Below are 57,671 nucleotides of genomic sequence, written 5' to 3'. Positions count from 1 at the left end.
ATCTGCTGTTTTTTCAATAAATGCTTTTACTTTGTTCATAATATTTGTTTTTATTTTTTTATTCCAGCGGCTTTCAAAATACTACTAAGAGTTCCTGTAGCCACTTCTTTACTTTTATGATTACTTAATCTGAATTTTTTATTTGTAATAGGACTATACCATACAGGATGCCCATTAGCCTGTTTGTCTGTATCATAACAACCAGCTTCCCGTAGTATTTTTTCCAACTCTGAATACTTCATAAAATTCTCCTTTATGCCCACAAAGATAATGCTGTTATTTTAAATAGCAAAATATTTTTTTTTACCCCTTACAGATTTCCATTTCTTCTTCAAGCCACTGAGAGAAAGGCATAAGCTCTGTATCCTCTTCCCATTCCTCAGGAGGAACATCAGAATAAAAAATACCAAACTGATCTTCTTCGCCCAATACAAATCCTGCCTGATGACCTACATTGGGATAGCAGACTAAAAGGATATGAGGGAATAAATAGACACCTGTCCCCTCGAAGACCTCTTTAGCATAGCTCTCCCATTGATCAGGTGCATAGAACTGGTCGGAAAAACCTCTTTCGTCCTCAAAAAGAGTGCAAGCCCCCAAGGTAAGGAGGAAAGTTTTGAAGTCCTCAGGTAGGCGAACGTTATATTGTTGTTCAAAGAGCATAAGTTGTTCAGGAGTAACCTCACTTTGTCGAGAAAAACAATAGGTTTCATTGCCAAAATGAATGGGTTTGCCCCCACTTTGTTTTATAAGGTCTTGTAATAAGGAAAGAGTTTTATTAAAAGTACTCATAATCTTCTATTTTTTTGCAAAGATACTATTTTTTTTGAAATGAAGTATTTGGGTCAATGTTTTTGGGCATAAATTTTTTGAAAAACTTGGAGATAAAATCTAATAGGAACATTCTATTTCAAGTTACATCAAGAAAATAAACATCTGGTTGCACTCCTTTATTAAATTTTCTACACTTAAAAAAGGGAATAATCCAATGATTTATTGTATCTTTGCCCAAAGTTCCTGAATTTTGGTGTTCTTTTTTTCAAACACAAATTTACTAATTTTCGGGAACTTTTACTTTATTATAGGAAAAAGTTTAAACAGCTTCGCTATTAAAAATGATTGTATAGAACTTTTTAAAACAATATAGCTATGAGCAGACTAATATTTTGTGTTTTCTTACTTTGTTCCAAAATGCTATTCTCTCAAATAGAGACTAAAGAAGCATTTTTAAACCAAATTTATAAGGACTTTATTCCTGAAAATTATCAATTTTTTTATTTAGAAGAACCCTTTATACCTAAAACTCCATCTTCTGATTTTCTTCTTGGAGAACTCACCCTTTCTCAAATAGATGATTATAAAAAAATAATACATGCTATAGAAAAGAGAAAAAAAGATTCCATAATTCCTTCGTGGAATTTCCAAATGTTAGAAAAAAGAGCAAGAAAATGCTCTCAAGATAGTTTATTACCTTTTTCTTCTACTATTAATCATTTTATTCATACTAGAAAAAAAATGAGAGATGAGGAACGATTTAAATCTCCTGGCACCTATATTGTAACTGTAAAATGGTATTGGAGTAAAAAACGAAGAGATAGAGAAGAAGGTAGGGTTTATAATAAATGCTATGAGCTTTTTTATAAGCCAGAAAAACAAGAGTGCTATAGTTTTTCAGAACCTATTTTCTTTGAAGATAATAAAGTGTATTTAGTTTTTCATTCTTTCTTTTATAGTGTTGGGTATGTTTACATAAAAGAAAATAATATTTGGAGGAGAGGGTATGAAGTTTATAGAAAAATATCTTAATAATCTAATGGTATTGAGTCACTACACTTCGTCAAAGTTCCAAAACTTTGACAAAGTCTATAAACCTGATAATCAGTTTTTTATAAAGATAAGCAATCTATTAACAATATAGCTATGAGCAGACTAATATTTTGTGTTTTCTTACTTTGTTCCAAAATGCTATTCTCTCAAATAGAGACTAAAGAAACATTTTTAAACCAAGTATATAAAAACTTTATTCCTGAAGATTATCGATATTTTTATGTCGAAACTCCTTATATACCTGATTTTTTCGATAAACGTTTTTAACCATTTTTGAGGAATTTAGAGATAAACCCCTTATAGGAGCATTCCAATTTAAGTTACATCAAGAAAATAAACATCTGGTTACACTCCTTTATTAAATTTTCTACACTTAAAAAGGGAATAATCCAATGATTTATTGTATCTTTGCCCAAAGTTACTGAATTCTCACAAACACAAAATTACTAACTTTCGAAAAGTTTAAACAACCTCATAACGTCCTTTATAGAGTTCTTTGGCTATCTGTGTGTATTTTGTTATGAAATCAGTCTTATGAGCTGTATAAGCATCCCTATCATGTTCATAAGGTTTCCACAAGGAAATCTTAAGTGTCTCATATTGTCTTGCCACTAACAAATGCTCCTGCAAATAGTCCCGAAAATACAACTCATCATTATCTCCCCAATAGCGCAAATGTAGGTGAAATACCTTATCCGAAAACCCTTGCAAAGTATATCCTTTGTTAAAAGAGAGTCTTGTAGGAGACTCATTCATACAAAGATAACCTGCCTGAAGAAGTATCTCTTTTATCTGTAGAAGTGAAGCAGTGTGTTCCACTTCTACAAGTATATCTATAATTGGTTTTGCCCATATTTCACCAATGGCAGTGCTACCTATATGACTTATCCTAAACACTTTATCAGAAGGTAATCTTTGCAAAAGAAATGTTTTTTCTTCCTCAAACCATGCTTTCCAATGTGGGTTATAAGGTGAAAGAATGATGGGAAATAGTTGCCATAGTTCTGCAAGCGACATTCTTAACAACGGATTGGTCTGTTCATCATTAATCATTAGTCATTAGTCGTTAGTCATTAGTCGTTAGTCATTATTTAGTGTGCTTCTAACCAATTGTTTCCTGTTCCTATCTCCACGATAAGAGGAACGGAAAGCTTGTAAGCCTGCTGCATTTCCTCCCTGATAAGTGGGGTTACCACTTCTAATTCGGGTTTAGGTACATCAAAAAGCAATTCGTCATGTACTTGTAGGAGCATGCGGGTAGCCAATTTTTCCTTTTCAAGGCGCTGAGCTATACGCACCATGGCTATTTTGATAATATCGGCAGCACTTCCTTGTATAGGAGCATTTACCGCATTGCGTTCGGCAGCACCTCTGACTACCTGATTGCGCGAATACACATCGGGCAAGTAGCGACGACGCCCTAAGATGGTCTCTACATAACCATGCTCACGAGCAAAAGCTATCTGTTTTTCTATATATCCCTTGAGCTTGGGGTAGGTTTGGTAATAGGTATCAATAAGCTCCTTGCTTTGGCTACGAGTAAGAGAGGTTTGTTGGCTCAGTCCAATGGCCGATACCCCATAGATAATCCCAAAGTTGACCGTTTTGGCATGGCTACGCTGCTCCTTGGTGACCTCTTCTATGGGCACTGCGAAAACCTTCGCCGCCGTGGAGCGATGGATATCCTGTCCCTGAAGGAACGCCTCTATCATGTGGTCTTCCTCACTCAGGGCAGCGATGATACGCAATTCTATCTGAGAATAGTCGGCCGAGAGCAGGGTATAGTCCTCATTGCGAGGAACGAAAGCCTTGCGAATCTGGCTACCTCGCGGGGTACGAATAGGGATATTCTGCAAATTGGGTTGGTTACTGCTGAGCCTACCTGTGGCTGTTACCGCCTGCATAAAGGTCGTATGTACCCGCCCTGTACGCGGATTCACCTCACGAGGGAGGGCTTCTATATAAGTGCTTTGGAGCTTCTGCAAGGCTCTAAATTCCAATACATTGGCTACAATAGGGTGCTCAGAGGCCAACTGAGAGAGTACCTCCTCGGAGGTCGCATATTGTCCTGTCTTGGTCTTCTTAGGCTTGGAGAGCAATTTCAGTTTTTCAAAGAGTATATCCCCCAACTGTTTAGGTGAAGAGAGGTTAAAGGATTCCTCTGCTTGGTCAAAGATGGTTGTCTGTAGCGCTATCAGATCGGTATTGATTTCTTTGGAGAGTTCCCCTAAGAAATGGGTATCTAAGCGAATCCCCTCATACTCCATTTGTGCCAACACTTTCACCAAGGGTGCTTCTACCTCGGTAAAGAGCTTGACCATCTGGTCTTTTTCCAATAGTGGAAGGAAGGCATGCTTGAGCTGGAGGGTAACATCGGTATCCTCTACCGCGTACTCTTTTTGCAATTCAGCGGGTACGGCACGCATGGTCAGCTGTCCCTTCCCTTTTTTGCCAATGAGGGTATCTATGGCAATAGGGGTATATCCCAGATAAGCCTCCGAGAGCAAATCCATGTTATGACGCATATCTGGATTGAGCAGATAGTGGGCAATCATGGTATCAAAGAGCTGCCCACGAACTTCAATTCCGTAATTGGTCAATACTTTCAGGTCATACTTAAGGTTTTGACCTATCTTGAGAATCGTTGTGGATTCAAAAAAGGGTTTCAGCACCGAAAGCCATTGCCCTGCCAAGTCAAAATCTTCTGGAAAGAGGATATAATAGCCCTTATGCACCTCCCATGAAAGCGCTAAACCAACAATTTTCGCTTCCAACTCGTTTAAAGAGGTCGTTTCTGTATCAAAACATACCTCTTTTTGTACCAAAAGCTCAGGTAGCAAAGCTTCTACCTCCGCCTGAGTGGTGAGTAGTTGGTATTGGTGCGGTACTTCCTTAATCGTTTTGAGCTTTTGAGTGGGTACTGCCTCGGCAAACATGGGCTGGGTAACCACAGGCGAGGAAAGTCCCGCCAAAGAAAACAAATCAGGCTGGGCAGCAGGTGCCACTCCGAAAGCCTTTTGTAAGGTAGCGAGCATAGTACGGAACTCCAATTCTTCAAAGATAGGCTTGATCTTATCCATCTGAGGTGCAGAAAGTTCGAAATCCTTTTCGTCAAAGGTAACAGGCACATCCAAGAGAATACGTGCAAGGGTTTTAGAAAGCAACCCTTTTTCCTTATTCGCCTCTATATTCTCTCGGAGCTTACCCTTGAGCTTATCGGTATTGGCCAAGAGGTTTTCCAAAGAACCAAATTCCTTAAGGAGCTTTTGGGCTGTCTTCTCTCCTACCCCTGGTAGGCCAGGGATATTATCCACCGCATCACCCATCATCCCCAAGAGGTCTATCACCTGCTCAGGGTATTCTACTTGAAAATTCTCCTTGACTTCTTCTACCCCCCATATCTCTACCTCATTGCCTCCACGGGCAGGCTTATACATAAAAATATGAGGAGAGACCAGCTGGCTATAGTCCTTATCTGGAGTTACCATATACACGGTATAGCCCTGTTTTTCAGCCTGTTTGGAGAGTGTCCCTATAATATCATCCGCCTCATAACCTTCCTTTTCTATGATAGGAATCCGCATAGCTTCCAGAATCTGATGTATATAGGGAATGGCCAAGCGAATCGCCTCTGGCGTCTCTTCTCGGTTGGCCTTGTATTCGGGATAAATAGCTGTGCGCTGCTGACTCCCTCCCTTATCAAAGCATACCGCCAAGAGGTGAGGTTGCTCCTTGCGAATAACCTCCAATAGTGAGTTCATAAACCCCACTATGGCCGAGGTATTCATCCCCTTGGAGTTGATACGAGGGTTCTTGATAAAAGCATAATAGCCCCTGAATATCAAGGCATAAGCATCTAATAGAAATAATTTTTTCATCTCAGTATATTCTTTTTATAAAAAAACCTTTGGCAAAAAGGCTTCACCAAAGGTCTCTCTAACAAAAACACAAAATTCACAAACACAGATTAGAAGGAAGGCATCACAAAGGTATGAATCGTGAAATTGTCCTCAATGGCCTTATCTCCTAAGTTGGAGAAAAAGCTACCTGAACCATACTTGATGTCATACTGCGTACGGTTGATTACCACCGTGGAGGCAAAGCCCTCCGCAGCTGTCCTAAGTAGTTCCACGGTTACAGGATTGGTGATTCCCTTGATGGTAAGATCCCCTTCTGCCTTATAGCCTGCTTGGGTCTTGGTAACTGTCTTTAGCTTCAAGGTAGCAGTAGGAAATTTCTTAACCGCAAAAAAATCGTCGGACTTAAGGTGTTCTTCCAATTTTGCTTTTCCCTTAGCGTCCATATCCTCATCAGTAACAGTTAAGGTGTTCATATCCACCACAAAAGAGCCACCAACGAGTTCGTTGTTCTTATAGGTAAATTCCCCTGAACTAAAGGTAAGAGTACCCTTATGACCTGCTCCTACTACTTTTTTAGCCTCCCACTGGAGATTGCTAGCTTGCAGATGAAGCTTTTTGACTTGCCCCATAGCCACCGCAGCTACAAATAAGGCAATAATGCTTAGTATTTTCCTCATAAAAATTAGTATTTATCACTGGGCAAAGATAATAATAAAAATGGAATAAACAAGGTAAAAGTCAAAAAATTAATGTGCAGATGCCTACTCTTCAAACTCTACCTTAAAGTTCTCTGTTACATACTTTTGTATCTGTCCCTTATGCGCCTCATCGGAGTAGAGCAATACCGCCCTAAGTTCCTTATGAGCTTTAAGAAATGCCTTAGCTGGCTCAACCCCGCCCAAGGCCATAAGAGTGGTCGCATAGCCATCGGCCATCATAGCCGAAGGAGCTACAACTGTGGCACTCAATAGGTTACTAGGTTGTGGACGACCTGTCTTAGGATTGATAGTATGTACATATTTCTGCCCTGTCAGGGAATCCGTCCAGAGCTTGCGATAATTACCCGAAGTAGCCAACCCACAATCGGTCAGCTCCACCGTAGCGACGATCTCCCTATCTTCATCAGGCTTTTGCAAGGGATTGTCTATGCCTATCGTCCAAGACTTGCCCTTGAGGGTGTTTCGCCCATGAATAACTAGCTCGCCCCCTACCTCTACAATAAAGTTGGTGATCTGCTTGGAAAGGAAATAATCGGCAATCACATCGGAGGTATACCCCTGCGCTATCGCATTGAAGTTCAACTGTATATTAGGATTATCCTTTCTTATAAAAATACCTTTGGGGGTGTCATTGATATGTACCTTGTCCATACCCGTTAGGGCAAGCAAACTATCTATTTGCTTTTGGGTAGGAGGGGTATGGTTTTCCTTTTTGCCAAAGCCCCAAGCGTTGATCAGCTGTCCGATAGAGGGGTCAAAGGCTCCTTTACTCTGCCAATATATGTCAAAAGAAGCTGAAATAACTTTCTCAAAATGAGGATCTATAGGCAGGCGTTCGCCTTTGTTTATCTTACTAATCAAGGAGTTATCTATATAGGTAGACATGGATAGGTCTATCACCCGCAGTATAGAATCCACAGCCGTTTTCTCCACTGGTTGGTGAGCAATATAGGTAATCCCATAGGTAGTGCCTTGTGCCTCTCCCCTTATATAATAGACGTTTTCCTTGGATACTTGTTGACAAGCAACGGCGAGAACCGCTGCACATAAGATGTATAGGTATTTCATTTATTCAATCTTTAATAATCCTCTAAAATCAACTTGGTAGGACTTGCCCTGTTCCAATGGAGCCAAAGGGTTCTCTACATCATAGAGTCCTACCCCTGCCCAATAGGTGTCTGCCTTATGCTCCGCTGCCTTGCGGCGTACTTTTTCCATAAAGGCTGGGTCATACACATCGGGATCGTCCCCCTGCAAAATAGGGCGTACGATGATAAAACTCTTCTGTCCCTTGGGGTCTATACAGACAAATTGTGGGTTCTTCTTGCGATCACTATTGACCAACAGAAACTCCCAACCCAGCTCCTGCAAGGCCTCTCCTACGATATTCATCGCTAAATTATGTAATTCTTGTTCGGTTAGCGGCATTTCTTTATTGTTAATGGTTGTGGGCTGACTACTGACCTCTGACTACTGGCTACTGATCAAAGGGCAAATGTACGAAATTAATAGAGAATTACCACGAAAAACTGTTATTTTTTTGTACCTTTGTCTTCTCTAACAAACCGTCCTTTCATGCCACAAGACAGCTCCTTTACCTCCTTGCTATTTGCCTTGCAAGATGTCCCCTATGGTGATTTCACCCATAAGCTCATCCCTACCCTCTCCCGTGAGCGTATCATCGGGGTGCGCCTGCCTGCACTCCGCAAAGAGGCCAAGAACCTCGCTAAGCAACAGCCCGAAGCCGTCACGCTGTTTATCAACTCACTCCCCCACTACTACCATGAGGAAAACCTATTACATGGCTTTCTTATAGAACAAGTCAAAGCCTTTGACAAGGCCATCACCTATACCGAAGCCTTTCTACCCTATATAGACAATTGGGCGGTGTGTGATACCTTTTCCCCTAAGCTCTTCCAAAAGCATCCCAAAGAGACCTATACCCATATCCTCCAGTGGCTCAAAAGCCCACAGCCCTACACCATTCGCTATGGCATAGGGCTGCTGTTGTCCAATTATTTAGACGATTACTTTGAGAGCGAAATGCTCTCCCTTGTCGCCAATATCCAGTCGGACGAATATTATGTCAATATGATGATTGCTTGGTATTTGGCCACTGCCTTGGCCAAGCAGTACGAAGCGACCCTACCCCTTATCCAGAGCCAAACGCTCTCCCCCTTTGTACAAAACAAAACCATCCAAAAAGCCCGCGAAAGCAGGAGGATAAGTGAGGAGGTAAAGGAGATGTTGGTGAAGTGGAGGGTTTAGGGCGTATCCCTTAGCCCCATAAACACAATCTCTACACTTCCGTCTCTGAAGCAACTCCTTTTTTGTTTCCTAAAAATAAATTCTTAATAGAAATAAGGCATCTCTGTTTCTTGAATTTAAGCAACTATAAAAATAAGAACAAATTTATTGCTTATATTTATCTAAGAATACATGTGGAATAAAGTAAATATCCCCTTTAGATCTTGTGTAAGCAACGTAAAGTTTATTTCGGGTTGACGGATTTAATTGGTGCAATGTATTGTCATTGTATCCTTTCAAGGTAGTTTGGTTCAATACAATACAAACATCTTGGAACTTGTCAATACCTTTAGATTTTCCCCAATTCTCTGCATAGCACGAGTATTTATTAGCCTCTCTGTAAAACAATTTGATTTTTTCATTGTCGACAAACAAGGTATCTGCATCATCTTGATTATCTATTAAAATGATTTCTGTATTATCTTGCCGATGAGAAGAAATTTGGATGTGTAATTGTTGCGTGACAAGTTGACAGGTTGTAGGCGAACATCTATAACTGTTGGAAAGCGTAGTCTCGTCAATAGTAACTCCAATCGCAGACCATATTTTCTTGTATTTTTTGTAGTCATTATATAACCCTTTATTAACATTCCCATCGTTGCTGGTATCGAAAGTATGTTGGTAGAAATCTCCAACAAATAAACAATCAATAGTTGTAGGAGTAATGGCTTGTATCAAATTGAAATCATGCCCACCAAGGTCTTGAATTTCATCAACCATAAAGTAATCATAAAATTTCTCTATACGTTCTTTAATCAAATTCACACAACATTCCAAACACAACTTGGCAATCCTATTATGATATAAATACCACCCTTTGGTGAGGTAAAATAAAGGATTATTTCGCTTTATTTTTAATGTATTCTGGTTTGGCATATGCCACGTGATACCTTTTGCTCGAACTTTATCCTTGAGAAAAGGGCGATAACATACACGTATTAAGAATTGGAAATATGACATAAGTGTTATATTTTGAGGTACATAACCAAAAGTGTTGATTATACGTTGGCGGATATTTGCTAAATTATTATCCGTGTAGGTAACTATCAAGAAACGCCGTTCCAAGTTTAATTTATTTATTAAGTAAGTCGTTTTCCCAGATCCTGCGACTGCAAGTATTAAGCGTCTATCCATCTTATTGCATCTTGTATATATTGAGGAACAACAATTGTATCAGCTTTATTCTTCAGCAACAAATATGCTGCTTCTGCCTTATTCTTAAGCATATAATCCACGGTGGCTAATCTACGTCCAGGAGTTTGAAATTCGCTATCGCATATGGCTTGATTCTCTTGATAAATACACACTTCGAAAGTGTTCCTTGTGTTATCTGTATCTGAATAAATTTTAATATTTGGAAACTGATTTTGGGTGTAATCCGAGTAATTATTTGTTACATTAACAGCATAATCATGATCATTGTCGGTTATTACCGCTACTTTATTATTCAATAATTTTGCTACGTCCAAATATCTTTTGAAGCATTTCCCATCAACAGCAATAACTCCTATTCCACTTGAAGAAAGTTCTTTAGCAAGCGTTGTTTTATACAAAGCTTCCATTAAAATGAACTCCGCATCTCCTTCTACCAAGATAGATTTCGAAGATAAAACAAATTGTAGCATATTATTATCTGGAGCTTTTATGAAAAAATCAGCGGTATCATCAGGTAAAGCCCCCAAACTAACAACATTGGTAGATAAACTATTAAAAAGCAGACTTTTTTTCAGGTTTAATCTTGTAGCAATAAGGTCACAATGAGTAGATATAAAGAGTTGTCGATTTTGAGATCCTCTTATAAGTTCAATGAGTTGTAGCATCTTTGTATAGCTCAAATGATTTTCTGGTTCTTCAATCAATACTGCATCAATACTATTAACTGCCCTATTTATAGAAAGTTCTGTTTTTATAAAGCATTGAGTCCCAGTTCCCTTATTTTCTAATGGAATATCATTCTCTAAAAGTGTAATATCAGTTTCTATATTATCGTCAGCAGATTCCCTTATTGCAAAACTATAAGGTGGTATCAAAGCATTATATTGAGCCAATATTTGATTCTGAAATTGAACTTTATTATCCTTGTAAGCATATCTTGCATTTATACGTTGCTCATCAGTTAGCTGTGCATGATAAATATCATTCACATAGTCACGCATAGCACGAGGACTACCTATTGTAGAGTTGTCAACAAAAATACAACTTAGCTTCTTAGTATAAGCATTGAATGATTCACCAGCAAAAGTTTCAAATACAATTTTATAAAATTCCAAAGGAAAAGAAGCATTAGGGTTTTGTAGCAATTGTGCAATCTGCTCACTATATTCATCATTGGGAACACAAGACAATCTTATACCTGAACATAGGTTTCTTGCACTATTGTTCATCCCTTCTAATGAGGGATCTGGTTGATTAGGAAAGTACAGTTCCACATACATCTCTGGCATCTTGTTCAAATCTCGATCCCCGTTCATATATTCACGGATAGTCTCAATGTTGAAAAGTTTGTCGAGACCAATATTCTCAATACGTGTTCTACTTCCTCGAGCAACTATATCTATCGCTTGTAGAATTGTACTCTTTCCAGATTCATTATCACCAATAAAAATATTAATATCGGGATTAACATTAAAAACCAGATCTTTGAATCTCTTGAAATTGTGTAGCTTAATTTTCTCTATAGTAATCATTTCTTTATTGCTTAATAGGGTTTGGATTTACTGGGAAACTGTATCATACTATTTCATCAAATGTGTACTTATTAGTTACAGCCTCGATTTTTTTATGACTTTATCATATTCTTCTGATGAATGCATATTAAATGAAGGTGGATCAATTGGAAAATTTTTGATATTGTATGTCATCGTTGAAATGGTATGGTCATTGGGAACTGAACTTTCAAGAAGTCCATCTTTGTAGAAATGATGTCCAGCTCGAGGAAAAAGGTTTGGATTTAATGGTATCTCAGCAAATGGGTTATGAAATATCTGAATGCCATCTGCCCATGTCTCCCTGCACCCCTCATTCACTACCTTACCAATCACATTTGGTAAAATTGCATTTGGATTTGAATTATAGCAGATCTTTATTTGATATACCTTGTTGTTATTGTTCCCATAGCCGGCTTGTATTCCCATTCTGTTGAATTTTGGCAAAGTACCACAAGGAGAGAACAATATAGCACTCACATGTTTGAATTTGTTATCAAGAAAAAGTGGTTTTATGCTACTTTCCCTTTTCTGAAATGTGATACCAGATTCGTTTTCCAATGATATTGTACCGTCATGATGATGGATTGCTTTCTGTTCAATACCATATAAGATACTTACAATGCCTGGAAAAGACCAAGTCATAGACATATCTGCATGAAAATCGGCAATGGCATAGACCAATGGCTTGCCCTTTACATGTGGAAGCTCCCAATATGGTTGCTCTTTATATGTGTGGTTTAACTTTGAATATAGAGGAGAACCATACATTAATGGAATCTCATTCTCCATTTTCTTGAAAATTTCTTCAACTGTCGGAATATTTGCAGGTTCGTCTAATCCTTGTTTGCGATTGATATGAACTGCCTCTATTGCAATCTCATGCCCCATTTTCTCTATCAAAAAGTCTGGAGCTGTATAATCATAGTTGAAATAAAAGTTCTCTTCCCCAAAATAGCACCATAAATACAATTCCCAAATTCGTGCATCAAAACCATTTTTTGATTGGAATTGATCAACAAAATTACCATCTCTATCCTGATAATGAAAAGACAACTCTTCAATGACAGATTTAGCTGCAGTAAAGAATCCATCCTTATCCAATAGCATTGTAAAGTATGGATGTTGTTGTTCAGATTTTACGATTGGAGAGAAGAAGTCATTTGTCGGAAGCTCTTTCTTCAGAGCTTCATCATTCCGCACATATGTAATCATCATATCCTTTAGAGCATTTCTTGCATCCTCTATTGAATTAAGATCCAAATTCATAGAAACAAGACAATATTTGTTTCTTGAATCTCGGTCGAATAGCATAGCATGAAATGTTTGATCCTCTTTGTCTAAAGAAACAAAACCTATCAGAAAATCGTCTTCAGAAGAATAATATTCCAACTCCTTGTTTACAAGTTTAACAAATGGGTCTCTTGTAAAAAGGAGTAAAAGATTTGCTTTATTAGGATTTAATGGCTTCATATACTCTGTTGATACTTCAGTTCTACAAGCTTCATAAGAGCTTGATTAATAAAAACATAATTATTTACATTTGTGTCTCGTTAAATTTTGTAGTCTTTGTATAATCATTATTTATTTGACACAAACTTACAATTCATGCCTATCACAAGTAGAACTTGTAACTCTTTTATCAGAGAATAAAGTCTCTCAACAATAAAAAATAAATCTGTTATACAATCTTTCTAATCAATTTAAAATCAATTTCCTACAACATATTTTTATTCTTTTACATGATACACTAATTATTATTGAATAAAGAAACTATTTCGAGGTATAAAAACTTATATTAAACACATTATAGAAAAAGTGAAAAAATATTTTACAATTAAGCTCAAAGTTAAGAAATAAAGATAATTTTATTTTCAAAATTTATTCGTTTTTTTATAGAGAATCATTATGAAAAAATTATTTCCTATAAACAAATAAGGATATCTTTGTCACTAAGAGTTCCAAAAATATTAACAAACATCATTCTACTTCATTTCTTATTTCATCAATTCTAACTTTAGTAATCATATAAACTTAACATTATCCACCTGCAAAAATAACACTTTTTTTTGAACTTGCCAAATAAAAATATAGAAAAGTTAGAATTTTTTCTTACATTTGCCCAAAAACCACCTTATGAATCTCTGGCATATGCAACTACACCCCACTGGGGCTACTACTTGGACAGCCAAAGACACCCGCCATATCGTCGCCACAGGCTATATAGGTTGCTCTGGCAAGGTCATACAAACCTTTGGCAAACTCCTTGTAGGTGATTTGGTATTGGTACGCTATGGGGCGCAAGTAGTAGCCTTAGCAGCAGTGGAGGATACACCTCGCTTGTTGCGGGATTATGAAAAGCACCCCTTGCACTGGTTTACCCATGGCTGTCGGGTAAAGCCCCTTGCCAACTATGACAACCTAAAAATAGGCGGTCGTGGCTGGTACCTGCCCACTACACTCCAACAGATAAAACCTGAGAATGAAGTAGCTTATACCTTTGTAAAGGACTTATGGGAAAAGACAGACACTCGCCTGCTCTTTCCTGTAGATTTCAACGAACTAATGACGCATGATTTAGTATTGTTTTCTCAAAAAGATGAGCGAGAAAATGTATGCGGAGAGCCTATACCCTTATACGAAGGATTGAAAGTAGATATCTATACGGACGACGGAGACGACAAGGGTAACCGTGATGACCTCGTTGCCAGTGGCTATGTAACAGCAAACAAAACAGGACACTATCCCCATGTGAAATGGTGTTGCCGAATAGATGAAAAAGGCATTCGCAGTGAGTCTGAAGTGAAATAAGAATTATTTGCTATTATATCTCCTAAAAAAGTTGTATATTTGCCCCACAAATATTTACAGATATGCAGTATACTATTGACATAGATCCTATTATTTTCCAGAAAGCACAGCTCTATGCGCAGGAGAAAGGTATAGACTTCAACAAATACGTGGAAAAACAGCTTACCCCTTCTCGTGCTCAAGGTACGAAGAAAACCCTTGTAGCGCTCTTAGGGGTTATCGTAGGGATATTAGCTTTATTTGTTTTTGTAGCCTCTCTATTGCCTTTCTTAGGAGAAATAGCTTTTGTAGGAGGGGCTGTAGTCATTTTATTATCGGGAGTAGGGCTATATTTTGCTTTTATCTATGGCTTAGCCAAGGGAATACTTATTCTTTCTCTACTGGCTTCTGTAGCTGCCACAGGGATTTCTATCAAAAAATTTATTGACTATAACCAGAACAATACTTCTGAGAGTCATCATAGTGAATCTAGTCATGGACACTGGAGGGGTGATGATGATTAAAGTAGATGAGCTCTCTATACTCTCTCCCCAACAGTTCTTAGAAATCATGGCAAAGTGATTTTCTACCTATTGCCGACAAAACTTCTTAACATGGGAAAAATATAAATCCCAAAACCTCTCTTAATTCAGATAAAAATAGTATTTTTGCCCCTTGTAAATGATATGTATTTATGTCTGAAAAACATCACTACAAAGGGCTTACAGATGCCCAAGTTGTTGAAAGTCGCCAAAAATATGGCGAAAACACCTTCACTGCTGTGGAGGGCGAACCACTCTGGAAACAGTTCTTAGAGAAATTTACCGACCCTATTATCATCATCTTATTGGTAGCTTTGGTCTTTTCTTTTGGCGTTTCTTTCTACGAATATACGGTACATGATACTGGTATCCACGCTTTCTTGGAACCTGTGGGTATCCTCTTTGCAATCCTCTTGGCCACTGGTGTCGCTTTCTACTTTGAGCAAAAAGCTAACAAACAATTTGAAATCCTCAATCAGGTCAATGATGATATTTACTACAAGGTCATCCGCAATGAGCGTATTACCCAAGTGCTAAAGAAGGATATTGTCGTAGGGGATATTGTGATTATTGAGACAGGTGAGGAAGTGCCTGCCGACGGGGAGCTGCTTGAGGCGGTATCCCTACACCTGAACGAATCTACCCTTACAGGGGAGCCCCTCGTACACAAGAGTACCAACCCTGAGGACTTCGAGGCGGAGGCTACCTACCCTACCAACTATGTATGCCGAGGCACTTCCGTAGCCGACGGACATGGTATCTTTGAGGTAAAGAAAGTGGGTGATGCTACTGAATACGGCAAAGTGTTTGAGGGCGTACAGATTGATGATTCTATTAAGACCCCTCTCAATGAGCAGTTAGACAATCTGGCTGACCTGATTACCAAAGTAAGCTATGGGATTGCTGCCCTTGTGATTGTCGGGCGATTGATTGTTTATTTTGCCGATCCGACCCAAAACTTAGACAATCTTGACTGGGTATCTTTCGGGGGTTATCTGCTTAATACAGTAATGATTGCCATTACAGTGGTAGTGGTTGCCGTTCCCGAAGGGTTGCCTATGAGTGTCACCCTAAGCTTGGCCTATAGTATGCGTAGTATGATGGCTACCAACAACCTCGTACGTAAGCTGCATGCTTGTGAGACCATGGGGGCTACCACGGTGATTTGTACCGACAAAACAGGTACGCTTACCCAAAACCAAATGACTATCTACGAAACATACTTTAACCAGTTGGCAGATAGTTCCTTAGCCGACCGACTCATCGCAGAGTCTATGGCGGTCAACTCCACTGCTTACCTTGACTTCTCCGATAAGGACAAACCCAGTGTGTTGGGCAATCCTACCGAAGGGGCGCTCCTGCTCTGGCTCTATAGCAAGGGTACCAATTACCTACCTATTCGCGAGGAAAGTGAAGTATTACAACAACTTACCTTCTCCACCGAACGCAAATATATGGCGACCCTCATCTATTCGCCTAACTTGAAAAAGAATATCCTATACGTAAAAGGAGCACCTGAGATTGTAATGACTTTCTGTCAGTCTAGTGGAAAACTAAATTCCACTATCTCCCAAGCCGATTTTGAGGCGAAGCTACTCCAATACCAAAACCAAGCCATGCGTACCATTGGTTTTGCTTACAAGGAAATAGACGATCCTAAAGCTATTATCTCTGAAAATGGCAAATTGGTAGTCAAAGACCTACAGTTCATCGGTATTACTGCTATTTCTGACCCTGTCCGCCCCGATGTACCTACGGCTATTGAGGAATGTATGCAGGCGGGTATTCAGGTGAAGATTGTAACAGGTGATACCCCTGGCACCGCCAAGGAGATTGCCCGACAGATACGTCTATGGGACGAGAGCTGTACCGACCGTAACCATATCACTGGGGCTGAGTTTGCCGCTATGAGCGATGCCGACCTATTGGAACGTGTAGGTGACCTTAGGGTAATTTCTCGTGCACGTCCGCTCGATAAGGCTCGTTTGGTGAATCTGCTCCAGCAGAAGGGCGAAGTAGTAGCTGTAACAGGCGATGGTACCAACGATGCCCCTGCGCTTAAGGCGGCTCAGGTAGGCCTTTCCATGGGTGATGGTACCTCTGTAGCCAAGGAAGCCAGCGATATTACCATCTTGGACAACTCCTTCAGTAGTATAGGAAAGGCGGTCATGTGGGGGCGTTCGCTCTACCTGAACATTCAGCGCTTTATCCTCTTCCAGATGACGATCAACGTAGCCGCTTGTATCATTGTACTTATTGGGGCTTTCTTAGGGGTAGAATCACCCTTGACCGTAACTCAAATGCTATGGGTGAATCTTATCATGGATACTTTTGCTGCCTTGGCCTTGGCTTCCTTGCCACCGAGCCATAGCGTAATGCATGACAAGCCACGTCCTCGCAAGGCAAATATAATTAGCCGCCCTATGGCCAAAGGAATTTTTGGGGTAGGAGGGTTCTTTGTACTCTTGCTCTTTGGTTTTATCCAATACTTTAAGAATGAAGATATTACCACCCTTGCACAATTCTCTTTAGGGGATTACTTCAGTCATTTCTTCCATTTTGGAGCACCTAAGGGAAGCCTATCTCCTTATGAACTTTCGTTGTTCTTTTCCATTTTCGTACTGTTGCAGTTCTGGAATATGTTCAATGCCAAGGCCTACCGTACTGGAAAGAGTACTTTCCATAGCATAGGCAAGTGCCAAGGTTTCTTGATGATAGCTGTAGCCATTATCTTAGGCCAGATTTTCATCACCTCTTTTGGGGGAGAGATGTTCAGTGTTACTCCTCTCAAATTAGTGGATTGGGCAATCATCATTGCAGCCACCAGCATAGTGCTTTGGATAGGAGAAATCCGCAGAGCCGTAGGCAAGAGGGAGTAGTCAGTGGTCAGTCTAACCACTAACCACTACCCCCCTAAACAATTAACAATCAATCATTAATAATTAACAACTAACAATTAACAATTAACAATTGTTTTTCGTATCTTTGCAACCTCATAATTGAGGGGTCTCATAGTTCAACGGATAGAATAGAAGTTTCCTAAACTTTTGATCCAAGTTCGATTCTTGGTGAGACCACTTTTAAAAAAACTATCTTGACTTAACCTCAAGATAGTTTTATTTTTTCTCTAAACCGATCTTACACAAAATAAAATTAATAGGTATTGCCAATAAAACACCTATAGGAAGCGATAACAATGCTATAGAAAGAGCCGCACTGATATAAAAAGACGACATATATCTCTGTACAAGGTAAAATAACTCCTGATAAGCATAACAAATACCCCATACTATAGGAAAACGCATAGGAGCACGAGTAAGTTCCTCTTCTCCATAAAGAAAAAATCCTATAAAAAAGACAATCAACACGGACAATAGCACACCCATAAGGTAAAATAGCCTAAAATCCTTCAGCAACTTACAGCTCATCTGTGTGTGATAAATGATTATTATATCCTAATAGATTTACTTAAGAGACTCTGGTACTTCCATAATCTCTATACTCCCCACTCTTATAGCATTTTCAACCAAGTGCTTTGTATATTCAGGATAAGGTTGTCCTGCCGCAGGTGCTCCCATATGGCATTCCCCATCAGAGCCGCCGCCTCCGTTGATCCACAGATAAGCATCAGCATGAGCGCCTGTAGTTCGGGTAGTACTGCGTGGCCCTAAAGCGGCATTGAAGTTGTTACAAGAGTTATAGGGTGCATTTGCATTCTGGTGCTTAGGTCGGTTGATGCCACTGCGCCCTGTATCTATGACATAGTGCATGTCCTTAAATCCTTTGCCTGCCAAGTAAGCGACAAACTTCTCCGCTCCTTCCTGTTCCTCAAGCGTTCCTCCCAACCCTGATACATTTAGGGCAAAACCACGCATATATTGTAAGCCTCCGTCTATAATCGCTTGGGCAATCGCTTCGGGGTGATTTGTCGTCAGTACTGCATTGCCTGCATGGATATAGGTAACTACATTGGGATTGTTTTTCTGTAAGGTTTGCCCCACATAAGAGAGCAATTCAGCACGCTCATTATAGGCCTGGGTACCCTTTTTATGTCCGCAATAATTAATGGCATCAGGCTCTACGATCACCACAGCACGACGTTGCCCAATGATTGTACTCACTCTATCTATCCAAGCCTTATAGGAGACAGCGGTAGGGTGTCCTCCTTTAGAGAAAGAACCACAATCGCGATTAGGAATCCCATAAAGCACGACAATAGGCGTCTTTTGTGCCTTTTCCGCCCCCTCTACAAAGTTTTTCAGCCAGCCTTCATTCTTCTCTTTGATAGGGCTAACTCCATCATACCAACCTCCACAAGGCGTACCATATACTTGGTAATAGAGCTTTTTAAGTTCCGCATTGCGTTCGTTCTTTACCACACTAAGGCGAGAGGGTTCCAAGTAGAAATCCCAATCGTAAGCCGCTGGTTTTTGAGTGGGAGCAGGCGGAGGAACCACGGGCGGAGAGGGAGGCACAACTGGAGGAGTAGGTGTCTGTGTAGTGGAGCCATTGTTGTCTCCTGATTTTTCGCAGGCTACCACAAGCCCTATAAAAGCTACAAAAAATAGTGATTTATACATAGTTTTTAAGTTTATAGGTTTCTATACTTTCGTCATGGGCACTTCCCCTATTACAAAGGTATGTTTGCCCTTGTCGGCTATCTTGGTGATCGTCTCTAAGTATTGGAAGAACTTGATATTCTCATCGCCTTTCATCAGTTCCGAAGCATTCTTGAGTGCTCTGGCGGTAGCCACAGCGGTACGTGCATTTTCAAGTTCGGAAGTAGCACGTATTTTACTTTCCAAAACACGTGAGAAAAGATCTTGCACACTCTTGGGGAAAGTAATATCTATCAGCTGTGCCTTTATGATCTTGAGTCCCAAAGCCCCTACTTCATTGCAAAAATCGGCTTCCTTGAAGTCAGTGATATCATTTCGGCATTCGTTTAGCTTTTCACTGGTAAAGGCTGATATCTTCTGGCGTAGCAACACTTGTGCAGCCGCCGCTATTTGTTGTTCAGCTACCGAAAAATTACTCTCTTCTACACCAAAATTATCGGTGAATAGCTTGGCATTGTCCAATTTGTAAAGCAAGTAAAACGAAAAACGCAAAGCAATATTATCAGCCGTGAGTACCTCCTGATTGACGACCTTTACACTTCTGAGCTTCTGTGATAGAGATATGATATATACTTTCTCCCACGGACTAAACTTATAGATACCCGCAGGTAGTTCCCTCTGGAAAACATTCTTCTTAAACAGTAGCCCCACACAACCAGGCGCTACCTCTAATTCTTTGTAAAACATATAGATACAATTGATGATTCGTAAAATGATGTGTGTTTGATGTAAACAAAATTATATTTTTCCTCCCACAGATTCCACAGATTTTTACGGAGAAAGTGATACAACTAAGCGTAACTCTATAATTTTCACGGATAAAAATAAGAAAGAGAAGACCTCTAAAGAGTGGGAAAGCTTGATTGAGCCTTGCAAAGAGCGAAAGGCGGTATCCTCAGCCTTGCAAACGCTCCTTAGAGTGAGCCACAGCTCTGTCTTATCTTTCTTCCCAAATAAATAAATGATTTTTTTGGAGTCATCTTCCCCTTTTGTTGTCCGCAATACCTTATTTTGATAGGAAGACGATGTATATAATAAGTGGCGGTTTGTTTTCCTCTGCAAATATACGATTAAAAACCAAAAAGACAATCCCTATGTAAGTGGTTTTTCTTTATACCCCCAACAGCCCGTAAGCCATAAGGCTATGAGTATAAGCGTGATGAATAGAATGGGTTTTATCATAAGAATAGGTTTTTATTGTTTTAAATAGCGAATAAGGTTTTGGGTAAGGCTCCCTTTGCTCATTCCTGCAAAAATAAGCTCATCACCCTTATACATTGTTAGTTGCTTGGTCTCTCTTTCCTCGGAAAAGCATCTTATCCTCTCCCCCTTTCAGCGCAATATATTCCCTTAGGCTACGGTTATACAGCCTATTGAGCAACTCAAAAAACGATATAAAATTACTCTTCCCACTCCCATTAGCCCCAATAAGGATATTGATAGGAGAGAGATCTAACTGTATGTTTTTAAAGGTTTTATAACCTGTTAGGTGAAGGTAGTTCATAGTAGGTAATTAGTTTAATCCAGATTCCAATATAGATCATTCATCACTTCAGGATCATCAGTTCCTGCGGCTTTAGAAAGTCCAAAATATAATATTCTTAGTGAAGAACTCTCTTTAAAGCAGGTTTTTGGCAATTTTTAAGTAATTTATTGATGTTTTTCCAGTGTTTTTTTATTTGATTACTAATCTTATTATCAGGCATCCTACTTATAGCCTTCTTTGCATAAGTTATATAGTTCCCATAATTATATGTATCATATTTATACAGTCTTTTTTCTACCTCATTCCATACTACTTTCCTATTTCTTTTAGCCCCTTTATAAGAGAATTTTTTTAAAATCCGCCTTTTAAAAATCGGTTCTTCATACTTATAAGAATAAGATTTTGCCCTACTTATGTGTCTTTTCATTTTTCTATAATATCCTGAAAGACTTGATTTTTTTAATCTTATATTTTCTCCATCAAATTCAAAACCTAAGTAAGTTAGATTCTTATTTCTATTAATCGTATTCTCAAAAACTTGTGCACATGTCAATTTATCTTTCTCTCTCTTAAATTCAAATACTTGAGTTTTTGCCTCTTGTATCTCTAATTTATACCTTGCAATCTCTTCCATTACAAGATGACACACTTCTTCCTTATATTCTTTAGGACAGACAACAATGATATCATCTGAATACCTTTTATAATGGCCTGCTATTTTTTGAATGTAACTATTAATATCTTTGTCAAAATCTACTAAATAGATATTTGCTAAAGTAGCACTAATGGGTGAACCTTGTGGAATTCCAAATGTCCTTGGTATAATCTGATCTCCTTTTTTAATAGTTTTAAAAGGATGAACTAATTTATGTTTTACCTTAAGAAACTCCTTTTTTTCACAGAAAGCTATTGCATTTTGATTCCTTAAGAATTTTATTCTACTAATCTTCTTTCTTTTAACTGGCTGTTCTATTCCTTTAGCTGTTATCTTTTGTGTCAGGATCTCACCTTGAAAAAAACTAAAGATGTCCACTAAATCTACATAACTGAAACGTGTAATATTTCTATACACATTAAAATGATCTGTAGGCAATTTCTCTACAGAAAGAACCTTTTCCCATTTCTCTCTTAATATTTTATGATCCAAGTTATCAAAAAAACTAGTAATATCAAAAGCTATCACATAGAAAAAATCCTTAGGATATCTCTTTATTAAATCAAAAACATCATTTGCTATCTCAATATTAGATTTATTAGAGCTATTAGGGTTCTTTTCATCAATTGGGATACTCCTATAAGCACAAACAACATCATTTAATTTATATTTTTTTATAAACTGCTCATATTTATCAGACAATTGATGCGAATAATAGCTAAAAATAAGAGAATCTAAATGACTTGCGTAGAAAAGCTCTCTTTTTTTCTGACCTTTTACTCTTTGTATTTTATTAGTCCCTTCCATCTTTATAGGATTCCCTTCCTCATTATATTCCTTACGAAACTTACGGACTAATGAGGTTTTATGGATAAAAGGCAGGAATGAATGTTTAGTTATATTCTCAGGACTAAGTATATAAGACATTACCCTTTTTTTATCTCTAATAGAAATAGGTTTTCCTATATGAGGGTATTTTTTTAACTTAAACCAATCTTTCTTCGCTTTTTTCATGCTTTCTTTATAAAAAAAGAGTAGTGAAATCCAAATGCGGAGCCGTGCTTTTTAAGAAGATAACATTATCTTCATAGAACTATGTATGCTAATACGATATACTAACCAATTAAAATCAATCAATATATCACTCCGTCTTCTATTTGGGTAGAAAAATATTAATGCTATATTTGCACATTCGTACTAAACCTAACATTATGAATATTATCTATCTCATGTCTAAGATATTAATCTTAGCTGGACTTGCTCAAAGTAGAATTATTTCTATTCTTGCGATTTGTCTCTATGAAATGACATTTCCCTTATAGTTTTTCATATAAGGCTATAGGATTTCTCCTAACCAAAAAACACATAGTTCGGCTATTTCACTACTCTTATATTTTTATATCTTCAAATCATATTCTAAATCCCTCCGCAAATATACAAAAAATACTTTGCCAAAGTCAAGATTTTAGCAAAGTATTTTTATCAATATGTAAGTCTTTCAACTATTTACTTAAGTACATCTTCCTCCTTGTATAAATATCGTAGAAAGCATCGTCCTTGAGGCTGTCTATAAACAAGATACTTTCACCAGTGGATTTCATCTCTGGGCCGAGCTTCTTATCTACGTTCGGGAATTTGTTGAACGAGAACACAGGTTGCTTGATAGCAAAGCCCTCCAAGTGCGGATGGAAATGGAAGTCAGAGAGCTTCTTCTCGCCCAACATGATCTTAGTGGCGTAGTTCACATACGGCTCCTTGTAGGCCTTGGAGATAAATGGTACTGTACGCGAAGCACGTGGATTGGCCTCTATGATATACACTACATCATCTTTTACGGCAAACTGTACATTGATAAGCCCCACGGTGTTGAGTGCCAAGGCTATCTTCTGGGTGTGGTCTTTGATCTGTTGGATCACGAACTCACCCAAGTTGAACGGCGGTAAGGTCGCGTTACTATCACCTGAGTGGATACCACAAGGCTCTATATGCTCCATAATACCAATGATATACACATTTTCGCCATCACATATCGCATCCGCTTCGGCCTCTATGGCGCCGTCCAAATAGTGGTCAAGTAGGAGCTTGTTATTAGGTATCTTACGCAAAAGATCTACCACATGGGCTTCCAGCTCTTCCTTGTTGATGACAATCTTCATACCCTGCCCGCCCAATACGTAGGAAGGACGCACCAGTAGCGGGAAGTCCAATTCGTCTGAGAGTTTCAGCGCCTCATCAGCTGTTTCAGCTACACCAAAGCGTGGGTAAGGAATGTTATTCTCTTTCAGCAAGGTAGAGAAACTTCCTCTGTCTTCTGCCAAGTCAAGCGACTGGAAGCTGGTACCTATAATCTTGATACCATATTTGTCTAATTTCTCGGCCAACTTCAAGGCGGTTTGTCCACCGAGCTGTACGATCACTCCTTCGGGCTTCTCGTGTTGGATAATATCATAGATATACTCCCAGAATACAGGTTCAAAATAGAGCTTGTCAGCCGTATCAAAGTCTGTAGATACCGTCTCTGGGTTACAGTTGATCATAATGGTCTCATAACCACATTCTTCTGCTGCCAATACCCCATGTACGCAGCAGTAGTCGAACTCAATCCCTTGCCCTATACGGTTAGGTCCTGAACCGAGTACTACCACCTTCTTGCGGTCAGTAACCACACTGTCGTTGGCTACATATTCCTTGCCGTCTGCGCTGCGGATAGGCGCTTCAAAGGTAGAATAATAGTAAGGGGTTTGCGCCTTGAACTCGGCCGCACAAGTATCCACCAATTTGAATACGCGGCGGATATTCAGCTCCTCTCGCTTCTTATGTACCTCACTCTCCCAGCAACCAAGCATATAGGCTATTTGTCGGTCAGCAAAGCCTTTCTGCTTAGCTTCAAAAAGAAGCTGCTTAGGTAGTGTATCTATCTTATAGTTGGATATTTCTTTTTCAAGGGCACAGAGTTCCTCGTATTGTTTGAGGAACCACATGTCTATTTTGGTGATTTCATGGATACGGCTTAGCGGAATACCCAGCTGTACCGCATCATAGAGTACAAACACCCTATCCCAACTGGGGTGAGTGAGTTTTTCAATGATTTGCTCGTAATTCTTCTCCCCTTTGCCATCGGCTCCCAAACCATTACGCTTGATTTCGAGTGATTGGGTTGCTTTCTGTAAGGCTTCTTGGAACGAACGACCAATACCCATGACCTCCCCTACTGACTTCATTTGTAGGCCAATAGTACGGTCAGAGCCTTCAAACTTATCAAAGTTCCAACGTGGTATCTTCACAATCACATAGTCCAACGTAGGCTCAAAGAAAGCGGAAGTGGATTTGGTGATTTGGTTTTGCAATTCGTCCAAATGATAGCCAATAGCAAGCTTAGTGGCAATCTTAGCAATAGGATAACCTGTAGCTTTAGACGCCAAGGCGGACGAACGCGATACACGTGGATTGATTTCAATAGCGATGATATCTTCTTTCTCATCGGGAGATACGGCAAACTGTACGTTGCAACCACCTGCAAAATCACCTATGCTGCGCATCATCTTGATAGCCATATCACGCATACGCTGGAAAGTGCGATCGGAAAGGGTCATCGCAGGAGCTACCGTAATAGAGTCACCCGTATGGATACCCATCGGATCCATGTTTTCAATGGTACAGATAATAGCTACATTGTCATTCCTATCGCGCAGCAGTTCCAATTCGTATTCCTTCCAGCCCAAAAGTGCCTTATCAATAAGCACCTCGTGGATAGGTGAGGCCTCCAAACCGCGATTAAGGAGCATGTCAAAGTCCTCTTTCTTATAGACGATAGAGGCGCCCGTACCGCCCAAGGTAAAGGACGGACGTATTACAAGCGGAAAACCAAAGCGTTGGGCAATTTCTTTCCCTTTGAGGAAGGACATAGCCGTTTCCGAAGGCGCCATTGGGATGCCTATCTCGTCGAGTAACACGCGGAATTTCTCACGGTCTTCGGTGATTTGGATCGCATCAATATCCACCCCAATGATTTCCACTCCGAAGTCCTTCCAGATACCTTTTTCATCTGCTTCTATACAGAGGTTAAGAGCAGTCTGTCCGCCCATAGTAGGCAGTACGGCATCTATTTCGGGGTGAGCCTTGAGGATTTCCACCAATGATTTAGTGGTAAGGGGTTTGAGATAGACCACATCCGCCATGGAAGGGTCGGTCATAATCGTAGCAGGGTTGGAGTTGATCAGTACGGTTTTGATACCGTCTTCGCGCAAAGAGCGCAACGATTGCGAGCCTGAGTAGTCGAACTCACAGGCTTGCCCGATGATAATAGGTCCTGACCCTATAAGCAGAACACAATGTAGGTCGTTTCTTTTTGGCATTTTTATATAGATTGCTGCTTTTTATTTGAAAAAATAGCTACATTTTTCAAACGAAAAATATAGCTATTGTATATTAAAAAGAATATTACCTCGTAGCCCTCGCAGGTACGACTTAAGGGAGTTTGTGAAGTAATATTAAGTGAGTTCATTAAATATCAATAATTATTTTGCCAAGGTATTGAAAAACTCTTTGATATCTACTATTGAAATATCATCTACCAAAAAATCTTTCTGATTTCTCGTAATTATAACAGGAATATTATTCTTTTTAGCCGTAAAATACTGAAAAGCATCTTCTAAATCCTTGAAAGAAGAATGATGGGCTGAAAAAACTATTTCTTTATTAAAAGGAAGAATAGAAACTAATTGATAAATAATCTCCAACTTCGCTCTTACTTCTTTCTCAGAAAAAATTTTAGACAAAATGTAGTTTATTGTTGCTATTGACAAAGATGATATATGTGGTGTTATACCTTTCTTTTTACAATAATAAAATAATTCTTCTGCATCTTTACTAAAATTTCTACGCTTCAATAAGAGATCTAATAGCACATTAGTATCTACAAAAATTCTCTTCATCTTTATGCCAAATATTTCTTCATAAGATAATCAAACTTTGCAGCCTCCACATCTATTTCTATCTCTTGGGGAACAAGCTCATTAAGTCGTTCAAAAAGAGCTTCTAAATCAGTGTGTTTCATCCGCTCTCTCCATTCTTCTTCTTGGGCATAAAGTGATTCTAACTGGCTTTCATTCAGGTCATTATCCTCATCATACCCCCTTGTTTTCTCCAAAACAGACGAATTTATATCTAAATCATTCATAACCTAACTATTCTATGGGGCAAAGATACTAATTATTTTTGAGATAAAAGACTTCCTTTCCTTAAAATCTTATCCCCCATGATGCTAAGGTGTGTTAAGCAGGGAATCCCGTACGTATGTCTTTGTAAAAGAATCTATCCGAGAACGTGATATACCCACCTTGCCTGCTCTACGAACTCTGGGAAGATAAAGTATATATCGCTTGTTCTTTTTGAGCTTTCCTGTTTTTCCGTGTACCCAATAAGTCTCTGGAGTTAAAAAATATCCACCATACTTAGCTCTATAACGTATCTCATCAGGGGAGACAATATATTTTTTTCTAAAGAGCACATCTATATAAGCGGTTACTTTCTCAGCAGATGGGTGTCGTTCAAAATAGTTTCGGGCAAAAAGTGTAGCTGCCTGTTCTGTATTAATAGGCAATCGTCTTTCTTTCTCGGCATACGTAGGCTCATCATAGAACACATATGCACCATTAGGAGCTGCACAAGAGGTAGCTAAAAACAACAAAAATAAGGAAAAGTTTATATTCATCTGATGTATGTTACTTGCATATAGTAGCAAGACATAAAAAAGCAAGTAATAAGAATGTTTATTGCATAATGATAAAAAAATAGCTACACCTTTCAAACGAAAAATATAGCTATGACAATTAAAAAAGAGCGAAAAACGGGTCTCGAACCCGCGACCTCAACCTTGGGAAGGTTGCGCTCTACCAACTGAGCTATTTTCGCTTACCTTTTACGCTGCAAAGGTACTAATTATTTTTTGAATAGAAGCCTCTTTTGTTTAAAATCTTATTTCTCTTTGGCTCACTACTTTGCTTGAGTAGCCGTATCCGAAGCAGAAGTGGCGGCTTGTGGTTCTTCTTTGGGCTGCTCTGAGGCTTCCTCTTCATCGGTAGCAAAACCATAAGACCTGCCCAGTTCCTTCAAGCGGTTGATATACTTCTTATAGGTAGCCGATTCCTTCTTATAGAAAGCCTCATCTTCCATAATAGGAATGAGCAGTGCCTGATAGCGCCTTAGATCATAAGCTATCTCATCAGAAAGCCTGATAAAGTTGATTTCTGAGAAAGTAAGATAGTACTCAATCTTTTCTTGGTATTTCTTGGCTACTTCAAGGAATAGCTTGCGGGCTTTCTCTGGCTCTTTCACCGCATAATAGCCTGATATAAATGGCTCTAAGGTAAAGTAATACCCTAAGTTACCCACAGGAATACGCGTGGTAGCTATATCTATAATATCCTTAGCCTTGTCTTGTTTGTCTTCTGCCAAAAGGGTCTCTGTAAGGCGCGCAAGATTGCCACGGAAGACGATACTGTTACGGCGGGTTTCAGGGTCATGGTATATATTCGGATCGTCCATATTGCCCCAGTCAAAGCTCTTTACGATCTTATACATCAGGTCGGCATCTATACGTCCCATATCATAAGGGTTGTCCTTATCAATAGGGGTCTTGATAGGCACCAATTTGTAGGCCATACCATCGAGCTGTAAGTAATCGCGCATCCATATATATTCCTCATCACTATAGCTACCCCCTGTAAAGTAGATCGGACGCTTCCAATCGTTATTGGCCAAAATATCAAGCATCATCAGGCGGTTCTTACCCATACCTACCGAAGGGAGCTTGATGTCTATATAATCCACAATCTTATCGGCATCTTCAGGTTTTACGATACCACTCTTAAGAACATTTTCTTTATTGACAGGAATACGGATTCTATTGGTCGGATAGCTGGCATAGACAAGGTCAGGCGCCTCACCATTGCGATCAACAACCTTCTTTGTCTTAGGATCATCACTTCCCACCCAGGCCATAAAGTCCGCTATAGGCCATATCTTGTCGGTTCTCTGATCAAAATAGATTACATCCCGCACTCCATAGGCATATTGTCTATGTACCAGCTGGGACGGAATAGGCTCACTGGTATAAGCCTTGTGCTTCATCTGGTCTATATACCAATCGGTTCCCAAAAGGGAAGTGTTAATCACCCTCACATCGGTGCGATAATGCTCCACCTCCTGCATATACCACATTCCAAAGGTATCATTGTCCCCTATGGAGAAGATCATTGCCCCGTTGTCCTTAGAAACGGAATCCAAATAACTCTTACCCAAGGCTCGTGCTGTATAGCGGTTGGAGCGGTCATGGTCGTCCCAGTTCTCTGCCAGCATACGCGCAGGAACCACAAGCAAGCAGAGCGATACTACCGCAGGTGCCATACCCTTGAAGGATATTTTCTCTTCCAATAGGGAATAAAGGGCATATACCCCCATACCTATCCAAATAGCAAAGGTAAAGAACGAACCTACCAAGGCATAATCTCGCTCACGTGGCTCAAAAGGTCGCTCATTGAGATACACCTTTAGCGCCAAACCTGTAAAGAGGAAAAGCACAAAGACCACCCACCACTGCCTTTTGTTGGAAGAAAACTGGAAGAACAAGCCTACCAAGCCCAGTAGCAGCGGCAAAAAGAAATAGGTATTACGCCCACGGTTATTTAGGGCATCGGAAGGGAGGTGATCCTGCGGATAGCCTGTATGCCACTCATCTATAAAGGAAATTCCTGAAATCCAGTTGCCATGATTATTGCTGATTTTCCCTTGTATATCGTCCTGACGACCCACAAAGTTCCATAACAAATAGCGCAAATACATATAATTAAACTGGTAGGAGAACATAAAACTCAGATTGTCCCAAAAAGATGGTTTCTCTACAATAAATACCCCCTGATAGCGACGAAGCAGCTGCGCATATTGCTCATAATCTCCTGCATATAGGACCGCCTGAAGTTGTCGGCTGAGTTGTTCTACCTTTTCATTTCCTATATATTCAGGGCTGATTCTATACTTTAGCGGACTGGTCAGGCTCATATAGTTGGCCGCATGCTCTCCACTCCACATACGGGGCAATAGCCCTATATGGTCGGGGTGTGGCGCATCCAAAGCATCTTTGTAGTTATTTACTATAATATATTTGTGTGCCTTGTAATCGCGCTCATACTTAGGCTTTTCATCTATATAACCTTCAGGAATGGCAAAGCTGTCTGAGTACATAGGCCCTTTGAAAAGATACGTCTTTTGGTATTGCTCCAAGTTGTAGTAAGCCAAAAGCAAGCGTGCATCGGTAGGGCTGTTCTCATTGATGACTGTACCTGCATTGGCTCGTATGGGGATCATCAGCCAAGAGGAAAAGCCTACAAAAACAAAGAGCAAACAGAGGGTTGCGGTTTGTAACAAGCGCTTTTGGTGTTTTTGCGCTTTCCATAGGGTAAAAGCAAAAGCTCCTATAATCCACACGCCTGTAAAGATAGTACCCGAATTGAATGGCAAGCCCAACTGATTGACAAAATACACCTCCGTATGACCAAACAAGGCCAAGGTATAAGGTAGTATCAGCTTGAAAATCAAGAGCAATATGGAAATAGAAATCACATTGGCCAAGATAAAGTTCCTGACATTCTTCTTAAAATGGGATTGGAAGAAATAGAGCATCCCTATGGCTGGAATGGTAAGCAATGCCATAAAGTGTACCCCAAAGGAGAGTCCCACTACAAGGGCAATGAGCAACAACCACTTATCTCCTCGTGGGGAATCAAGGTTATCTGTCCATTTAAGCCCTAACCAGAACATGGCCGACATGAAAAGCATCGCCATAGCATACACCTCCGCTTCGGTAGCATTGAACCAAAAGCTATCGGAGAAGGTATAAGCCAAAGCGCCCACTACCCCACTGCCATACAAAGCAATTACCTGTCCATTGGAAAGGGTCTCCTTCTGTGAAAGAGCAATCTTTTTGGCGAAATTGACAATGATAAAATATAGGAATAATATGGTAAAGGCGCTGGAGAACACCGAGATGAAATTCACAAAAAGGGCAGTCTTCTCAGGCGAAGGTGAGAAAGAGGCAAAGAAAGCCCCCACCATCTGGAAAAAAGGGGCTCCAGGGGGGTGTCCCACTTCCAACTTAGCCGAGGTTGCTATGTATTCTCCACAGTCCCAGAAACTTACGGTAGGCTCTACCGAAAGCCCATAGGTAAGTAAGGCTATGAAGAATACCCCCCAGCCTATGATCAGATTATACTTATGAAAGTCCTTTTGTAAGTTCATTTTTATCTTTTTAGAAAAACGGAGCGAAGTTACACATTTTTATCTGATCTACCTAATAAAATAGAGAGAAAAAATTTTTTTATTTTTTTTCACTCAACCTATTGCAGGTTTCAAAAAAAGTTGTACCTTTGCACCGCAATTGAGAGATGGTCTATGGTGTAATGGTAACACAGCAGATTTTGGTTCTGTTATTCAAGGTTCGAGTCCTTGTAGACCAACTTTTTATAAATAATTCTTCTGAATTGGGTTAATCATATTATTATAGTTTAAAGTTATTTAGAAAGAGGCTACCTGAATAAGGTAGCTTTTTTTATTGTATCATATCGATAAAGTTTGTATATTTGCAGAGTTTTTAAGAAATGAGGCTATGTCTAACTTATGATTTATCGGAGAAATAAGGCTAAAGATCTTAATACCTATCAATTATAGAAGACTACACTCATCAGGAGTTGTCTTTGCTAGCATCTGTGTAAAGACGTGAGTTTATTGTATCTTAGAAAGTTAGCAGATAACATTTTAATTATTGATTCGAATATCTTATAATAACTATAAAAAATCCATTAAATTCATAGGAGACCCTTTTATATTATTTATAAATCCCCCTTTATTTTTCGACACTTTTTTACTTTTGTTTATTTTTATATTATGTTTTAAATATTTTTAATCATATTTATCCGTTTTTTTCGTATCTTTGTGGTCTGAAAAACAAAAACTGGTATATATGCAAATGAGAACCGCTATTTGCTTACTATTTACGCTCTTGGGGTGCCTTCGGGGCTTTGCTCAAGAACGTACTATTCATGGAACTGTCAAAGATACACAAGGACGACCTTTACCCAATGTGGTTGTCTTTGTCAAAGAAGTATCCCAGACAACTACACAGACCAATGCTGAGGGTTACTATTCCCTCAAGGCACAGGAAGGAGCTACTTTGGTTTTCTCCTCTTTAGGATTCCGAGAGGTAGCCTACCCATTAGGGGCTTCCGACACCTTAAATGTAATTATGGAGAGCACACAAGCAAGTGCGCAGTCCTCCTCCCCCACTCAAGAGCGTACCGTGGCTCGTACCAATGTACGCGGGCCTTCGTCCATCTATGGGGAGAGCAAGCCCCTATGGGTAGTGGATGGTGTAATCCTTGACGATGGAGTGGAACTCTCCCCCGATGCACTCTCTTCCTCCGATGCCAAACTACTCATTGCCTCCGCTCTTGGAGGACTCACCTCCGATGATATCGCCTCCTTCAAGGTGCTCAAGGACGCTTCCGTTACCTCTATCTACGGCCCGCGTGCCGTGGCAGGAGTAGTGGTAGTTACCACCCGCAAGGGAACTAAAGGCACTAACAATATTACCTATACCAACGAATCTACCTTTAGAATGATCCCCTCCTATGACAACTTCAACATCATGAACTCACAGGAGCAAATGGATTTCTATATGGAAATGCTACGCCGTGGCAACTTCTCCTATGAAACCCTTACCAATCGCCGCTACAAAGGGGAAATCGCCCGTATGTACGAATTGCTCAATACCGCTGGCCCCGATGGAAACTTCGGCCTTGACAATACTGAAGCGGCCAAGACCGCTTACCTAAGAGCCGCCGAGTATCGCAATACCAACTGGTTTGCCAAGCTCTTCCAAACAGGGGTAATGCAGAACCATGCGGTGAGCCTCTCCACAGGAAGCGATAAGGCGTCTTACTATGCCTCCATCAGCGTACTCTCCGACCCAGGTTGGATGAAGTATAGCCACAGCGACCGCTATACAGCGAATCTCAACGCCAACTACAAGCTCAGCCAAAAGGTGAGTTTCAATCTGATTGTCAATGGTGCCTACCGCCAAGGACGTACCCCTGGCAGTGTGGATCCTCTCACTGGAAAAGTATCTTCCGAACTGGAGCTTAACCCTTATTCCTATGCCCTAAACACCTCCCGTACCCTTGACCCTACCGTGGCTTACCGCTATAGGTATGCCCCTATGAACATCTTTGAGGAGCTGGAAAACAATTATACTGATAGCCATATAGGAGATATCAAGATACAGGGACGCCTCTCTTGGCTTATTACCCCAAAGATAGAGGCTACGGCTCTGGGGGCGATTAAGTATCAGAGTATCTCCCACGAGCTAAACCAAACCGAGCAATCCAATATTGCAAGGGCTTATCGTGCAGCTGATAACCTGAACATGATCAAAAACAACGAATACCTATACGAAGATCCTTATGATGACTTTGACGTAAGGCGTACCGTCCTACCCGAAGGGGGGATCCGCGAGAAGAGCGAAAGCCTCCTCTCTGGCAAAGACTTCCGTGCAACCCTTAGCTATAAGGACGCCTTTGACGGAGGCAAACATAAGATCCAGCTCTTAGGAGGTATGGAAACCAATGATACCTACCGCAGCAAGGACTGGGGTAAGAACTTCGGACTGATGTATGAGTTGGGCGAAATCTCCTATTTCTCTTATGAGGCTTTCAAGCAAATACAAGAGAGTAAATCCCCTAACTACTATACAGTGAGCCGTACCACTACGCGCAATGTGGCTTTCTTCTCCAATGCAGCCTATACTTTCCTTGACCGCTATACCTTGGAGGGGATCTTCCGCTACGACGGCACCAACAAGTTTGGCGCTTCCCGCTATATTCGCTGGATGCCTACTTGGAACCTTGCCCTCTCTTGGAATGTAACCAAAGAGGCCTTCTTTCCTAAAAATGCTGCCCTCTCCCTGCTATCGTTCAAGACTTCTTTTGGGGTAATTCCTGAAAGTCCTTCCGCGCCTACTTCCTTGGTGAAGATCATGGGGGATATTCCTTGGCGTAGCAATGAGCGTACCCGCGAGACAGCGCTCAAAGTGGCCGATCCTGCCAGCTATGACCTTACCTATGAGAAAAAACAAGAGTTTAACATAGGGGTACAGATGGGCTTTTTTAAGAATCGTATCAGCTTAGCTGTTGACGGCTATACCCGCAAAAACTATGACCTTATAGGTCGTGTACCTACCCAAGGCCTTAGTGGTAGCATCCTCAGAGTGGGCAATGTGGCGCAAATGCACTCCTATGGGGTAGATATGAGCCTACAAACCCAAAATATCAAGCTCAAGGATTTTTCTTGGACAACCACCTTTATCTATGCCAAGAATGAGAACAAAATCACCAAACTCTATGTGGATGCTTCTATATCCGATATGGTGCGTGGCAGCGGCTTCTCCAAGGAGGGATACCCCGTAAGCTCTATTTTCTCCATTCCTTTCCGTGGCCTTAACAGCGATGGGCTTCCTACCTTTGCCGACCCCAATGGCAATACAACTATTGACGGTATTCGTTTTGACCAGCGAGACAACCTTGATTTCCTCTCCTATTCGGGTACTACCAGACCTACCGATGTGGGGAGCTTGGGTAACCTATTTACTTACAAAGGACTATCGCTCAATGTGTTGCTCACCTATTCCTTTGGTAATGTATTGCGCCTACCTACCGTCTTCAAGGCCAATTATGACAATGATGCCTTGGCCTTACCTAAGGAATTTACCAATCGCTGGATGCAACCTGGCGATGAACAACGCACCCAAGTACCTGCCATTGCTTCCTCTTATCAGAGAGACAACATGCCTAATTTGGAATATGCCTACACCGCTTACAATTACTCTGATGTCCGCATAGCCAAAGGGGACTTCATTCGCCTCAAAGAAATTTCCTTAGGGTATGAGTTTGACAAAGACCTACTCAAGGACATGAGAATCAAGCGATTGAGCATGAAACTACAAGCCACTAACCTCTTCTTGCTCTATGCTGACAAGAAGCTCAATGGGGCTGACCCTGAGTTCTCCACAGGAGACTCTTTTATTCCAAATCCTAAACAGCTGACTTTCAGCCTACGTGTAGGCCTATAACCCTTTAATACCGAATCCTATGAAAAGAAATCATATACCGCTACTTGCCCTACTGTTATGTTGCCTAGTAGGGTGCAACAAGTTCTTAGACAAGAATCCCGACAGCCGTGTGGAGCTGGATAGTGCCGATAAGATACAGAAATTCTTAGTCAGTGCCTATCCCAACCGTACCACAGCAGTGGTAACCGAGTTTTCCTCTGATAATATAGATGATATAGGTGCCAATAACCGCCGCACAATTCCTTTTATTAGCGAATTGGCCTATTGGGAACGCGATTTCCACGAATATAGCGCCCGCGATGGCTTGCGCAACCTCTGGAGTGATAACTATTCCATGATTTACCATGCCAATGTGGCTTTGGAGGCTATTGACCGCTTAGGCAATACCCCTGACCTACAAGCCGCACGCGCAGAAGCGCTCTTGGTTCGTGCATATGCGCACTTTGTCTTGGTCAATCTCTTTGGCAAACAATACAATAGTGTAACCAGTACCACTGATCTTGGTGTACCTTATATAAGCGAACCTATCAATGAGTTCCAAGCTGAGCGCCCACGCAATACCGTCGCTGAGGTGTATGAGCGTATAGAACAAGACCTTACTCAAGGACTGCCGCTGATCAACGATAGTTACTACAAAGTGCCCAAACTACACTTCAACAAAAAAGCAGCTCAGGCCTTTGCCGCTCGCTTCTTCCTCTATTACCAAAAGTGGGACAAAGCAGAGCAAATGGCCACCGCTGTACTGGGAGAGAGGCCTACCACCCTGCGCAACTGGGAGGCTTTCCAAGCGCTCTCCAGCGAAGATGCACATGCTAAGGAATACACCCGTGACGATGTAGAAGCCAACCTCATGCTTGCGGCTGTTCACACCAGTGCCACTGCTTATATTGACGGAACTTCAGTGGCGCGCTTTACTCATGGTGCCGCCCTTTCAGTAAGGGAGACCTTCCGTGACGAACATAATTTGTGGCAAAACAACTATAAGGACAAGGCTTTTGAGCGTTATCGTACCGAAATCAGCAAATATATTTATACCAAATATCCCACTTACGTAAATAACCGTTCGCAAATCGTCCTTTTCTCCACCGATGAGACTCTTTTAGTTCGTGCTGAAGCACGTATCCTCCAAGGAAAATATGCCGAGGCTGTAGCTGACCTAGGCTATTTTACCAAGAACTACCTCACCTCTGGCGCACAATTTACCCAAGAGGAGATCATCTCTGCCTACCAGCGTATGGCCTACGATGCTTATGATACCACTACGCTGCTTAGCCATGCCACTCAAAAGAAAAGACTCCACCCTGATTTTGCGATAGATAGCACCCAAGAGAACCTACTTCATTTCCTCTTGCAGTGTCGCCGTTTGCTCACCTTGGGCGAAGGTTTGCGCTGGTATGATATCCGTCGCTATGGTATAGAAATCCACCGCCACCAGCTCGACAACGAAGGTACCGCCTACGTCAAGAGCGTACTCTCCAAAGATGATAAGCGCCGCACCCTCCCTCTCCCTGTAGATGTGGTAGCGGCTGGTATGCAACAAAATGACCGATAATTCAACTCCTATGAACCGATTAAGATTACTCCCCCTCCTGCTTGCACTCACCTATGTAGGTTGTAGCAAGGACACCCCCGATACCTCTCAAAGCGTGGTGCAACTCTCCTCCCCTGAGGAGGTTAAGAACCGTACAGAACTCGACCGATATATCATTGAGAAATTCACCCAGCCATACAATGTAAATATCGTATACCGATTCTCTGAAAACAATATCAGCCGTAATATGTTCCGCTATGTGGCACCGCCTTCTGCGGAGAAGGCCTTGCAAATGGCTAATTTCCTAAAGTATATGTACTATGAGCCTTATACAATGCTTACTCCTAAGGGCTTCCTACAAAACTATTCCCCTAAGGAACTGGTTTTCATAGGCTCTCGTGCTTTCTCCGATGTGGGTACCGCTTATAACGGCCTAGCTACCAATGCAGTAAAGATAGAGATGCTAGGGGTGAATGATATAAATCCCAATACCACTGACCCAACCGAGATAAAGAACATTGACAACCGTGTGCTACGCCTTATCTATCACGAGTCCTCTCACCTTCTAGAGCAAGTCAAGATCGTTCCTAAGGAATTCGAGAAGCTCTCTATAGCTGATTATAAGGGGGGCGCTTGGACGCGCTCTTGGACAGGCGAGACCTACCTCAAGTCGGGCTTTATTAGCGCCTATGCCAGCGACAACATCCATGAGGATTTCGTGGAGACCATCGCTCGTTATATCATCTACTACCAGAAGAACCAATGTGGCTGCCCTGCCGCCGACACTGCCCATGATACCAATGGTGATGGCTTGGACGACACTGCTTACAATACTTGGAAGCGAAGTATCCTCCGTAAAGGATACATCTGGGAAGAGGAACTCGCCAAAGCTGATGGCAAAAACAACACCTCCGCTACCTATACAGGAAAGGAGATTTTGCTCAAGAAAATCACCATGGTTAAGAACTACCTCCGTGGAGAATGGAACATTGACCTTGATGCCCTCCGCACCGAGATCCATAGGCGACATGCCCTCTTACAAACTAAAGATTTCACCCAATACGAATGGTAACTTATGAAAAAACAATCCTATATACTCCTTTCATCCCTGCTTCTCTTGGCCGCTTGTAGCCAAAAAGAAGAAGCTGTCTACGGAGAAGGTGCCAGCTATGTACAGCGCACCAACCAGACCCTTTCCGACTATGCCGCCACTCTTGAGGGAACACCCCAATGGCTGCTCACCCTCTATGCTGGCGAGGAACAAGCCTATGGGGGGCACAATGTCTTAGTCTCCTTCGCCCATGGCAAGGTAACAGCCGCCTCAGAAGAACTCCCTACTGAAGAGACTTCCGACTACTCGCTCCTCTTCGGGGAGAAGGCAATCCTTTCCTTTGATACTTACAATAAGGTATTGCACTACTTTGTAGAACCCTCTTTCCTCTTTCCTCATGGTAAGGAGGGAGATAACCAGTTTGAAATCCAGTCCTATAAGGACGGGGTGTTTTCCCTACGTGGCAAGCGCTCCAACAACCTTATCTCACTCTCTCCTTTCAAGGGAGATAAAACCACCTATCTGGAGAAAATACGCGAGAAAGCCGCCTTGTTAAAGAGCGTAGGTATCGCCCCTATAACCATCAACCAAAAGCAGGTAAGCCTTACCCTACACCCTACCCTACATCAGCTGAGTTTCTCTTGGGAGGGTGGCTCCCAGCGTGTAGCCTATGCCTATACCGAAAACGGACTAAAGCTCTATGAACCTACCTCCGTAGAGGGATATACCTTTTCAGAGCTAAACCTTTCAGAGGACAACCAAGAGCTTTCCACTCCCGATGGCAATTATAAGGCGGCTCTAAGCTATACACTCCCCTACGACTTTGCAGCACGCTCGCTTTGGCTGAACCTCTCCGAGGAGGATTGTGCTGCTAATGCTGTCTTTACTCGACTCTATCAGCAGTATAAGAACTTTTCCTATAGTAGTACTCCTTATAGCACCAGCCCTCTGGTACGCTTGGGCTTCAATACTGAGGAATCAGGCATTACCTTTAGTTTCTACCAGAATGCCACTACCCGCTATGTGTTAGACTTTCTTCCTGTTGTGGGCAAGCCTAACCAAGTCAATATAGTGGAGGGTGTCCGTAGCCTCAACTGGAACGTCTTTGCCCAACTTTACCCCTTGGTAGAAGCCCTTGTAAAGTACGCCCCCTATGAACTCACCGATGTGAATCAAGATGGTAAGCAATACCTATGGGTAAGTACCAAGAACAGCCAAGTGCGCTTTCTCTCCACCCCTCGCCTACCTCGTTTGCCGTACAACTTTGCCACCAAACGCACTACGATCAACTTTGCTACCAACTATGTTTGTGATGCTATGCTAACGGCCTATAACGGCGTAAAGCGTCGTACTCGTACAGTGAACAATGTTCGGGTAAGGGAAGTACTCAATCCTATGATTTACTTTGGCAAACAGGGCAGTGCCACAGGTTTCCACTTCTATCTTACCCGCACTCCTACCGCGGGAGGTAGTAGCACCAATGTGAATGCCGTACTCAACATGGATTACCTTGGTGTAGCCTGTGATTCCAACCAATTCAATCTGGTAGAGAAAACAGACCTTAACGAAAACACCAATTGGAAATACTATTCCTACTTAGAACCCTTAGTGAAAATCTTTACCGACAATGCCCCCTACACCATGACCAACTACGGCCGTGGCACCTTAGGCTGGACTAGCGTCAAGAATCCTGATATTTGGTTCTATACACAAGAACAATAATAGTGACGAGTGACAAGTGACGAGTGACAATCCCTCTTGAGGGTATTTGTCACTCGTCATTAGTCACTTATCACTTGTCATTTGTCACTCGTCACTATTACCATATTTTTACGCGGTCTTCTACTTTGCGATAGAGCTTATCACCTTCTTTTACATCAAAGGCTTTATACCATGCATCTATGTTGGTTAGTGGAGCGAAGGCACGGAGATAATCTGGGGAGTGAGGGTCTACCTTTACTTGGTTAATCAAGTATGGCTCAGAAGCAAGTGTACGCCATACAGTTGCCCAAGAGAGGAAAAAACGTTGGTTTTGGTTATACCCACTGATATCGGCTACTCTGCCATGATCTTTGAGATACATTTGAAGCGCATCAAAGGCGATATTTACCCCTCCGAGATCAGCAATATTCTCTACATTGGTCATGGTACCATTCACAAAAATACCCTTTACAGGCTCATATTTGTCATATTGTTTAGCCAAAGCATCTGTTACTTTTTGGAAGCGCTCTTTATCGGCAGGTGCCCACCAATTCTGTAGATTCCCATCAGCATCAAACTCAGCTCCACTAATATCAAATCCATGGGTCATTTCATGGCCAATCACCCCGCCAATGCCTCCAAAGTTCACTGCTGGATCAGCCTCAAAACTAAAGAAAGGCGGTTGAAGAATACCCGCTGGGAAAACAATCTCATTATTAGTAGGGTCATAATAAGCATTCACTGTCTGAGGAGGAAGTACCCATTCGGTTTTATCTACCTCTTTTCCTACTTTTGCTATAGCTCTCTGAAAAGCCCACTGACCAACCTGTGTAATATTCTCAAAAAGAGAGACTTGAGCACTTATAGTAAGCTGAGAATAATCCTTCCACTTGTCAGGATATCCCACCTTTACAGAGAACTTATTGAGTTTTTCCATAGCTTTCTCCTTAGTAGCATCGCTCATCCAAGTTACCTCCTTGATATGTTTGGCGAAACTTTTCTTTAGATAATCTATTAGGGTAAGCATTTCTTCCTTGGCCTTTTCAGGAAAGTATTTCTCTACATAGAGCTTACCGAAGGCCTCTCCTAGGATTCCATTGATCAGCTCCATAGCACGCTTGTCCATAGAGCGTTGCTCCTGCTGTCCCATAAGGTATTTGTTATAGAAATCAAAAGTAAGGTCATTAAGCTCTTGGGTGAGGTAGTTACTATTGATAGCCACCAGTTTATATCTAAGATAATCCTTAATCAGAGGTAGGTTTTTCTTATTAATGAAAGTATCATATTGCCTATAGAGACCTATTTCAGTGAGAATTACCTTATCGGTATGAACTCCCACTTTTTCAAGTAATTCAGGCAAACGAAGGTTTTTCACCATGTCCCCCAATTCTTCTATTGTTACAGGGTTATAGCTAAGATTTGGATTGTTCTCTTGTTCGTTTGTAAGCATATAGTGGGCTATATTTTTCTCAAAAGCCACAATTTGCTTTGCTTTCTGCTGTGGATTACTATCGTTAAGCATTCTAAAAATGGCCGCAACATAGTCTTGGTACTTTGCTAAGGCTTCCGTATTGCTAGGGTGTTCCTTTTGGTAGTAATCCTTGCCCAATCCCAGGTTAAAATTCCCCAAATATACAGCATTCATCTTAGAGTCCTTCATATCGGTATATACACCTACAGGACAGATATAATTGGCGCGCTTAGGGGTTGTCTCTTCCAAATAGTTTTGTAAATCTGCTAAAGACGCTATGGCATCAATTTTTTGGAGATATGCCTCTAAGGGCTTCAACCCATCAGCATTACGCTTATCCCAAGAAATATATTCCCTATAGAGCGTTTGTATCTTCTCCCCTTCACTTCCTTTAGGATATTCCTTTTTAAGAAGGTCATCAAGGATAGAAAGGCACTGCTCATCGGTTTTGTCCATAAGCATATAGAAAGAGCCCCAAGCAGGCTTATCGGCAGGGATTTTGGCTGTTTTCATCCAGTTCCCATTGACGTAGTTATAGAAATCATCTCCCGGACGCAGCTGTGTATCCATAGCGGAGAGTTCAAGTCCTTTTTCAGCAAACACTTTAGGGGCTTCTTCTTTGTTGGAATTACCACAAGCCATCACCATGGTGAGACAAGTGAGCCAACCCATTTTGAAGTTGATTTTTTTCATGGTAGAAAATGATTTTTAATTACCCCGCAAAGTTACGAATTTAAAAGGTACTATGCAAAACAAAGTAGTATTATTTTTTCACTACTTGATAAATCCATTTAGGGATAAGATACACACCTATAAGACAGGTTACCATTACAGGAGAATAAGAATGAGTAAAATAGCTTATCAAAATGTGCCATATCAAAAAGAAGCTAAGTCCTATAAGATATACTCCAAGAGCAATTCTCGTGGCTTTTTCGCTCCTTCGGCACAAAAAAGCAACAAGAGCCACTAACGCAAGTTGTCCTATGGAAGCTCCTATGAAATATTCAGGGTGAGCATTCGCCAAATGTGCACTTTCTGAAACTCTTGGAAGTTGTAGCCAAGAAGGTATTTTATCTACAAAGTCAATATACCATTGCCAAAAGGATATACTCTCTTCAACTTGATGCAAGGCATGTAGCCCCATCGTTGGAAACCATAATGATAGATACTTATTTGTTTTCATATACTTTTACTTTTAACGCTATAATATAGTTCTGTTGTACTCGTTTCAAATTCCAGAAAAAAGGAGCTATAAGCCTCAAAAAGAAATTCTTGATATGTATCTTCTCCTGAAAGCAGATTCTAGTACCTCCCTTATAGGATTCAAACCTTCCTTCCCATTCTCCAAAGAATAACCTATGCTGCATCGTAAAGGCATAATACTCGTTTTCTATCTTTCGAATATTACTAAAGAGCGTATGTCCTCCTGCTTTGTAATATTCAATAAAACCATCTTCCAATAGCTCGATATTTTTGACTTCCTCTCGCCACTGGAAATTTCTATTATCTGTAACAATACTATATACCAATGCAATAGGAGCATCAATAGAATCAGTTATCGTTGAAATAAGATAGGATTTCATTTCTTTCAAATTATTTGTTAGGTATTAATCCTTTTATAAACAAAAAAGTAAAAGGTAATAGTGTTTTACCTTTTACTTTTTATCTTTTACCTTAAAAAGGGTTTACCATATTTTTACGCGGTCTTCTGGTTTGCGATAGAGCTTATCACCTTCTTTCACATCAAAGGCTTTATACCAAGCATCTACATTAGTCAGAGGTGCAAAAGCACGGAAATAGCCTGGGGTATGAGGGTCTGTCTTTACCTGATTGGTCATAAACTGATCCGTAGAGAGTGTACGCCATACAGTTGCCCAAGAGAGGAAGAAACGTTGATTTTGGTTATACCCACTGATATCAGCCACAGCACCATGATCTTTGAGATACATTTGGAGCGCATCAAAGGCTATATTCACCCCTCCAAGGTCAGCAATGTTTTCTCCATTGGTAAAAGTACCATTGACAAAGACACCCTTTACAGGTTCATATTTGTCAAACTGAGCCGCCAATGCTTTGGTTACCTTTTCAAAGTTCTCTTTGTCGGCAGGAGTCCACCAGTTTTGTAGATTTCCATCAGCATCAAATTGGGCACCACTATCATCAAATCCGTGAGTAATCTCGTGACCAATTACCGCCCCTATACCTCCGAAGTTCACAGCAGGATCTGCTTCAAAACTAAAGAAAGGTGCTTGCAAAATAGCCGCAGGGAATACGATTTCGTTATAGAGCGGATTGTAGTAAGCATTAACCGTCTGTGGAGTCATTTCCCACTTGGTTTTATCCACAGGCTTACCTACCTTATCCAACTCTTTTTGGTAAGCCCACTGGGTCACCTTAATCAAGTTTTCAAAAAGAGAAGCATCTGCAGAGAGAGACATCTTAGAATAGTCCTCCCACTTGTCAGGGTAACCTACTTTTACTTTGAAAGTGCTGAGCTTATGGAGTGCTTTTTCCTTGGTAGCATCGCTCATCCAAGTCACATTCTTGATATGCTCTGCGAAACTTTTCTTAAGATAATCCACCAAAGTAACCATTTCTTCTTTGGCCTTGGCTGGGAAATATTTCTCTACATAGAGTTTACCGAAAGCCTCTCCTACTACCCCATTGATAAGAGAAAGTGCACGCTTGTTCATAGGACGTTGCTCCTGCTGTCCGTTGAGGTATTTGCTATAGAAGTTAAAAGAAAGTTCGTCCAAAGCTCCATCGAGATTTCCTGCATTGCTCGCCACTAAGTTGTAACGGAGGTAATCCTTAAGTAGAGGGAGGTTCTTCTCATTGACAAACTTGTCATATTCTTTGTACAAACGTATTTCCACTACAATCACCTTATCCGTATTCACCCCTACTTTTTTAAGCAAGGCAGGGATATTGAGGTTCTTTACCAACTTAGAAAGCTCACTCATCGTCTGAGGATTGTAACTAAGGTTAGGATCACGGTCTTCCTCATTGGTAAGCATAAGCTTGGCAAGGTCTTTCTCAAAAGCCACCTGTTTTTGTGCCTTTTCATCGGCATTAGCATCGCCAAGGAGCTTAAAGATGTCCGCTACAAATACCTGATATTTGTTAATAGCCTCCGTATTGCTTTCACTTTGTTTTTGGTAGTAGTCACGCCCCAATCCCAAACCAAAATTACTCAAATACACCGCATTTTGGTTAGAATCCTTCATATCGGCATAGACACCCCAGCCACATACAGGATTTTCTCCCAGTGGAGTAGCCTCTTCCAAATAAGCTTGTAGATCAGCGAGGTTTTTGATAGCCTCTATTTTCTTCAAATAAGGCTCAAGAGGTTCCAACCCTGCCTTGTTACGGGCATCCATATCCATATAGGTCTTGTAGATAGCTTGGATTTTTTGTCCTTCAGAGCCGTCGGGGTAGGAGGTTTTCAGTAGGTTATCCAAGAGGGAAAGGCACTGCTCATCGGTTTCCTCTCTCAGCATATAGAAAGTACCCCAAGAGGGTTTGTCAGCAGGAATTTTGGCGGTTTTCATCCAGCCCCCATTGACGTAGTTATAGAAATCATCTTGCGGGCGCACGGAAGTATCCATAGCCGAGAGATCAAGACCTTTGTCGGTTGTTTCTTCTTTCATGTTGTCTTTTTTAGTAGGGTTGCCACAGCCCACCATAAGGGCGAGGCAGGAATACAAGTAAAATTTGTTCATATTTTATTGAGTTTTGAGTTGTTAGTTTTGAATTTTAGAAAGATCAAGGAACATTTGTCTAATATTTTCATCTTTATCTTTTTCTGTGAAAGAAATAAAACCCAATTTCTCATAAAAAGAAACCGACTGCTTATAAGCATCAATAGTGATCAACCTACATGCCTGTCTTTCTATAATAGCCCAATGTTCTTTCATTATTTTCTATGATAAAAGTGGTAGCAAGCAATTCTTTTTTGTAAGGAAGTGCTTCCTGAAGGAGAAACTCATTTAGCTGTTCATCTCCACAATCAAAAGGTTTTATTTTGTGGTTTTCTGTGAGTAAACTAACAGAAATATCATCATCTATCACTGTTTTTTTTCTTTTTTAAATAATGACTTGAAGAAAGCTGCATCTTTCTCTATCTTTTTCCGACTAAGGGAAATTCCTTTCTCTTTAAGGTAAGTTTCGTAATTTTCTATTTTTTTCCAAAACTCTTTAGCCTCTTTCCCTACCAAGGTAGGAGTCGGTTGAATAATTGTCGCCATAATTTCTTGTTTTAAAGAGCAAAGGTACAAAGAAATAATCAAATAAAGAAGTTAAAATACAATTATTTTTTTAATCTTTCTATCCAATCGTTGAAATATTTGTTATTCCTCTTCCCCTGACCATCGGCGATCAATGATTTCATTAAATTCTTCTTTGTCGAAATTCTCAAAGAAGATTTCTCCAAAATCCTTGGTGGTAAGCTGTACTTCCCTATGAGGATTGTCCTTCTCCATACCAAGGTTGATGCAACCAAGCCGATGGAGTAGGAAATTATTCGCATATTTGTTGTACTTGAAGGTTATATATAGTTCTACGACAAATTTGTCCTTCTTGAACTCGAAGGTAAAGTATCCCCCTTTGCAAACTATTCGGTGCAATGGATAAAACATAGGACAGAAATTAGGGGCTATCAGGAGTCTATATTTGTGCATTTCCTCTCCACTGAGTAGGATTACCACTCTTCGGTGGGCTTCAGCGACTCCTTCCCGTTCGGCAAAGGAAAAGAGGTAATCTTCCTGTCCATCTCCATTGAGGTCGCAACTGTGGAGCTGCTGCTCTAAGTCATATGCTCCCAAGCGAACGATTCTCTCTGAAAGTTCATTGGGGTTATCCACTTGACATACATTTTCATAAGGAGCAATGATCCCCTTCCTATAGCTTATTTGGTTATCCATAAGGGTACTAATTTCCTCTTCTGTAGAGGCGGAAAAAGTAGCGCCTTTGCTCCATACCCCGTCCTTGAGGAGATAGGTTACCTGCTTGAAGGGAACACAGACCGCCCCTTCTTCATCGCTCATCTTTTCTCCTTTTTCTCCTGTAAAGTATTGGTTATCTATAGCCGAGATATATACATCAAAATAGCGAGCGATTTCCTCAGGGGAGAGCTTATGTATCGCGGGAGTAAGGTGCTCGCTTAGCAAGAGGTCATTGGAAAAATATTGTAGTATATAGGGGTTGAACTGTGCCGTTTTGGGGAGTAGAGAAATATCTACCTTCCCAAAGACTGGATCCAAATGAGTAGGTATATCTACTACATTACTATAGAAAAACTCTAAACCGGGGTATTCATTGGAGGTATAGGGTACTCTCTTGAGTAGCTCATAGAGCTTTGCCTCTATCTCTGGGCTTATGGGCTGCTCAGTGATAGGGGTTGTTTGCTTGCAGGCAAAAAGCCATAAGGCTAAAAGGATAAGGAATATCTTTTTCATAGGGGTTAGGGAAGTAACTATTCATTTTTCACTATTCACTTTTCGCTCCTTTATACGGGTTAGGACGATAGCCGTCCATCAGGGAGTCGTTCTCCATGATAAAGGGAATCGCATTGGGTTGCTCCCATTCCACATCGTAGCGGTTCATCAGGTAATCGCTTAGCTCGGTACGATTGGCAAAGATAATGGCTTGGTAGGGTTCTTGGAAAGCAAGTTTCTCTATGAAAAGAAGTTTGCCCTCATAAGGCACCAACACTCCCACATGTCCCACAAAAAGTATATTCTCCTCTGGGGTGATTTGAGAATGGAAAACAGCCGAGATAAGCGATGCCTTGGTAGGGTCTCCCTTATAGCGGAAAGTGATACCCCGCTCCTTCCATGCTCGTTGCATGGCTTGCAAATGAATATTGATATCTTTGGTATTGGTGGTAGGCACTTCGGTAAAAAGCGCAAAAAAGTCGTTTTCCTCTGCTGGGGTAAAGAGCTTTTTAGGGGCATTGCGCAAAGACTCACGGTCTATAAAGAGTACTTCGTCCTCTCCCTTGCTGGCAAACTTCTTATCAGGAAAAGCGATCAAATCACGCAAAAGGGTAAAGGAAGTTAAGCGGCAGTTATACCCCTGAAAGGCAGGATATTTGGCTGTCCAGTCGGTTTGTATAGCTACCTCATCATACTTGGGCAGCAGGCTATTAATAGTTACAAAGCCCTCTGGGACAAGGTTTGCTTTCGCTCCAGCAGTTTGGTTAAAGAGTGCTACACTCTCCAAGAAAGCAGCGACATGCTGCGCTGATATCCCAGCTGCAGTAAGGGCTTGCTGTACTTTTTCTTGAGTAGGTGTATCTACTAAGTTAGAATAGGTCAGCGTTGGTGCGGCTTTTTCTTGAGCCTCTTGTGGCGTTTCCGCTGCTGCTGTAGTGGGGGCTTTCTTCTCTTGGCAGGCTATGGCTACCAAAGAAAGTAGGGTCAATACAATTTTTCTCATTTTTATCATCTATTTTTTATACTTTTGGAGGCAATTTGCCTCACTTATCTAATTTATACTACGACTCAACCAACTCCAAAAACTTTGGTGGTACCTTATCCGTGAGCCATACTCCATTGGCAGAGAGGTAGAAAGTAAAACCTTCCTTGTACATTGCCATTGTATTTACTTTAAAAATTATAGGGTTGCCATGTCGGCTTCCTACCTTAGTGGCTGTTTCTATATCATTGCTAAGGTGTACATACTGGCGTGTTTGCTTTTGGAGTCCGCTTTTGAGAATACTCTCTACAAACCTGCTGGCAGTACCGTGATACAAACATTCGGGGGGTATTTGGGGCAATAATTCTAACTCTACAGCAATCGAATGTCCCTGATTGGCGCGTATTTTTGTGTTATCCTCGCTAAAAGCATACCGCTGTTTGTTATCAGTAGCGACGATTTCTTCCAACATTTTAAGGCTGAACACTGGGAATTTACGCTTCATATGCTTAATGAGCACATTTACCTCCGCCCAACCGTGTGTGTCGAGAGTAATACCAATCGCCTCGGGGTGGTGTCGCAATACCAAACTGAGAAACTTACTCTCTTTTTTATACTTTTCAATCATTTTTATGAGGGATAGGGAGTAAAATATTGCGGTAAAACTTAAATTGTTTGTTTAAGATTGCATCTGTCTCTTTAGAAAAATGTAGCGTTTCTTTCTTATCGATATGAGTTTCTAAATTCTCTTTAGCAAGATAAAAAGGTACATTGTAAGAATACAAGATGTGTTCTGCATTTTTTAGCTGCTTGTTAAAACTAAAACGATAAGTTTCTTTACCCATTTCACCTAAAATTTCACTCTCTATAATAGTATCAGTCGTGATTTTATTTATATACAGACGAATTTCTTCCCCCTCTGTTGAAGCGTCTAACATAATAGTATCTTTCAGCATTTGCAATGAATCTATAGGTGCTTCCACAGAAGAAACTTCTGTATGCTGACTATTGTTTTGATGATTGCAACCTACTATCCATAAGAGAAACAATATAGTTGCACATTTTAGTAAGAATTTTGTCATATTAATTGCTTTTTGATCTATTTCAAATATTTTTACGACCCTATCGCCTTGCAAAGACGCAATAACTAACTCCAAAAACTTTGGTGGCATTTTATCTATGATCCATACTCCATTAGTAGAGAGGTAGTAGGAAATACCCTACTTCGTACTTTGCGCGCTTTACGGGCTTTTTGCGCGCTTTGCGGGCTTTTTTGCACGCTTCTTTAGTTATATTTTAACATGTAAGATGTATTTACACTAACCCCTAATATCCTTTAAACAAACACCAATCCTGTTTGCTGTAAGTAATAGTTCTTCCCTACTTGCTCTTTTGCCTTGTCGGAAATCCAAAAATCGGGTTTAAGCAATTGCTCTGCTTGACTGTTACAAACTCATAATCATCTCTACTGAAAACCATTTTCAAACTCTTCAGGAGTGATTACAAAATTAAAACTTTTGTGCCAAGTGTTTGCAAAATACATAATGATAGTTATTTAGGGGTTAGGGGTTAGGGGTTAGAAATTAGGATTTAGCTTTTAGTCGCTATTTAACAATTATTTCCGGAACAAGTTCCTCGCTGCTTTCTCACTGCATTTTTGATGTTTAGCATAAGCCTTAGCTGCACGCAGGCGTATCTGTTCATCGCTTTCACCATTCACATAGCCCGTAAGTGCATCGTGAAGCGTGTAGGCTTCGGCAGCCATCAATCCTGAAGTCCAAACCAGTGGATTTACCTTTGCGTGTTGCAGATGAGGCTCAAAAAAACGCTTGCTATAGCACGCCAAGATAATCACATCGCGTGTCTTGCCATCGGTGTTTTTATAAGTGGTGTTGAGTTGGAAATCCATCAGTCCGTCGTGTCCTACATACGCAACCAAATCGGCATTGCCAGCAGCGACATTTTTCAAGAAGTTTTCTGTACAAGTTTTGATATACTTGCCGTCATAAGCATCGGCGATGAGCGTATAGTTTTTAGTAGCGTGTTTAAAGGTTACCCGCTCCAAAATAATATCACTATAAGGCTTTTCCGATTTTATGAACTTCCATTCCTTACTGCGTTTAAAATAAGTGCGCACGCCATAACCACAACCCCAATAGAGGTTGCTATCGGCATCTTGCCCATTGCCAATTCCTTTGGGTACTGGTACAATGCCTTGATACTTATTATCGCAGAGGGCTACCAAAACGTGTATGGTTTTCGTTTGTTGCGCCCATATAGGGGCTGTAACCAAGCAAAAGAATAATAGGAAGTGTTTCATTGTGTTTTGGTTTATTTATTTTCCTCCATTTTTCTTTCTTCTAAGGTTTCTCGGAGGAATGGCAGCTCACTATCTGTATCATACATAAGAAACCAACTAAGATCTTTTAAACCAAGGTATTCCTCTGGTATCTTGAACAAAAGCTCTCCATCCTTTCGTGAGGGATAAGGTCCATCCTTCTGGGTTCGTATAAAATATTTTCCATTGGAGATATAATCAGGATAGATATATTCCTGCGCTACCCACTGACCATCTATCCACTTATATTTGTACAAACCAACTACCCCTGAGAAGCCTGTTTGTACCCCTCGCACTACCTGCTCTTTTGGGAAAAAATCAGCATTTTCAAATTCCTCAGGAGTGATTACGAAATTAAAACTTTTGTGCCAAGTGTTTGCAAAATACATAATTCAATGATTAATGACTCTAATATTTGTTGTATACGTCTCACTTTGTAGGGTAAATCACCGCTGTTTTCTCTTTACCATAGCTGTCAAACTCTTTTGAAATATAAAAAGCCTTTATCTTAGATACTATCAATTGGTCATTCTTAGCTACCAAATAAATATCATAGCGATGAAATCCCCCTGCTGATGTCCATAGAACATTCTCAAAGGTAAGCTTTATCAGAGTTTCTTTTTTCTTTTTCTGATATTTTACCTTGTAGGGAATCATCATCTCTGTGCCCAGCTCTATAAAGGTAGTATCGATAATAATAGATTTCCCATTGAATTGAATTTCAATATCCTCTAAGAGCTTCAACTTCTTTTCTAAAGCCTTTGTAAAACTGCATTTGGGATCATCATTGTCAAAGATTAAATCAGAATGACTGAAGATTTTCAGCTCATCATTCAAGAGCTTTTTCTCTGTCATTATAAACGCTTTATGATGTGCCTTATAGTCCTCAATACAATAATCTTTGTAGTTTTCATCAGGAATAAAAATAGCACAATAGTCTAATTTACTTTGTATAGTTTGAGATTTACCACACAAAGTTATAGCTAAAAAAATTAATAAAAGAACTGTTTTCATTATATCACCTTTAATCTAAAACTGGATTACTGCTATCTTTTTGAAGTGTATATACCAAGACCGTATGTCGCTCCCCTATTAGTGGGAACAAGAAATCTTCAAGGGTATGATGATAGCGAAAACCGCATTTTTCAATAACCCGTTGTGAGGCTATATTTTCCTTGTATATACCCGCCCACAACTGAGTAAGAGACAACTCCTCAAAGGCATAGTGTATAATTTGTAATGCAGCTTCTGTCATATACCCTTTGCCCCAAAAGTCTTCTCCTAACCAATAACCTATTTCGGCTTCATTTTCACCTACAGAGAGCCTACTTTCTCCTTGAAAAAGTAGGCTTTCTCCTTGAAAAAGTAGGCTTTCTCCTTGAAAAAGCAAGCTGATACTCCCTATAAGGGTGTTATCAGATAGGCAAATAGCGAAAGAGTGAGGTTTGCGAAGTACGTTTTCAATAATCTCTCGGCTCTCTTCTATACTTTTGTGGGGCATCCAACCACACCTCTTGCCTATTATAGGGTTATGTGCTTGTATATATAGCGCCTGGGCATCGGAAACTTCCCAAGGACGAAGCAAAAGACGTGTAGTGTGAAGTGTTTTCATTTGTTTTTATTATATTTGTTGACAGCTATTTTCCCCTTTTATTACTTGCTATTATATGCTTGATATCCTGATCCAATTGCTTAATGCTCTGAAAATGTTCTATCTCTCGTTGATGTTCCTTATAGCGTGTATATTCTTGAGTTGCTTTCTCTACGGCTAATTCGTGAGAGATAGTACCTGCATGTTCAAGAATATTCTTCTCGTTCATAGTAAGTACCAAGCGGAGTTTCTGTATCCAGTCTCGCATATACATGGGCTTCTCAGCCAGTGCCTGTACCTCTGCATAGGCAAGGAACTGTTCTACAATGAGTTTCAGCATAGTAATTTCCTCTTCATTTAAGTAGTTTTTTCCGATAAGAGCATCAGATTTGGTTACTTTTCCTTCTTTTTCTGTAGAGGTTAGTCCCATCATAGGAAGTTGCGCATTGGCACGATAGAAAAGCAATTCAGCAGCTGTCTTACCACTTACTGCCCAAAGCAACTTGTTTTGTATCTCCTTATAAAATGCTATTGTCATTTTATCCGAAGGGTTATAGTCAATACTGGTAGCATAAATGTCCTTTATTTGTTGATAAAAGAGCTTTTCTGACAGACGTATTTCACGGATACGTCCTAAGAGTTCTTTAAAGTAGTTATAAGACGATCCTGTCTTAAACCGCTCATCATTTAGGACAAATCCCTTGATAATATATTCTTTCAGTCGCTGGGTTGCCCAAATACGGAACTGGGTACCTTGCTGAGATTTTACTCGATAACCTACAGAAATAATGACATCAAGATTATAATAATCTATGTTTCTTTGAACGGTTCTCTCTCCTTCTACTTGAACTGTTGCAAAATTTGCAACAGTTGCAACTGTAGGCAACTCCCCCTCTTCAAATACATTTTTTATATGTCTGGATATAGTAGATTTGTCTCGTCCAAAAAGTGTAGACATTTGCTCTAAAGTTAGCCAGACGGTGTCTTGTTCAAAACGAACATCTATTTTGATACTCCCATCTTCAGATTGATAGATGAGCATTTGGTCATTATTGACTTTCATCATTACTTTATCTTACTCTTAAGCTCCTCCAGCATTTTGATTTGCTCCTTTATAGTAGCGGTATCAGGAAGTTTTTTCTTTTGAGCAATACCCTCGTCTATGACTTTCCAAAGGGCTTGTTTGGCCTTATCTCCGTTCTCTTCTTGGGTAAAATCCTTGTAGGCTTTTTGCATTTGTTCTACTAGATTCTTGTTGTCCAAGCTCATCGCCCATAGGTAGGCTTTTTTGAAATCGGCAGCTATTTCAGGATTGTCCTCTTCAAGGAATGGGTAATTAACCAAATAAGGCATCAGGGTAGGGAGATACTGTGTCATCTTATTATCAGCAATCACTCCTGTAAGGCCTGCGAGTTGGTCTATCTCAAGTTCCTTTGGATCGGCTTTTTCCAAGAAATCCTTAGCGCGCTTAGGGTTGGTATGGGCTATGGCATTGAGCGCTGCATTCTTCACGGCTCCTGAAGGGGTGGTCAGTGCTTTCTCATAGAGTGCGGTATAGCGTTTGTTCTCTTTGGAGCTTGACAGAACCCATATAGCTGCTGATTTGGCTATATTGCTCGGATCGGAAGTAGCTAGTTTTTCGACTTGTGCCAATTCTTTTTTGCTCAAAGAAAAGTCAGAGAGACGCTCCAAGGCCATGTTACGCACCTTAAAGTAAGGATCACGGAGGGCTGCTAAAAGCACTTCCTTGCCTTCGTTCTCCCCAAGTGAGGTAATGGCCTGCATACGGCTCTTTAGCTCAGGGGCATGTTGCACTTGGTAGAGGAGTTCCTTGACACTCTTGAGATACTCTTCTTCCATGACAATTACCCCATCTGGATTGATGTTGACCAACTCTGGGTCTTTATTCGCTGGGAAAGTAAAGGTATTTTCCCCTCTTGCACTCACCCATACGGTATGGCGAGTAGCTTTGCCACTAAGGTAAATATCTATATCCAAAGGAAATTGGAAATATAGCTTTTCCTCTTGTGTTTGGCGTATCTTCACTGTCAGTTGCTTTTGGGAGGCATCATATTGTTTTTCTACCTCTACTTTAGGATTTCCATTTCCAAAATACCACTGATTGAAAAACCAACTAAGGTCTTTTCCGCTTATCTTCTCAAAGGATAGGCGCAATTGGTGAGCTTCGCCAGTGCCATATTCGTTGCTCTTGAGATAGTCGGTAATTCCTTGGAAAAATGCCTCATCACCAAGGTAGCGGCGGAGCATGTGTAGGATAGCGCCCCCCTTGTTATAGGAGACAAGGTCAAAGACATCATCACGGACATCGTAGCCAAAGCGCACTAAGTTCTTTAGAAAATCATCTTCGCGGTGTAGGTACTGCAAGGTATTATTGCTTAGGTGATAGTCTGCCTCATCTTTGCCATACTTATGGTCGAGCCAAAGGTATTCGCTATAGTTGGCAAAGGACTCATTGACCGTAATATTAGCCCAGCTTTCGGTGGTTACCAAATCACCAAACCAGTGGTGTGCTAGCTCATGGGCGATGATTGGTTCCCAATAATTTTGGTCATTGAGGGCATCAGCGCTTTGGTAAGCACTCTCGGCATGGCTTACGGCAGTGGTATTCTCCATAGCACCAGTGACAAAGTCACGGACAATCATCTGTGCGTATTTTGCCCATGGATAGTCATAGCCGAAACGCTCAGAGAAGAAAGTCAACATCTGGGAGGTATTACCGAAAATTCGCTTGGCAAGGGGTTCGTATTTCTTCTCTACATAGTATTCCACAGGCACTCTTCCACGCCAAGGGGTATCCTTGACTACGGCAAATTCGCCCGCTCCCATAAAGAAAAGATATGGGGCATGCGGCTTATCCATTACCCAATGGTCGGTACGTAGGTCGCCCTTTTTCTGGGAGCTTTTCAGTAGCCCATTGGAGAGGGTCACGAAGCTATCGGGTACGGTCATCTCGATCTCTTGGGTAGTCTTTTGGTTAGGCTTATCTATGGTTGGGAACCAGCAGGAGGAGCTTTCGGACTCACCTTGTGTCCATACTTGGCGCATAGGTCCTTGAGGATCGTTTTCGGGATTGACAAAGTAAAGCCCCTTGGTATCGGTAATAGCAAGGCTTCCCTTATCGGTTACCTTCTCAGGCTGAGCGGTATATTTTATATACACTGTATAGGTTTCTCCTTTTTTATATATTTTGGGGAGTTTGATACGCAGCATATCATTCTTATAGCTATAGGTAAGGGGTTGCTGCTTGCCTTGGTCGTCAAGGGCAACCTTGTGGATAAGCATAGCCTTGGCATCAAGGATAAGGCTATCAGAGGGATAGAAGAAAGGAGCGGCTGTGAGCCATTCTTCCCCGCCAAGGGTTTGATTAGAGAAATTGAAATCTACCTTGAGCTTGGTGTGCTTTAGGGCGGTTTTCTTTTCAGGGGTCGCACGATAGAGTTCTCTACCAGAGGTATCGGTTTGCGCATGGGTATAGCCTGTAGCCATGAGGCTCAGTGCTAATAGAAGTATTTTCTTCATATAAGAATATTAAACGCGCAAATATACGACTTTTTTAGTGAAGAGTGAAAAGCAATTAAGTGAATAACGAATAGTGAAAAGTGAAAAGTGTTACTCACTATTCGTTATTCATTTTTCATTTTTTTACTTAATTGAGAAGTTCAGTCCTTTGTGCTCGCCTATGCCATAATAGTGTTTGAAGTTATAGATAAGCGGTTCCCAATTGAGTGGGTTGATCTTATTGCCGTCCAAGACTAAGTTATCCTCGGCATGTACTTGTACAATTTCCAGTTCTATGAGAGCATAGCCGTTGCGATCATTGACATTGACCACTTTGGCTTCTGCTTGGATAGGACACTGGGCAACACGTGGAGGGCGTACCTTCACGGAAGCAAGAGGAGTGAAGCCTCCGAGGGCAAACTTGTCATCAGTATGAGTATATTTGGCAGCCTTTTGTGCAGGTACAGGGTCTTTGGCGGTATAAGGCGCAATGGCCTCTACCTTTTCCCACATGGAGGCTGTAGGTAGGTTGAAAACCACTTCGGGCACTGCCATGACATTATCATAGGCTTGGTTGAGCTTCACTAAGGCAATCACAGCATTGGTACCTATGTTAAAGGTACAAGTAATAGGAGTGACGTCGGCCTTTCCGTTGGCATCCACAGTACTGAGTAATACTACAGGAAACCCATAGTAAAACATGTTGGGTAAAAATGATTGCATATGATTAAAATTTTAAATTAGGACACAAAGGTACGAAATTAATAACAAGTAACAAGTGACAAGTGATAATTTTTTTCCACAATTTGTCATTGGTCACTTGTCACTTGTTATTAGTCACTAGTCCTTGGTCACTATCACCATATTTTCACTCTTTCTTGAGGTTTCTTATAGAGTTTGTCTCCTTCTTTCACGTCAAAGGCTTTATACCAAGCATCTATATTGAGCAGTGGTGCATAAGCACGGATATACTGAGGTGTGTGTGGGTCTGTTTTTACCTGATTGATAAGGTGTTTTTCTTTGGCTACAGAACGCCATACGGTTGCCCAAGAGAGGAAAAAGCGTTGGTTTTGGGTATATCCGCTGATTTTCCCTACTTTCCCATGCTCCTTAAGGTATAACTGCAAGGCATCATAGGCGATATTGACCCCCCCAAGGTCAGCAATATTCTCTCCACTGGTGAAAGTACCATTGACAAAATGTCCTTTTACAGGCTCATACTTATCAAACTGAGCAGCCAAGGCCTTGGTCACCTTCTTGAAGTTCTCCTTATCCTTGTCACTCCACCAGTTTTTCAGGTTGCCATCGCCATCGTATTCTGCCCCGCTATCGTCAAAGCCGTGGCTCATCTCATGGCCAATTACTGCCCCTATACCCCCGAAGTTCACCGCAGGATCAGCATCAAAACTAAAGAAAGGAGGCTGGAGAATGGCCGCAGGGAATACGATCTCATTATTCATTGGACTATAATACGCATTGACTGTCTGAGGGGTCATTCTCCAGCGGGATTTATCCACTTTTTGGCCGACCTCTTCCAATTGTTTTTGGTAACGCCAAGCACGTATTTGGCTGATATTCTCATAATAAGACGCCTGGGAAGCTGGTTTTATCACAAGGCGTGAGTAGTCCTGCCACTTATCGGGATAGCCTACCTTTACCCCAAACTTACTGAGCTTTACCAAGGCCTTTTCTTTAGTTGCTTGAGACATCCAAGAGAGGTTTTTGATATGCTGGGCAAAACTACGCTTGAGGTAATCAATGAGTACCAACATCTCCTCTTTTGCCTTGGCTGGGAAATATTTTTCTACATATAGCTTACCGAAGGCCTCGCCTAAGAGTCCGTTGATCACCCCTAAGGCACGCTTGTCCATAGGACGCTGCTGTTGCTGACCGCGAAGATATTTGCTAAAGAAATCAAAAGCAAGCTCGTCTAAATTCTGGTCTAACACATGGGTATTCTGTGAGAGCAGTTGGATCTTGAGGTAATCCTTGAGCAAAGGAAGGTTTTCAGTACTTACCAAGCGATCATACTGCTCATAGAGGCGCATCTCCCCTATGATTACCTTGTCGGTATGCACTCCTACGCGTTGCAAATAGGTGGGCAAGTCAAGGTTCTTGACCAAAGTCTTAAGTTCTGCCAAAGTCTTAGGATTGTAGCTGCTATTGGGGTTGCGTTTCTCCTCATTGGTAAGCATGAGCTTGGCCACACGACGCTCAAAATCCACTAACTGCTTGGCTTTCTCTTGGGGTTGCTCGTCTTTCAAGAGGGAAAAGAGTGTAGCTATATATTCTTGGTACTTAGCGAGGGCTTCGCTGTTACTTTCGCTTTCTTTCTGATAGTAATCACGTCCCATCCCTAAAGAGAATGCTCCTAAATAGACGGCATTCATCTGAGAATTCTTCTTATCGGCATAGACGCCCCAATCACAGATTGGGTTTCCCCCCTGTGGAGTGGTCTTCTCCAAGTATTGCTGTAGGTCGGCAAGGCTTGCTATTTTGTCTATAGACTGTAATTCAGCTTGTAGGGGAGAGAGTCCCTCACGGTTACGCCTATCCCAATCAAGGAAGGATTCATATAGGTCTTTTATCTTTTGTCCTTCTGAGCCTTGGGGGTAGGTTTCTTTTAGCAGTTGTGCTAGGAGTACCAAGCAATCCTCATCGGTTTTTTCGCGGAGCATATTAAAAGACCCCCAAGAGGATTTGTCTGCTGGAATCTGGGCAGTTTTCATCCAGCCCCCATTGGCAAAGGTATAGAAATCGTCCTGTGGGCGTACGGAGGTATCCATAGCCGAGAGATCAAGTCCCCGCTCTATGGGGTCATTCTTCTTCTGCGTGTGTGAACCACAAGCAGCCGCCAAGGCTACCGAGGCTAACAAATAGATTTTTTTCATTTTCTGATATTTTAGGTGCAAAAATACGAAAAATAATGACAAGTGACCAGTGAAAAGTGAAGAGTGAAGAGTGAGCGCCTGAATAGCGTTTTTCACTATTCACTTTTCACTATTGGCTTAAATCCTTCCAAACATCTCCGCAACGCTGACCCTCTTGGGGGGCTGGCGGCACTCTATGGAGCCTGTAAGGGCATCGGGGGCATCGTCATGGGCATTGGTGCCCACACGGAGGTAACCCGTAAGGTCGCGGGCAAACTTCGGGAAGCGCTTTTTCCAGTCCAAAGGCATCTTGATGAGCTTCTGCACCGATGCGGAAGCGGCAAAAATCCTTGCGGTCTTGTTCTGATTCTGGTGAAATGGATTAAAGCGCGTCAGTCGGTTGCCTGTGTCCCATGAGCGTTGTTGCAGGTTGCTGACAAAGAGGTTGCCGCCGTTGTTACTCTCAATATGGCAGCGCTCTACCTGGTGTTGCTG

Annotated in this window: 47 protein-coding genes, 3 tRNA genes and 1 pseudogene (1 of these 51 running past the window's edge); 11 read left to right on the top strand and 40 right to left on the bottom strand. The window is 41.1% G+C overall.

The window, feature by feature from the left end; all coding sequences use genetic code 11:
• The 3 genes from HMPREF1154_RS08560 to HMPREF1154_RS08550 form a co-directional block, all read right to left on the bottom strand.
• On the bottom strand, positions 1-39 hold the beginning of the coding sequence (locus HMPREF1154_RS08560; protein WP_009642184.1) for a type II toxin-antitoxin system HicB family antitoxin. 372 nt of this gene lie to the left of the window's left edge; the window shows 39 of its 411 coding nt (coding positions 1-39); the start codon lies at positions 37-39; its stop codon lies off the left edge, out of view.
• 11 nt (positions 40-50) lie between these two features.
• Positions 51-242 carry a type II toxin-antitoxin system HicA family toxin gene (locus HMPREF1154_RS08555; RefSeq protein WP_034567202.1) on the bottom strand — a complete coding sequence of 64 codons (192 nt, stop codon included), beginning with the start codon at positions 240-242 and terminating at the stop codon, positions 51-53.
• Between the two features lie 61 nt (positions 243-303).
• Positions 304-792 carry an SMI1/KNR4 family protein gene (locus HMPREF1154_RS08550; RefSeq protein ID WP_009642162.1) on the bottom strand — a complete coding sequence of 163 codons (489 nt, stop codon included), beginning with the start codon at positions 790-792 and terminating at the stop codon, positions 304-306.
• 357 nt (positions 793-1,149) lie between these two features.
• Here HMPREF1154_RS08550 and HMPREF1154_RS08545 point away from each other — a divergent pair, with 357 nt between their 5' ends.
• Positions 1,150-1,806, top strand: coding sequence for a hypothetical protein (locus HMPREF1154_RS08545; RefSeq protein WP_157231265.1), 657 nt, complete (start codon positions 1,150-1,152; stop codon positions 1,804-1,806).
• A gap of 483 nt (positions 1,807-2,289) precedes the next feature.
• On the opposite strand, the gene HMPREF1154_RS08540 is transcribed toward HMPREF1154_RS08545, so the two are convergent.
• The 5 genes from HMPREF1154_RS08540 to HMPREF1154_RS08520 all read right to left on the bottom strand — a co-directional run bounded on the left by HMPREF1154_RS08540 (position 2,290) and on the right by HMPREF1154_RS08520 (position 7,834).
• A complete protein-coding gene (locus HMPREF1154_RS08540; protein WP_009642168.1) occupies positions 2,290-2,880 on the bottom strand; it encodes a GrpB family protein in 591 nt (196 codons plus the stop codon).
• A gap of 38 nt (positions 2,881-2,918) precedes the next feature.
• The gene (gene polA / locus HMPREF1154_RS08535; RefSeq protein WP_009642157.1) at positions 2,919-5,705 is read right to left on the bottom strand and encodes a DNA polymerase I; all 2,787 of its coding nucleotides are present in this window, start codon (positions 5,703-5,705) and stop codon (positions 2,919-2,921) included.
• A gap of 89 nt (positions 5,706-5,794) precedes the next feature.
• Entirely contained in the window at positions 5,795-6,364 is a 570-nt protein-coding gene (locus tag HMPREF1154_RS08530) for a YceI family protein (RefSeq protein ID WP_009642173.1), read from the bottom strand.
• A gap of 84 nt (positions 6,365-6,448) precedes the next feature.
• The gene (locus HMPREF1154_RS08525) at positions 6,449-7,474 is read right to left on the bottom strand and encodes an FAD:protein FMN transferase (protein WP_009642196.1); all 1,026 of its coding nucleotides are present in this window, start codon (positions 7,472-7,474) and stop codon (positions 6,449-6,451) included.
• Positions 7,475-7,834 carry a hypothetical protein gene (locus HMPREF1154_RS08520; RefSeq protein WP_009642188.1) on the bottom strand — a complete coding sequence of 120 codons (360 nt, stop codon included), beginning with the start codon at positions 7,832-7,834 and terminating at the stop codon, positions 7,475-7,477.
• A 147-nt stretch (positions 7,835-7,981) separates the two neighbouring features.
• Between HMPREF1154_RS08520 and HMPREF1154_RS08515 the strand changes: the two genes are divergently transcribed.
• Positions 7,982-8,674 carry a DNA alkylation repair protein gene (locus tag HMPREF1154_RS08515; protein ID WP_009642203.1) on the top strand — a complete coding sequence of 231 codons (693 nt, stop codon included), beginning with the start codon at positions 7,982-7,984 and terminating at the stop codon, positions 8,672-8,674.
• A gap of 144 nt (positions 8,675-8,818) precedes the next feature.
• Here HMPREF1154_RS08515 and HMPREF1154_RS08510 read toward each other — a convergent pair whose 3' ends face one another.
• The 3 genes from HMPREF1154_RS08510 to HMPREF1154_RS08500 form a co-directional block, all read right to left on the bottom strand.
• Complete coding sequence (locus HMPREF1154_RS08510; RefSeq protein WP_009642147.1) at positions 8,819-9,847, bottom strand: AAA family ATPase; 1,029 nt, start codon at positions 9,845-9,847, stop codon at positions 8,819-8,821.
• On the bottom strand, positions 9,832-11,400 hold the full coding sequence (locus tag HMPREF1154_RS08505; protein WP_009642204.1) for an ATP-dependent nuclease: 1,569 nt from the start codon (positions 11,398-11,400) through the stop codon (positions 9,832-9,834). The genes HMPREF1154_RS08510 and HMPREF1154_RS08505 overlap by 16 nt, the downstream gene beginning before the upstream one ends.
• A 75-nt stretch (positions 11,401-11,475) precedes the next feature.
• Complete coding sequence (locus HMPREF1154_RS08500) at positions 11,476-12,891, bottom strand: hypothetical protein (RefSeq protein WP_009642174.1); 1,416 nt, start codon at positions 12,889-12,891, stop codon at positions 11,476-11,478.
• Between the two features lie 663 nt (positions 12,892-13,554).
• Between HMPREF1154_RS08500 and HMPREF1154_RS13185 the strand changes: the two genes are divergently transcribed.
• The 4 genes from HMPREF1154_RS13185 to HMPREF1154_RS08480 all read left to right on the top strand — a co-directional run bounded on the left by HMPREF1154_RS13185 (position 13,555) and on the right by HMPREF1154_RS08480 (position 17,827).
• On the top strand, positions 13,555-14,229 hold the full coding sequence (locus tag HMPREF1154_RS13185; RefSeq protein WP_009642155.1) for a hypothetical protein: 675 nt from the start codon (positions 13,555-13,557) through the stop codon (positions 14,227-14,229).
• Positions 14,230-14,291: 62 nt separating this feature from the next.
• Positions 14,292-14,732 carry a hypothetical protein gene (locus HMPREF1154_RS08490; protein WP_009642197.1) on the top strand — a complete coding sequence of 147 codons (441 nt, stop codon included), beginning with the start codon at positions 14,292-14,294 and terminating at the stop codon, positions 14,730-14,732.
• Between the two features lie 170 nt (positions 14,733-14,902).
• A complete protein-coding gene (locus tag HMPREF1154_RS08485; protein ID WP_009642158.1) occupies positions 14,903-17,629 on the top strand; it encodes a calcium-translocating P-type ATPase, PMCA-type in 2,727 nt (908 codons plus the stop codon).
• A gap of 126 nt (positions 17,630-17,755) precedes the next feature.
• Positions 17,756-17,827: transfer RNA gene (locus HMPREF1154_RS08480), tRNA-Arg, on the top strand.
• A gap of 387 nt (positions 17,828-18,214) precedes the next feature.
• Here HMPREF1154_RS08480 and HMPREF1154_RS08470 read toward each other — a convergent pair.
• The 10 genes from HMPREF1154_RS08470 to HMPREF1154_RS08425 all read right to left on the bottom strand — a co-directional run bounded on the left by HMPREF1154_RS08470 (position 18,215) and on the right by HMPREF1154_RS08425 (position 30,804).
• On the bottom strand, positions 18,215-19,330 hold the full coding sequence (locus tag HMPREF1154_RS08470; RefSeq protein WP_009642150.1) for a glycoside hydrolase family 6 protein: 1,116 nt from the start codon (positions 19,328-19,330) through the stop codon (positions 18,215-18,217).
• Positions 19,331-19,351: 21 nt separating this feature from the next.
• Complete coding sequence (locus HMPREF1154_RS08465) at positions 19,352-20,056, bottom strand: slipin family protein (RefSeq protein WP_009642183.1); 705 nt, start codon at positions 20,054-20,056, stop codon at positions 19,352-19,354.
• A 583-nt stretch (positions 20,057-20,639) separates the two neighbouring features.
• Positions 20,640-20,873, bottom strand: coding sequence for an AAA family ATPase (locus HMPREF1154_RS08460; RefSeq protein WP_009642177.1), 234 nt, complete (start codon positions 20,871-20,873; stop codon positions 20,640-20,642).
• Positions 20,874-20,970: 97 nt separating this feature from the next.
• Positions 20,971-22,524 (bottom strand): reverse transcriptase domain-containing protein, encoded by a 1,554-nt coding sequence (locus HMPREF1154_RS08455; protein WP_009642194.1) that lies wholly within the window; start codon positions 22,522-22,524, stop codon positions 20,971-20,973.
• Positions 22,525-23,012: 488 nt separating this feature from the next.
• Complete coding sequence (carB, locus tag HMPREF1154_RS08450; RefSeq protein WP_009642148.1) at positions 23,013-25,865, bottom strand: carbamoyl-phosphate synthase large subunit; 2,853 nt, start codon at positions 25,863-25,865, stop codon at positions 23,013-23,015.
• Positions 25,866-26,027: 162 nt separating this feature from the next.
• On the bottom strand, positions 26,028-26,444 hold the full coding sequence (locus HMPREF1154_RS08445) for a type II toxin-antitoxin system VapC family toxin (RefSeq protein ID WP_034567187.1): 417 nt from the start codon (positions 26,442-26,444) through the stop codon (positions 26,028-26,030).
• A 2-nt stretch (positions 26,445-26,446) separates the two neighbouring features.
• Entirely contained in the window at positions 26,447-26,689 is a 243-nt protein-coding gene (locus HMPREF1154_RS08440) for a hypothetical protein (protein ID WP_009642198.1), read from the bottom strand.
• Between the two features lie 84 nt (positions 26,690-26,773).
• Complete coding sequence (locus HMPREF1154_RS08435) at positions 26,774-27,223, bottom strand: hypothetical protein (RefSeq protein WP_009642152.1); 450 nt, start codon at positions 27,221-27,223, stop codon at positions 26,774-26,776.
• 127 nt (positions 27,224-27,350) lie between these two features.
• Positions 27,351-27,423, bottom strand: a tRNA-Gly gene (locus HMPREF1154_RS08430).
• An 81-nt stretch (positions 27,424-27,504) separates the two neighbouring features.
• Complete coding sequence (locus HMPREF1154_RS08425) at positions 27,505-30,804, bottom strand: glycosyltransferase family 117 protein (protein WP_009642164.1); 3,300 nt, start codon at positions 30,802-30,804, stop codon at positions 27,505-27,507.
• Between the two features lie 147 nt (positions 30,805-30,951).
• On the opposite strand from HMPREF1154_RS08425, the gene HMPREF1154_RS08420 reads away from it, so the two are divergent.
• From HMPREF1154_RS08420 to HMPREF1154_RS08400, 5 genes are all read left to right on the top strand, one after another.
• Positions 30,952-31,022: transfer RNA gene (locus HMPREF1154_RS08420), tRNA-Gln, on the top strand.
• A 503-nt stretch (positions 31,023-31,525) separates the two neighbouring features.
• A complete protein-coding gene (locus tag HMPREF1154_RS08415) occupies positions 31,526-34,687 on the top strand; it encodes a SusC/RagA family TonB-linked outer membrane protein (RefSeq protein WP_009642159.1) in 3,162 nt (1,053 codons plus the stop codon).
• 19 nt (positions 34,688-34,706) lie between these two features.
• Positions 34,707-36,239 (top strand): RagB/SusD family nutrient uptake outer membrane protein, encoded by a 1,533-nt coding sequence (locus HMPREF1154_RS08410; RefSeq protein ID WP_009642167.1) that lies wholly within the window; start codon positions 34,707-34,709, stop codon positions 36,237-36,239.
• A gap of 10 nt (positions 36,240-36,249) precedes the next feature.
• Positions 36,250-37,290, top strand: coding sequence for a substrate import-associated zinc metallohydrolase lipoprotein (locus HMPREF1154_RS08405; protein ID WP_009642208.1), 1,041 nt, complete (start codon positions 36,250-36,252; stop codon positions 37,288-37,290).
• Between the two features lie 3 nt (positions 37,291-37,293).
• Positions 37,294-38,991, top strand: coding sequence for a DUF4302 domain-containing protein (locus tag HMPREF1154_RS08400; RefSeq protein WP_009642206.1), 1,698 nt, complete (start codon positions 37,294-37,296; stop codon positions 38,989-38,991).
• A 97-nt stretch (positions 38,992-39,088) separates the two neighbouring features.
• Here the strand turns inward: HMPREF1154_RS08400 and HMPREF1154_RS08395 are convergent, their stop codons facing one another.
• The 19 genes and pseudogenes from HMPREF1154_RS08395 to terL form a co-directional block, all read right to left on the bottom strand.
• A complete protein-coding gene (locus tag HMPREF1154_RS08395) occupies positions 39,089-41,134 on the bottom strand; it encodes a M13 family metallopeptidase (RefSeq protein WP_009642165.1) in 2,046 nt (681 codons plus the stop codon).
• 70 nt (positions 41,135-41,204) lie between these two features.
• Positions 41,205-41,624: an HXXEE domain-containing protein gene (locus HMPREF1154_RS08390; protein ID WP_034567186.1), complete on the bottom strand. Its 420-nt coding sequence runs from the start codon at positions 41,622-41,624 to the stop codon at positions 41,205-41,207.
• Positions 41,611-42,024: a hypothetical protein gene (locus tag HMPREF1154_RS08385; RefSeq protein ID WP_009642207.1), complete on the bottom strand. Its 414-nt coding sequence runs from the start codon at positions 42,022-42,024 to the stop codon at positions 41,611-41,613. The genes HMPREF1154_RS08390 and HMPREF1154_RS08385 overlap by 14 nt, the downstream gene beginning before the upstream one ends.
• Before the next feature lie 102 nt (positions 42,025-42,126).
• Positions 42,127-44,163, bottom strand: coding sequence for a M13 family metallopeptidase (locus HMPREF1154_RS08380; RefSeq protein ID WP_009642187.1), 2,037 nt, complete (start codon positions 44,161-44,163; stop codon positions 42,127-42,129).
• 21 nt (positions 44,164-44,184) lie between these two features.
• A pseudogene (locus HMPREF1154_RS13175) lies at positions 44,185-44,509 on the bottom strand (hypothetical protein).
• Positions 44,509-44,688 carry a hypothetical protein gene (locus HMPREF1154_RS08370; protein ID WP_034567184.1) on the bottom strand — a complete coding sequence of 60 codons (180 nt, stop codon included), beginning with the start codon at positions 44,686-44,688 and terminating at the stop codon, positions 44,509-44,511. The pseudogene HMPREF1154_RS13175 and the gene HMPREF1154_RS08370 overlap by 1 nt, the downstream one beginning before the upstream one ends.
• A 102-nt stretch (positions 44,689-44,790) precedes the next feature.
• Positions 44,791-45,897, bottom strand: coding sequence for a hypothetical protein (locus tag HMPREF1154_RS08365; protein ID WP_009642185.1), 1,107 nt, complete (start codon positions 45,895-45,897; stop codon positions 44,791-44,793).
• 31 nt (positions 45,898-45,928) lie between these two features.
• On the bottom strand, positions 45,929-46,879 hold the full coding sequence (locus HMPREF1154_RS08360; RefSeq protein ID WP_009642182.1) for a DUF4300 family protein: 951 nt from the start codon (positions 46,877-46,879) through the stop codon (positions 45,929-45,931).
• A gap of 58 nt (positions 46,880-46,937) precedes the next feature.
• Complete coding sequence (locus HMPREF1154_RS08355) at positions 46,938-47,486, bottom strand: RNA 2'-phosphotransferase (protein ID WP_034567181.1); 549 nt, start codon at positions 47,484-47,486, stop codon at positions 46,938-46,940.
• Positions 47,479-48,015 (bottom strand): hypothetical protein, encoded by a 537-nt coding sequence (locus HMPREF1154_RS08350; RefSeq protein WP_157231263.1) that lies wholly within the window; start codon positions 48,013-48,015, stop codon positions 47,479-47,481. The genes HMPREF1154_RS08355 and HMPREF1154_RS08350 overlap by 8 nt, the downstream gene beginning before the upstream one ends.
• Positions 48,016-48,473: 458 nt before the next feature.
• Complete coding sequence (locus tag HMPREF1154_RS08345; protein WP_009642151.1) at positions 48,474-49,178, bottom strand: hypothetical protein; 705 nt, start codon at positions 49,176-49,178, stop codon at positions 48,474-48,476.
• Positions 49,179-49,189: 11 nt separating this feature from the next.
• A complete protein-coding gene (locus HMPREF1154_RS08340) occupies positions 49,190-49,585 on the bottom strand; it encodes a hypothetical protein (RefSeq protein ID WP_009642172.1) in 396 nt (131 codons plus the stop codon).
• Positions 49,586-49,625: 40 nt separating this feature from the next.
• Entirely contained in the window at positions 49,626-50,210 is a 585-nt protein-coding gene (locus tag HMPREF1154_RS08335) for a hypothetical protein (protein WP_009642205.1), read from the bottom strand.
• A 10-nt stretch (positions 50,211-50,220) separates the two neighbouring features.
• Positions 50,221-50,808, bottom strand: coding sequence for a GNAT family N-acetyltransferase (locus tag HMPREF1154_RS08330; protein WP_009642153.1), 588 nt, complete (start codon positions 50,806-50,808; stop codon positions 50,221-50,223).
• A gap of 25 nt (positions 50,809-50,833) precedes the next feature.
• Entirely contained in the window at positions 50,834-51,853 is a 1,020-nt protein-coding gene (locus HMPREF1154_RS08325; RefSeq protein WP_009642191.1) for a virulence RhuM family protein, read from the bottom strand.
• Positions 51,853-54,327 carry a M1 family aminopeptidase gene (locus HMPREF1154_RS08320; protein WP_009642160.1) on the bottom strand — a complete coding sequence of 825 codons (2,475 nt, stop codon included), beginning with the start codon at positions 54,325-54,327 and terminating at the stop codon, positions 51,853-51,855. The genes HMPREF1154_RS08325 and HMPREF1154_RS08320 overlap by 1 nt, the downstream gene beginning before the upstream one ends.
• Positions 54,328-54,450: 123 nt before the next feature.
• Entirely contained in the window at positions 54,451-55,029 is a 579-nt protein-coding gene (locus tag HMPREF1154_RS08315) for a flavin reductase family protein (RefSeq protein ID WP_034567178.1), read from the bottom strand.
• 134 nt (positions 55,030-55,163) lie between these two features.
• Positions 55,164-57,197: a M13 family metallopeptidase gene (locus tag HMPREF1154_RS08310; RefSeq protein WP_034567175.1), complete on the bottom strand. Its 2,034-nt coding sequence runs from the start codon at positions 57,195-57,197 to the stop codon at positions 55,164-55,166.
• 117 nt (positions 57,198-57,314) lie between these two features.
• Positions 57,315-57,671 (bottom strand): phage terminase large subunit (terL, locus tag HMPREF1154_RS08305; protein WP_009642163.1); only part of this gene is annotated, 357 nt, incomplete at its 5' end.

The sequence above is a fragment of the Capnocytophaga sp. CM59 genome (assembly GCF_000293175.1).
Classification (GTDB): Bacteria; Bacteroidota; Bacteroidia; order Flavobacteriales; family Flavobacteriaceae; genus Capnocytophaga; species Capnocytophaga granulosa.
The sequence above is the reverse complement of the archived record's forward strand: the minus strand, read 5'-3'. Positions and strand labels throughout refer to the sequence as shown.

Excerpts from the sequence above, each read along its gene's own strand:
- HMPREF1154_RS08555 (WP_034567202.1), bottom strand. The coding sequence starts at position 242 with ATGAAGTATTCAGAGTTGGAAAAAATACTACGGGAAGCTGGTTGTTAT.
- HMPREF1154_RS08550 (WP_009642162.1), bottom strand. The coding sequence starts at position 792 with ATGAGTACTTTTAATAAAACTCTTTCCTTATTACAAGACCTTATAAAA.
- HMPREF1154_RS08545 (WP_157231265.1), top strand. The coding sequence starts at position 1,150 with ATGAGCAGACTAATATTTTGTGTTTTCTTACTTTGTTCCAAAATGCTA.
- HMPREF1154_RS08540 (WP_009642168.1), bottom strand. The coding sequence starts at position 2,880 with ATGATTAATGATGAACAGACCAATCCGTTGTTAAGAATGTCGCTTGCA.
- polA (WP_009642157.1), bottom strand. The coding sequence starts at position 5,705 with ATGAAAAAATTATTTCTATTAGATGCTTATGCCTTGATATTCAGGGGC.
- HMPREF1154_RS08530 (WP_009642173.1), bottom strand. The coding sequence starts at position 6,364 with ATGAGGAAAATACTAAGCATTATTGCCTTATTTGTAGCTGCGGTGGCT.
- HMPREF1154_RS08525 (WP_009642196.1), bottom strand. The coding sequence starts at position 7,474 with ATGAAATACCTATACATCTTATGTGCAGCGGTTCTCGCCGTTGCTTGT.
- HMPREF1154_RS08520 (WP_009642188.1), bottom strand. The coding sequence starts at position 7,834 with ATGCCGCTAACCGAACAAGAATTACATAATTTAGCGATGAATATCGTA.
- HMPREF1154_RS08515 (WP_009642203.1), top strand. The coding sequence starts at position 7,982 with ATGCCACAAGACAGCTCCTTTACCTCCTTGCTATTTGCCTTGCAAGAT.
- HMPREF1154_RS08510 (WP_009642147.1), bottom strand. The coding sequence starts at position 9,847 with ATGGATAGACGCTTAATACTTGCAGTCGCAGGATCTGGGAAAACGACT.
- HMPREF1154_RS08505 (WP_009642204.1), bottom strand. The coding sequence starts at position 11,400 with ATGATTACTATAGAGAAAATTAAGCTACACAATTTCAAGAGATTCAAA.
- HMPREF1154_RS08500 (WP_009642174.1), bottom strand. The coding sequence starts at position 12,891 with ATGAAGCCATTAAATCCTAATAAAGCAAATCTTTTACTCCTTTTTACA.
- HMPREF1154_RS13185 (WP_009642155.1), top strand. The coding sequence starts at position 13,555 with ATGAATCTCTGGCATATGCAACTACACCCCACTGGGGCTACTACTTGG.
- HMPREF1154_RS08490 (WP_009642197.1), top strand. The coding sequence starts at position 14,292 with ATGCAGTATACTATTGACATAGATCCTATTATTTTCCAGAAAGCACAG.
- HMPREF1154_RS08485 (WP_009642158.1), top strand. The coding sequence starts at position 14,903 with ATGTCTGAAAAACATCACTACAAAGGGCTTACAGATGCCCAAGTTGTT.
- HMPREF1154_RS08470 (WP_009642150.1), bottom strand. The coding sequence starts at position 19,330 with ATGTATAAATCACTATTTTTTGTAGCTTTTATAGGGCTTGTGGTAGCC.
- HMPREF1154_RS08465 (WP_009642183.1), bottom strand. The coding sequence starts at position 20,056 with ATGTTTTACAAAGAATTAGAGGTAGCGCCTGGTTGTGTGGGGCTACTG.
- HMPREF1154_RS08460 (WP_009642177.1), bottom strand. The coding sequence starts at position 20,873 with ATGAACTACCTTCACCTAACAGGTTATAAAACCTTTAAAAACATACAG.
- HMPREF1154_RS08455 (WP_009642194.1), bottom strand. The coding sequence starts at position 22,524 with ATGAAAAAAGCGAAGAAAGATTGGTTTAAGTTAAAAAAATACCCTCAT.
- carB (WP_009642148.1), bottom strand. The coding sequence starts at position 25,865 with ATGCCAAAAAGAAACGACCTACATTGTGTTCTGCTTATAGGGTCAGGA.
- HMPREF1154_RS08445 (WP_034567187.1), bottom strand. The coding sequence starts at position 26,444 with ATGAAGAGAATTTTTGTAGATACTAATGTGCTATTAGATCTCTTATTG.
- HMPREF1154_RS08440 (WP_009642198.1), bottom strand. The coding sequence starts at position 26,689 with ATGAATGATTTAGATATAAATTCGTCTGTTTTGGAGAAAACAAGGGGG.
- HMPREF1154_RS08435 (WP_009642152.1), bottom strand. The coding sequence starts at position 27,223 with ATGAATATAAACTTTTCCTTATTTTTGTTGTTTTTAGCTACCTCTTGT.
- HMPREF1154_RS08425 (WP_009642164.1), bottom strand. The coding sequence starts at position 30,804 with ATGAACTTACAAAAGGACTTTCATAAGTATAATCTGATCATAGGCTGG.
- HMPREF1154_RS08415 (WP_009642159.1), top strand. The coding sequence starts at position 31,526 with ATGCAAATGAGAACCGCTATTTGCTTACTATTTACGCTCTTGGGGTGC.
- HMPREF1154_RS08410 (WP_009642167.1), top strand. The coding sequence starts at position 34,707 with ATGAAAAGAAATCATATACCGCTACTTGCCCTACTGTTATGTTGCCTA.
- HMPREF1154_RS08405 (WP_009642208.1), top strand. The coding sequence starts at position 36,250 with ATGAACCGATTAAGATTACTCCCCCTCCTGCTTGCACTCACCTATGTA.
- HMPREF1154_RS08400 (WP_009642206.1), top strand. The coding sequence starts at position 37,294 with ATGAAAAAACAATCCTATATACTCCTTTCATCCCTGCTTCTCTTGGCC.
- HMPREF1154_RS08395 (WP_009642165.1), bottom strand. The coding sequence starts at position 41,134 with ATGAAAAAAATCAACTTCAAAATGGGTTGGCTCACTTGTCTCACCATG.
- HMPREF1154_RS08390 (WP_034567186.1), bottom strand. The coding sequence starts at position 41,624 with ATGAAAACAAATAAGTATCTATCATTATGGTTTCCAACGATGGGGCTA.
- HMPREF1154_RS08385 (WP_009642207.1), bottom strand. The coding sequence starts at position 42,024 with ATGAAATCCTATCTTATTTCAACGATAACTGATTCTATTGATGCTCCT.
- HMPREF1154_RS08380 (WP_009642187.1), bottom strand. The coding sequence starts at position 44,163 with ATGAACAAATTTTACTTGTATTCCTGCCTCGCCCTTATGGTGGGCTGT.
- HMPREF1154_RS08370 (WP_034567184.1), bottom strand. The coding sequence starts at position 44,688 with ATGGCGACAATTATTCAACCGACTCCTACCTTGGTAGGGAAAGAGGCT.
- HMPREF1154_RS08365 (WP_009642185.1), bottom strand. The coding sequence starts at position 45,897 with ATGAAAAAGATATTCCTTATCCTTTTAGCCTTATGGCTTTTTGCCTGC.
- HMPREF1154_RS08360 (WP_009642182.1), bottom strand. The coding sequence starts at position 46,879 with ATGAGAAAAATTGTATTGACCCTACTTTCTTTGGTAGCCATAGCCTGC.
- HMPREF1154_RS08355 (WP_034567181.1), bottom strand. The coding sequence starts at position 47,486 with ATGATTGAAAAGTATAAAAAAGAGAGTAAGTTTCTCAGTTTGGTATTG.
- HMPREF1154_RS08345 (WP_009642151.1), bottom strand. The coding sequence starts at position 49,178 with ATGAAACACTTCCTATTATTCTTTTGCTTGGTTACAGCCCCTATATGG.
- HMPREF1154_RS08340 (WP_009642172.1), bottom strand. The coding sequence starts at position 49,585 with ATGTATTTTGCAAACACTTGGCACAAAAGTTTTAATTTCGTAATCACT.
- HMPREF1154_RS08335 (WP_009642205.1), bottom strand. The coding sequence starts at position 50,210 with ATGAAAACAGTTCTTTTATTAATTTTTTTAGCTATAACTTTGTGTGGT.
- HMPREF1154_RS08330 (WP_009642153.1), bottom strand. The coding sequence starts at position 50,808 with ATGAAAACACTTCACACTACACGTCTTTTGCTTCGTCCTTGGGAAGTT.
- HMPREF1154_RS08325 (WP_009642191.1), bottom strand. The coding sequence starts at position 51,853 with ATGATGAAAGTCAATAATGACCAAATGCTCATCTATCAATCTGAAGAT.
- HMPREF1154_RS08320 (WP_009642160.1), bottom strand. The coding sequence starts at position 54,327 with ATGAAGAAAATACTTCTATTAGCACTGAGCCTCATGGCTACAGGCTAT.
- HMPREF1154_RS08315 (WP_034567178.1), bottom strand. The coding sequence starts at position 55,029 with ATGCAATCATTTTTACCCAACATGTTTTACTATGGGTTTCCTGTAGTA.
- HMPREF1154_RS08310 (WP_034567175.1), bottom strand. The coding sequence starts at position 57,197 with ATGAAAAAAATCTATTTGTTAGCCTCGGTAGCCTTGGCGGCTGCTTGT.